General features: G+C 60.7%; 47 protein-coding genes (1 of these 47 running past the window's edge). 27 read left to right on the plus strand and 20 right to left on the minus strand.

What is annotated here, in order from left to right; genetic code table 11:
• Positions 1-138 precede the first annotated feature (138 nt).
• Positions 139-1,110, minus strand: coding sequence for a MerR family transcriptional regulator (locus L6R21_05315; GenBank protein ID MCK6558598.1), 972 nt, complete (start codon positions 1,108-1,110; stop codon positions 139-141).
• Between the two features lie 494 nt (positions 1,111-1,604).
• Between L6R21_05315 and L6R21_05320 the strand changes: the two genes are divergently transcribed.
• From L6R21_05320 to L6R21_05385, 14 genes are all read left to right on the plus strand, one after another.
• The gene (locus L6R21_05320) at positions 1,605-3,275 is read left to right on the plus strand and encodes a cryptochrome/photolyase family protein (protein ID MCK6558599.1); all 1,671 of its coding nucleotides are present in this window, start codon (positions 1,605-1,607) and stop codon (positions 3,273-3,275) included.
• Positions 3,272-4,720 (plus strand): SDR family oxidoreductase, encoded by a 1,449-nt coding sequence (locus tag L6R21_05325; GenBank protein ID MCK6558600.1) that lies wholly within the window; start codon positions 3,272-3,274, stop codon positions 4,718-4,720. The genes L6R21_05320 and L6R21_05325 overlap by 4 nt, the downstream gene beginning before the upstream one ends.
• 9 nt (positions 4,721-4,729) lie before the next feature.
• Complete coding sequence (locus L6R21_05330; GenBank protein MCK6558601.1) at positions 4,730-5,974, plus strand: FAD-dependent oxidoreductase; 1,245 nt, start codon at positions 4,730-4,732, stop codon at positions 5,972-5,974.
• A gap of 315 nt (positions 5,975-6,289) precedes the next feature.
• Complete coding sequence (bcp, locus tag L6R21_05335; protein ID MCK6558602.1) at positions 6,290-6,724, plus strand: thioredoxin-dependent thiol peroxidase; 435 nt, start codon at positions 6,290-6,292, stop codon at positions 6,722-6,724.
• Between the two features lie 262 nt (positions 6,725-6,986).
• Entirely contained in the window at positions 6,987-9,311 is a 2,325-nt protein-coding gene (locus L6R21_05340) for a TonB-dependent receptor (GenBank protein MCK6558603.1), read from the plus strand.
• 150 nt (positions 9,312-9,461) lie between these two features.
• Positions 9,462-9,947: a tryptophan-rich sensory protein gene (locus tag L6R21_05345; GenBank protein MCK6558604.1), complete on the plus strand. Its 486-nt coding sequence runs from the start codon at positions 9,462-9,464 to the stop codon at positions 9,945-9,947.
• A gap of 670 nt (positions 9,948-10,617) precedes the next feature.
• Positions 10,618-11,568, plus strand: coding sequence for an SDR family oxidoreductase (locus L6R21_05350; protein ID MCK6558605.1), 951 nt, complete (start codon positions 10,618-10,620; stop codon positions 11,566-11,568).
• Between the two features lie 11 nt (positions 11,569-11,579).
• Complete coding sequence (locus tag L6R21_05355) at positions 11,580-12,227, plus strand: NAD(P)-binding domain-containing protein (GenBank protein ID MCK6558606.1); 648 nt, start codon at positions 11,580-11,582, stop codon at positions 12,225-12,227.
• A gap of 695 nt (positions 12,228-12,922) precedes the next feature.
• A complete protein-coding gene (locus tag L6R21_05360) occupies positions 12,923-13,432 on the plus strand; it encodes a GTP-binding protein (protein MCK6558607.1) in 510 nt (169 codons plus the stop codon).
• Complete coding sequence (locus L6R21_05365; protein ID MCK6558608.1) at positions 13,419-14,792, plus strand: sigma 54-interacting transcriptional regulator; 1,374 nt, start codon at positions 13,419-13,421, stop codon at positions 14,790-14,792. Before L6R21_05360 ends, L6R21_05365 begins: the two co-directional genes overlap by 14 nt.
• 210 nt (positions 14,793-15,002) lie before the next feature.
• Positions 15,003-16,271, plus strand: coding sequence for a threonine/serine exporter family protein (locus L6R21_05370; GenBank protein ID MCK6558609.1), 1,269 nt, complete (start codon positions 15,003-15,005; stop codon positions 16,269-16,271).
• 48 nt (positions 16,272-16,319) lie between these two features.
• Complete coding sequence (locus L6R21_05375) at positions 16,320-16,823, plus strand: nucleoside deaminase (GenBank protein MCK6558610.1); 504 nt, start codon at positions 16,320-16,322, stop codon at positions 16,821-16,823.
• Between the two features lie 148 nt (positions 16,824-16,971).
• Positions 16,972-17,640: a nitroreductase family protein gene (locus L6R21_05380; GenBank protein ID MCK6558611.1), complete on the plus strand. Its 669-nt coding sequence runs from the start codon at positions 16,972-16,974 to the stop codon at positions 17,638-17,640.
• Positions 17,641-17,790: 150 nt separating this feature from the next.
• Positions 17,791-18,717 carry a proline dehydrogenase family protein gene (locus L6R21_05385; GenBank protein ID MCK6558612.1) on the plus strand — a complete coding sequence of 309 codons (927 nt, stop codon included), beginning with the start codon at positions 17,791-17,793 and terminating at the stop codon, positions 18,715-18,717.
• Positions 18,718-18,844: 127 nt separating this feature from the next.
• On the opposite strand, the gene L6R21_05390 is transcribed toward L6R21_05385, so the two are convergent.
• Positions 18,845-19,213: a helix-turn-helix transcriptional regulator gene (locus L6R21_05390; protein MCK6558613.1), complete on the minus strand. Its 369-nt coding sequence runs from the start codon at positions 19,211-19,213 to the stop codon at positions 18,845-18,847.
• Between the two features lie 131 nt (positions 19,214-19,344).
• On the opposite strand from L6R21_05390, the gene L6R21_05395 reads away from it, so the two are divergent.
• Positions 19,345-20,091, plus strand: a complete 747-nt coding sequence (locus tag L6R21_05395; GenBank protein MCK6558614.1) for a type 1 glutamine amidotransferase domain-containing protein — start codon at positions 19,345-19,347, stop codon at positions 20,089-20,091.
• 578 nt (positions 20,092-20,669) lie between these two features.
• Positions 20,670-21,287: an NAD(P)-binding domain-containing protein gene (locus L6R21_05400; GenBank protein ID MCK6558615.1), complete on the plus strand. Its 618-nt coding sequence runs from the start codon at positions 20,670-20,672 to the stop codon at positions 21,285-21,287.
• Positions 21,288-21,527: 240 nt separating this feature from the next.
• Here L6R21_05400 and L6R21_05405 read toward each other — a convergent pair whose 3' ends face one another.
• From L6R21_05405 to L6R21_05440, 8 genes are all read right to left on the minus strand, one after another.
• Positions 21,528-22,391: an NTP transferase domain-containing protein gene (locus L6R21_05405; protein MCK6558616.1), complete on the minus strand. Its 864-nt coding sequence runs from the start codon at positions 22,389-22,391 to the stop codon at positions 21,528-21,530.
• On the minus strand, positions 22,388-23,485 hold the full coding sequence (locus tag L6R21_05410; protein MCK6558617.1) for a GHMP kinase: 1,098 nt from the start codon (positions 23,483-23,485) through the stop codon (positions 22,388-22,390). Before L6R21_05410 ends, L6R21_05405 begins: the two co-directional genes overlap by 4 nt.
• A 137-nt stretch (positions 23,486-23,622) precedes the next feature.
• A complete protein-coding gene (locus L6R21_05415; protein ID MCK6558618.1) occupies positions 23,623-23,841 on the minus strand; it encodes a hypothetical protein in 219 nt (72 codons plus the stop codon).
• Positions 23,842-23,922: 81 nt separating this feature from the next.
• Positions 23,923-25,023 carry an ABC transporter permease gene (locus tag L6R21_05420; protein MCK6558619.1) on the minus strand — a complete coding sequence of 367 codons (1,101 nt, stop codon included), beginning with the start codon at positions 25,021-25,023 and terminating at the stop codon, positions 23,923-23,925.
• A 56-nt stretch (positions 25,024-25,079) separates the two neighbouring features.
• Positions 25,080-25,814, minus strand: coding sequence for an ABC transporter ATP-binding protein (locus L6R21_05425; protein MCK6558620.1), 735 nt, complete (start codon positions 25,812-25,814; stop codon positions 25,080-25,082).
• Positions 25,804-26,727, minus strand: a complete 924-nt coding sequence (locus L6R21_05430; protein MCK6558621.1) for an ABC transporter ATP-binding protein — start codon at positions 26,725-26,727, stop codon at positions 25,804-25,806. The genes L6R21_05425 and L6R21_05430 overlap by 11 nt, the downstream gene beginning before the upstream one ends.
• Before the next feature lie 101 nt (positions 26,728-26,828).
• Positions 26,829-27,719, minus strand: a complete 891-nt coding sequence (locus L6R21_05435) for an efflux RND transporter periplasmic adaptor subunit (protein ID MCK6558622.1) — start codon at positions 27,717-27,719, stop codon at positions 26,829-26,831.
• Positions 27,720-27,857: 138 nt separating this feature from the next.
• On the minus strand, positions 27,858-29,174 hold the full coding sequence (locus tag L6R21_05440; protein ID MCK6558623.1) for a TolC family protein: 1,317 nt from the start codon (positions 29,172-29,174) through the stop codon (positions 27,858-27,860).
• 307 nt (positions 29,175-29,481) lie between these two features.
• Here L6R21_05440 and L6R21_05445 point away from each other — a divergent pair, with 307 nt between their 5' ends.
• The 9 genes from L6R21_05445 (at position 29,482) to L6R21_05485 (ending at position 42,568) form a co-directional block, all read left to right on the plus strand.
• A complete protein-coding gene (locus L6R21_05445; GenBank protein ID MCK6558624.1) occupies positions 29,482-30,477 on the plus strand; it encodes a dihydrodipicolinate reductase in 996 nt (331 codons plus the stop codon).
• 534 nt (positions 30,478-31,011) lie between these two features.
• The gene (locus tag L6R21_05450) at positions 31,012-35,007 is read left to right on the plus strand and encodes a T9SS type A sorting domain-containing protein (protein MCK6558625.1); all 3,996 of its coding nucleotides are present in this window, start codon (positions 31,012-31,014) and stop codon (positions 35,005-35,007) included.
• Between the two features lie 391 nt (positions 35,008-35,398).
• Positions 35,399-35,818 carry a secondary thiamine-phosphate synthase enzyme YjbQ gene (locus L6R21_05455; protein ID MCK6558626.1) on the plus strand — a complete coding sequence of 140 codons (420 nt, stop codon included), beginning with the start codon at positions 35,399-35,401 and terminating at the stop codon, positions 35,816-35,818.
• A gap of 59 nt (positions 35,819-35,877) precedes the next feature.
• Positions 35,878-38,589 carry a peptidase M14 gene (locus tag L6R21_05460; protein MCK6558627.1) on the plus strand — a complete coding sequence of 904 codons (2,712 nt, stop codon included), beginning with the start codon at positions 35,878-35,880 and terminating at the stop codon, positions 38,587-38,589.
• A gap of 243 nt (positions 38,590-38,832) precedes the next feature.
• Positions 38,833-40,293 (plus strand): trypsin-like peptidase domain-containing protein, encoded by a 1,461-nt coding sequence (locus L6R21_05465; GenBank protein MCK6558628.1) that lies wholly within the window; start codon positions 38,833-38,835, stop codon positions 40,291-40,293.
• A 368-nt stretch (positions 40,294-40,661) separates the two neighbouring features.
• Positions 40,662-40,892, plus strand: a complete 231-nt coding sequence (locus L6R21_05470) for a hypothetical protein (GenBank protein ID MCK6558629.1) — start codon at positions 40,662-40,664, stop codon at positions 40,890-40,892.
• Positions 40,889-41,338 (plus strand): hypothetical protein, encoded by a 450-nt coding sequence (locus tag L6R21_05475; protein MCK6558630.1) that lies wholly within the window; start codon positions 40,889-40,891, stop codon positions 41,336-41,338. Before L6R21_05470 ends, L6R21_05475 begins: the two co-directional genes overlap by 4 nt.
• A 321-nt stretch (positions 41,339-41,659) precedes the next feature.
• On the plus strand, positions 41,660-41,860 hold the full coding sequence (locus L6R21_05480; GenBank protein ID MCK6558631.1) for a hypothetical protein: 201 nt from the start codon (positions 41,660-41,662) through the stop codon (positions 41,858-41,860).
• 159 nt (positions 41,861-42,019) lie between these two features.
• Positions 42,020-42,568, plus strand: a complete 549-nt coding sequence (locus L6R21_05485) for an outer membrane beta-barrel protein (protein MCK6558632.1) — start codon at positions 42,020-42,022, stop codon at positions 42,566-42,568.
• A gap of 170 nt (positions 42,569-42,738) precedes the next feature.
• Here L6R21_05485 and L6R21_05490 read toward each other — a convergent pair whose 3' ends face one another.
• The 6 genes from L6R21_05490 to L6R21_05515 form a co-directional block, all read right to left on the minus strand.
• Positions 42,739-43,419, minus strand: coding sequence for a YdjY domain-containing protein (locus L6R21_05490; protein ID MCK6558633.1), 681 nt, complete (start codon positions 43,417-43,419; stop codon positions 42,739-42,741).
• A gap of 205 nt (positions 43,420-43,624) precedes the next feature.
• Positions 43,625-44,737: a signal peptidase I gene (lepB, locus tag L6R21_05495; GenBank protein MCK6558634.1), complete on the minus strand. Its 1,113-nt coding sequence runs from the start codon at positions 44,735-44,737 to the stop codon at positions 43,625-43,627.
• A gap of 98 nt (positions 44,738-44,835) precedes the next feature.
• Positions 44,836-47,808, minus strand: a complete 2,973-nt coding sequence (locus L6R21_05500) for a DUF3387 domain-containing protein (protein ID MCK6558635.1) — start codon at positions 47,806-47,808, stop codon at positions 44,836-44,838.
• An 87-nt stretch (positions 47,809-47,895) separates the two neighbouring features.
• The gene (locus tag L6R21_05505) at positions 47,896-48,780 is read right to left on the minus strand and encodes a 3-hydroxyacyl-CoA dehydrogenase NAD-binding domain-containing protein (GenBank protein ID MCK6558636.1); all 885 of its coding nucleotides are present in this window, start codon (positions 48,778-48,780) and stop codon (positions 47,896-47,898) included.
• A 140-nt stretch (positions 48,781-48,920) separates the two neighbouring features.
• Positions 48,921-49,187, minus strand: coding sequence for a 30S ribosomal protein S20 (rpsT, locus tag L6R21_05510; GenBank protein MCK6558637.1), 267 nt, complete (start codon positions 49,185-49,187; stop codon positions 48,921-48,923).
• Positions 49,188-49,385: 198 nt separating this feature from the next.
• Positions 49,386-50,843 (minus strand): hypothetical protein, encoded by a 1,458-nt coding sequence (locus L6R21_05515; GenBank protein ID MCK6558638.1) that lies wholly within the window; start codon positions 50,841-50,843, stop codon positions 49,386-49,388.
• A 671-nt stretch (positions 50,844-51,514) separates the two neighbouring features.
• On the opposite strand from L6R21_05515, the gene hutH reads away from it, so the two are divergent.
• Together hutH and guaB are read left to right on the plus strand one after the other, a co-directional pair.
• A complete protein-coding gene (gene hutH / locus L6R21_05520; protein MCK6558639.1) occupies positions 51,515-53,038 on the plus strand; it encodes a histidine ammonia-lyase in 1,524 nt (507 codons plus the stop codon).
• Between the two features lies 1 nt (position 53,039).
• Positions 53,040-54,500, plus strand: coding sequence for an IMP dehydrogenase (gene guaB / locus L6R21_05525; protein MCK6558640.1), 1,461 nt, complete (start codon positions 53,040-53,042; stop codon positions 54,498-54,500).
• Between the two features lie 87 nt (positions 54,501-54,587).
• Here guaB and L6R21_05530 read toward each other — a convergent pair whose 3' ends face one another.
• The 4 genes from L6R21_05530 to L6R21_05545 form a co-directional block, all read right to left on the minus strand.
• Complete coding sequence (locus L6R21_05530; GenBank protein ID MCK6558641.1) at positions 54,588-54,911, minus strand: hypothetical protein; 324 nt, start codon at positions 54,909-54,911, stop codon at positions 54,588-54,590.
• Between the two features lie 207 nt (positions 54,912-55,118).
• A complete protein-coding gene (locus tag L6R21_05535; protein MCK6558642.1) occupies positions 55,119-56,609 on the minus strand; it encodes a B12-binding domain-containing radical SAM protein in 1,491 nt (496 codons plus the stop codon).
• An 84-nt stretch (positions 56,610-56,693) separates the two neighbouring features.
• Positions 56,694-57,005, minus strand: a complete 312-nt coding sequence (locus L6R21_05540; GenBank protein MCK6558643.1) for an RNA-binding protein — start codon at positions 57,003-57,005, stop codon at positions 56,694-56,696.
• A 50-nt stretch (positions 57,006-57,055) separates the two neighbouring features.
• Positions 57,056-57,671, minus strand: the final stretch of a protein-coding gene (locus L6R21_05545) for a DEAD/DEAH box helicase (GenBank protein MCK6558644.1). The gene runs 635 nt beyond the window's last position; only the last 616 of its 1,251 coding nucleotides appear in the window; its start codon lies beyond the right edge, outside the window — the gene reads right to left on this strand; the stop codon is at positions 57,056-57,058.

Raw genomic sequence — 57,671 nt, forward strand, 5'->3', positions numbered from 1 at the left:
CAACAGCAAAAGAACAATAAATCAAAATCACCCCAGTTCTCACAAATTTGGGTAACATTTAATTTTGAGGCAACGGGACGGGATCAGCGCAGATCAGGACGGTGGAAGCTATGGCAAAGGCCTGCTGATCAGGTGAGTTCATTCCGCCGGTGGCGGCGGTGCGGTGGCCAGAGGCGCGTCGGGCTGGCGGCGAAAGCCGGCCAGTCTCTCGCGGAAATCCGCGAGCACGCAAATTCGTTCCGCGCCGATTTCGTCCAGCACCCGGTGGTAGCTCTGCGCGGCCCGGCCGCCGACGATGATGGCGATGGCGGGATGCAAATAGTGCCGCAATCGGCGCAGCTCGTGTTCCAGGAGAGGATCATCATCCGGATAGACGACGCTCAACGCCACGATTTGCGCCTGGTTGAATTCCAGCGCCGCAGCAATTTCCTCGGCGGGCAGGTTGGGGCCGAGGTAGGTTGTCCGCCATCCCATAGCCGAGGCGGTGGCGGCCGCCAGAATCGCGCCCAACTCGTGAATCTGGCCGGCGGGCGTTGTGATCACCATGTTGGGAGCGCCCGGCAAGGCCTCTTGTGGACTGCGAATCGTTGACCAGAAGGACCGGATCGCTGCAGTGAGCAGATGCTCATGCACCACTCGCAAGGTTCCCACCTGCCACAACTCGCCCACCTCGTGAATGAGCGGCACCAGGACTTGATCGATCAAAACCGGCCGGCTCAGCGCCACCGCAGCGCGCGCGATGGCGCGTTCCAATTCCATCGCATCCAGGCGCCGCACTGCTGCCAGGCAAGCCTCGACGTGCACGGAGTCCTGCGCGGCGGGCGCAGATGACATCGCCGACCTTTGCGCGTTCAGCACACTCGCGACCGCCGGTTCGCGCGCCGGTGCGCCTTCCAACGCGATGAGTTGGCGCAATCTTTCCGTCGGCAACTTTGCGACGTGGCCGATGCCGTGGCCCAGGTCAACCGCCTTGCGCAGCAGAGTGAAGCGCTCGATATCTGCTTCGGAGTACATGCGGCGGTTGGTATGCGAACGCTGCGGCACAACTGCGCCATACCGGCGTTCCCAGATTCGAATCACGTGCGGAGAAAGCCCTGTACGACGCGCCACGATGTTTATCGGATACCTGTTCTCTCTGTCCATAGTTTTGAAGATAACATTATGTCTAATATTTGTCAATATAAATTTTCGATTTATCGCTAGTTGACAAATCACAGTTCAAAAAATTAGCAAAATATTATTGACAAATATTAGACAAAATGCTATATTGCGCCAGTGTTTTAGAAACGTCAGCCATCACCGAAGTCTGCAAGATCTGGCGGCCGGTGTTGACAAAAGTGTGAAGCAACAAGGGGTGTTCGTCGGCAGCAGTTGGCGCAAGCGGCCGTGACTGCACGCAGTGAGTTCAAGGCGGTTGATTCATCATAACAAAAGAAGCTGAGAACCTCATGCCAGTGAAAACCATGAGTGATTGCATGTGAACGTTCAGAAAAATATGAGAGGTTCGATCTGATCTCGAAGTTCTCGGTTTTCTTACCTGACGGCGGTTGGAACCTCTTTCCTCCCGCCGTCTTTTTTGTGTTCACGATCTGATTCGAAAATCCATGCGCCGGTTTTACCAGCAACTCAACCGCACCGCGCTCGCTTCCGCCAACCGCCGCTGGCTGTTTGTGCCCTATGACCAGCTTGCGGGCCAAATCGGGCCGGTCGGCCGCGAGAATCCTCGCGAGCTTGGCATTGTGGTGATTGAAAACACCTGGAAAGCGAGCCGGCGGCCCTATCATAAACAAAAGCTGGCTTTGCTGCTGGCAAATTTGCGCCACTTTGCGGTAGAACAGGCCAGCCGTGGCGTTGCTGTCCGTCATGTCGTAGCTGCCGCGCCCTATTGCGAAGCCCTGCGGCCTTTGGTGGCTGAGCTTGGCCCGCTGCGCGTCATGGAGCCGGCCGAACGTGAGCTGCGGGTCGACCTCCAGCCGTTGATTGATGAAGGTGGACTGCAAGTGATTCCGCACGAGGGTTGGCTGACCACCACTGCGCAATTCTTCGCCAGCAGAAGCAAGGGAGGCGCCTGGCGCATGGACGCCTTCTACCGTCACGTTCGCCGCGCGAGCGGTATCCTCATGAAAGACGGCAAACCGTTGGGCGGCAAATTCAGCATGGACGCGGCCAATCGCCAGCAGTGGAAAAACGGCCCAGCCGCCCCGGCGCTTCCGGTTTTTACTCCCGATGACCTCACCGGCGAAGTCGCAGAACTGATCGAAACGCGCTTTGCGCATCATCCCGGCCGGCTGGACTTGCGCATGTTGCCCGCGAGTCGCGAAGACGCAGAGGCGTTGTGGGATTGGGCAAAGCGTGAATGTCTGCCGCTCTTCGGGCCTTATGAAGACGCCATGTCCGCCCGCTCGCGCAGCTTGTTTCATACCCGGCTCTCCGCTTTGTTGAATCTGCAGCGCCTGTTGCCCGCGCGTGTGGTCAATGAGGCCGAGAATCTCGACATTCCTCTCGCGAGCAAAGAGGGCTTCATTCGGCAGATTCTGGGATGGCGTGAGTTCGTGCACCACGTGCACGTGGCCACGGATGGTTTCCGCCGACTCCCGGACAGGGAGATTGCCGTGGCCGCTTCACCGGGCGATGCTGGCTATCAACGCTGGGCCAATCCGCAATGGCGCGCTTCCCATCTCCCAGGTGCGGCCGATGAGGGCGGCGCGATGCCGGCTTTCCTGGGCGGAACCACACCGCTGCCGCCGGCGTTTTGGGGCCAGCCCTCGGGACTGGCCTGCCTCGATGAAGTCGTGCAAGGCGTTTGGGAAGAAGGCTACAGCCATCACATTACCCGCCTGATGGTGCTGGCCAATCTCGCCACGCTGCTCGACGTGTCGCCGCGCGAACTGACCGACTGGTTTTGGGTAGCCTACACCGATGCCTATGATTGGGTGGTCGAGCCGAATGTCTTGGGCATGGGCACGTTCGCGATCGCGGATTTGATTACCACCAAGCCTTATGTCGCAGGCGCAGCGTATCTTCATCGCATGAGCGATTATTGCCGTGAGTGCCGCTTTGATCCCAAATCGAGTTGTCCGTTCACGCCGTTGTACTGGGCCTTTCTCGGCCGGCACGAAGCGAAACTGCGACACAACGACCGGCTCAAACTCGTGCTGGCCGCGCTGCGCAAACGCCCTGCCCATCGGCGCCGGCGCGAAGCGCAGGTGTTTGAGCATGTGCGCAGCACTTTGCGCGATGGCGAAGCGCTGAATCCCGCAGGAATGCCGGCATGAGTGGCTCCTCTCAACCATTGCTGCTTCTGACTGGCGCCACCGGCTATGTCGGCGGCCGCCTGTTGAAAGCGCTCGAAGCCAGGGGATTCCGGGTGCGCTGTCTGGCGCGCCGTCCCGAATTTCTGGCAGCGCGAGTTGGCGCCAACACCGCGATTGTCAAGGGGGATGTGTTGGAGGCGAGTTCGCTGCCGGCGGCGCTCGCAGGTGTGCACACGGCCTATTACATGGTTCACTCCATGGGTTCGGCCGGCACCTTCGAGGAGCAAGACCGCCGCGCGGCGCGCAATTTCGCCGAAGCAGCCCGTCGCGCCGGTGTGCGCCGCCTGATCTATCTGGGCGGCTTGGGCAAGGACGATGCCCTTTCCCCGCATCTCGACAGCCGCCAGGAAGTCGGACGCCTCCTGCGTGAGTCGGGTGTGCCGACGGTGGAACTGCGCGCCTCGATCATCATCGGCTCGGGCAGCCTGTCTTTCGAAATGATTCGCGCGTTGGTGGAAAAACTGCCGGTGATGATTACGCCACGCTGGACGAGCTCGCTGGCGCAACCCATCGCGATCGAAGACGTGATTGCCTATCTCATGGCCGCGCTGGAAGTGCCGGCGGAAGGCGTCTTCGAAATCGGCGGCGCCGACCAGGTTTCCTATCTTGATCTCATGAAAGAATACGCCCGCCAGCGCGGCTTGCAGCGCCTGATCATTCCGGTGCCCATGCTCACCCCGCGGCTGTCGAGCTTGTGGCTGGGTTTGGTGACGCCATTGTACGCGCGCGTCGGCCGCAAATTGATCGACAGCGTGCGGCATGACACGGTGGTCACTGACCAGCGCAGTCTGGCTACCTTCGCCATTCAACCGCGCGGCATCCGTGCCGCCATTGCCCGGGCGCTGGCGCATGAAGATCGTGAGTTTGCTGAGACCCGCTGGTCGGATGCGCTGTCTTCTCCCGGTCAGCTTCGCAGTTGGGGCGGCGTCAAGTTCGGCACGCGGCTGGTGGATTCACGCTCGGCACAGGTGACCAGCTCTCCGGCTGCGGCCATGGCGCCGATTCGCCGCATCGGCGGAAAGACCGGGTGGTATTACGGCAATTGGCTGTGGCGTCTGCGCGGGTTCATTGATTTGCTGTTCGGCGGCGCGGGGCTGCGCCGCGGCCGCCGCGATCCGGAGTGGCTCGCGCCCGGTGACACGGTGGACTTTTGGCGCGTCGAGGCTTTTGAACCTGACCGGCTGCTGCGTTTGTCAGCGGAGATGAAAGTGCCGGGCCGCGCCTGGCTGCAGTTCGAAGTCGAGCCGCGCGCGGGCGGTGCCAGCGTGCGGCAAACGGCGATCTTCGATCCCGCCGGAATTTTGGGCTTATTGTATTGGTATGCGCTGTATCCCCTGCATGAAATCGTGTTCGCCGGCATGTTGCGCGGCGTGGTGCAGGCGATTGACCAGAAGGAAAAAAAGTGAGGGCGGCCGATGTCTGACGCTGAAGTCATCATCATCGGCGCGGGGCTGGCCGGCCTGTGCTGTGCCCGGCGCCTGCAGGCAGAAGGCGTTCCGTACCTGCTGCTCGAGGCCGCGGACGCTGCCGGTGGCCGCGTGCGCACCGACGAGTTGGAAGGATTCCTGCTCGATCGCGGCTTTCAAGTCTTGTTTACGGCTTATCCCGAGGCCGCGCGCACGCTTGATTATGCCGGCCTCGATTTGAAGCCTCTCTACCCCGGGGCGCTGGTGCGCCATGGCGGCCGATTTCACCGCCTCGCAGATCCCTGGCGCCGGCCGTTCGACGGCATCAGAACTCTCTTCTCGCCGGCCGGAACGCTGGCCGACAAGATCAGGATGGCGGCGCTGCGGCGCCGTGTGCGCAACACTGCGCTGGAAGACCTGCTGCAACGGCCGGAAACCTCGACGCGGGAAGCGCTGCATGCTGCCGGCTTCTCCGCGAAGATCATCACGCGTTTTTTCCAGCCGTTTTTCGGTGGAATTTTTCTCGAGCCGGAATTGGAAACCTCCAGCCGCATGTTCGATTTCGTGTTCCGCATGCTGGCTGCGGGAGAAACCGCGCTGCCGGCGCGGGGCATGGGCAGCATTCCGGCGCAACTCGCCGCGGCCTTGCCCGCGGCAGCCGTGCGCTGGCATTGCCGCGTGAACCGGATCACAACGAACACCGTCACGCTCGACACCGGCGAGCGGCTGACGGCGCGCGCCATCGTCATCGCCACGGACGGCCCGGAAGCAACGCGCTTGTGGCCCGAACTGCCGGCGGTGCCGATGCAGCGGGTGTTGTGCTTCTATTATGCCGCACAACAAGCACCCCTCGAGGAACCGATTTTGCTTTTGAATGGTGAGGGAGATGGCCCGGTCAACAATGTTTGCGTGCCCAATCTCGTGGCGCCGGACTATGCCCCGGCGGGCGCCCATCTGATTTCCGCAACGGTACTGAACACGGTATTGCAGGATGAAAAGCAGCTCGAGCTGTCGGTGCGCATGCAGCTTGCCAAATGGTTCGGCGTGCAAGCCCAACGCTGGCGTCTCTTGAAAATCTACCGGTTGGCGCACGCCCTGCCCCGGCAAGTGCCGCCGGCGCTGCAACCGCCGCAACGGCCTGTCCGCTTGCGGCCCGGACTTTACGTCTGCGGTGATCACCGTGACAATGCTTCGATCAACGGCGCCATGGTCTCCGGCCGCCGCGCCGCCGAGGCGATTCTCGCGGAGCTGTAGGAGCAAGGCGGCGCCGCACCGGCTCAAAGAAGTTGGGAATGATTTCAGTCAAAACCATTATGGGCACAACCATCTGCTCGGCTGTCGTGCTGAAAATTGTTTGCCATGGATTAACTTGTTAGGAGAAAGCTCATGCCCACCATGACTCTCAAATCCTCCAAGGCGGCCGCCAAACCTGCTGCCAGCCGCCCACCTGCGCCCGCGCGATCAACCGCCAAACCGCCGGCAACGCGCAAGCTCACGCCCGGCTCGTCCCGCACCGCCGCGACTGCCGGACAAAGCAACGGCAACGGTACCTCGCTCACCGCCGGGCAAATCGCGCCGGATTTCGCTCTGCCGGACGATCGCGGTCAGCTCGTGCGTCTGTCAAACTACCGTGGCAGAAAGGTCGTGCTCTACTTCTATCCGGAAGACGACACCCCGGCGTGCACGCGCGAAGCCTGCGCCTTCCGTGACCGCTTCGGCGATATTCAGTTGCACGGCGCCGTCATTTTGGGCGTGAGCGCCGATCCGGTGGAATCACACCGGAAGTTCAAAGCCAAGTATCGCCTGAATTTCCCGCTGCTGAGTGACGCCGATCGCAAAGTGCTCAGGGCCTACGACGTTTGGCAGGAGAAAACCATGTTCGGCCGCACCTACATGGGCGTGGTGCGCTCGACGTTCATCATTGATGAAACCGGCCGCATCGCCAAAGTCTTCACAAAGGTGAAAGTCGATGGCCATGCTGCCGAAGTGGTGGCGACGCTGTGAATCTCCGCTCTGCGCGCGGCGGCGACGGTCCCGGCAATGGCGGGGAGTACGCGGCTGGCTGCGGGAGCACGTTCACCGCGCTGTCCTCCCGTTGTCTTTCCGAAGGAACCTGGTGAAGACTCAAGCACAACGCCGAGTACCTTGCAAGATTCCTGCGGAACGACGTTTTGAACAATTCATGCGAATCGAGGCACGCGCATACCCGTCTTGCGCTGTTGCCGTGCAAAAGGGCACTTCTATGGTAGATTTCAGATGGCAGGCAATGAGAACGATAGTTTTTGTGATGCTGCTGTTGAGTTTCAGCCTGGCGGCCTTTGGTCAACCGGCCGGCAGAATTGAAGGCCGCGTGATCGATGCCCGCAGCAAAGAGCCGCTGGCCGGCGCCAATGTCTTGGTGGTGGGCACCAGTTTGGGCGCCAGCGCTGACGTGGAAGGCCTGTTCGCCATCCCCAATCTCGCGCCGGGAACGTATCTGCTGCGTTTTTCTTTTGTGGGATATGAGAGTCTCACCAAGACCGACGTGGTGGTGACCGCCGCGCGGCCGGCGATTGTCAATGTGCAGATGGTGGAGAGTTTCCTGCAGCGGCAGGAGGTGGTGGTCACGCCCGGCTATTTCACCGAGGCCTTTGAAAGCCCGGTGAGCAGCACGCAGCTTGCCGCGGAAGAAATCCGGCGGTTTCCCGGCGGCTTCGAAGACATCGTGCGCACCGCCGCTGCCCTGCCGGGCGTCGCCGTGGTCAATCAAGGCGGCCGCAACGATCTGCTGGTGCGCGGCGGCGGGCCGTCGGAAAATCTCTACCTCATCAACAACATCGAAGTGCCCAACATCAACCACTTCGGCACGCAAGGCTCGAGCAGCGGCGCGCTCAGCTTCGTGAATCTGGATTTCATCGACCGGGTCGAGTTTTCCACCGGCGGGTTCGGTGTGCGCTATGGCGACAAGCTGTCGTCCGTGCTCGCGCTCGACACCCGGCCCGGCCGGCGCGATCGCCTCGGCGGCGAAGCCACCATTTCCGCCACGCAATTCGGGCTCAATCTCGAAGGCCCGCTCAGCCGCCGCGGTGATTTTCTCTTTTCTGCCCGCCAAAGCTATCTTGATTTGATTTTCAAGGCCGCCGGCCTGCCGTTCATCCCGGTCTATACCGATTTCAACTTCATTGCCGACTTGGATTTCTCCCCGCGCAGCAAGCTCTCGTTTCTCGGGCTGGCCGCCCTCGATCGCGTCGATCGCGATCAAAGCAGTCTGGAAAACCGCGTCACCAACGCCGGCATTCTGGACAATACCCAAAATCAAATCATCGCCGGCGCCAATTGGCGTCGCGTGCTGGGCCGCGGCTTCTTCGATCTCACCGCCAACCTCAACTACAACGGCTTTCGCTTCAGCCAGATTGACGAATTCGACCGTGAGTACTTCAATAGCCGCGCCGACGAAACCGAATTGAATGTCAAACTGACTTCCTATCTCGGCCTGAAGCGCGGCGGCGGCCTGTATGCCGGCCTCGCGCTGAAGAACATCATCAATGATAACACCACGGTTTTTGCCGACACGGTTTATGATCGCAGCGGCCGGCGCGTCCCAGTAGGCAGTCTCGGCATACCGGCCGCAAACGTCATCGATCTCACCACGCAGAAATATGCCGCCTATGCCGAGTGGGAGCAAAAGCTCTCTCCGTGGTTCAATTTCAACCTTGGCCTGCGCGGCGACGTGTATGCGTTTCTCGACGAGTCCTTTTATCCCTCCGCGCGGCTGGCGGTGGGCTTCAAGCCGGCGGAGAATGTCAAATTCAAAGGCAGCCTGGGCCGCTACTACCAATCGCCCTCCTACGTGTGGGTGGTCAATCCGGTCAACCGCACGCTGCAAGCGCTGCGTAACGACGCGGCCATTTTCGGCATGGAATATTTGCTACGGCCGGACGTCAACTTCTCGATTGAATCCTACTATAAACGCTATCGCGACCTGCCCACCGGCACTGTCGCCGGCCGCACGGATTATCTCGTGCTCACCAACACCGGCGTGGGCTATGGTGGCCGGGAGGATGATTTCCAATCGTTCGGCTATTTCCCCCTGGTCTCGCAAGGCCGGGGCAGAGCCTACGGTTTCGAAGTGTTGCTGCAGAAGCGCTTCTCTGAAGTGCCCTGCTACGGCCAGATCAGCCTGGGCTACAACCAGAGCGAGTACACCGCGGCCAACGGCGTGAGCTATCCCGGGCAATTCGACCAGCGCTGGATTTTCAATCTCTCCGGCGGCTATGTGTTCAATTCCAAATGGGAATTCAGCAGCAAGTTTCGCTTCTACACCGGCGCGCCGTTCACGCCGGTTTATCTGCCTGCTCAAAACGGCGGTGAGATTCAAAACCTGCCGGAGGAATATCTCTCACGCCGCCTGGCCGCCGGCCACCACCTCGATGTGCGCGTGGATCGCCGCTTCAACTTCAGCGGCTGGGCGATGATTCTGTTCCTCGACATTCAGAACATTTACAATAACCGCGTGCAGCGCCGGCCGAGCTATGATTTCTGGGAAAATCGCATCGACGATCGCGATGACCTCGGCCTTTTGCCTTCGCTTGGCATCAGCGCCGAATTTTGAGGAGCTGAGAGGTGACGCGGAATCAGCCACAGCCAAATTCGAACTGCGCAGCCGCACAGGACGCCAGCTCTGTCTTGCTTTGCGTTCCTGGGGTCTGCGCGGCTCATAAAAATCCTCGCGGGCGTGATCGTTTTTTTGGGACAACACCATATGAATCAATTACCATTGAAAGACGGCCTGGGCCTGTTGCTTTTTCTCGGCCTCAGCTTCGCGGCGGCACTGATCGGCGGCCTGTTTACCGGCGCGGCGATCGATTCGTGGTATGACGCCATTGCCAAGCCGTCCTGGACGCCGCCGGACTGGATCTTCGGACCGGTGTGGACGCTGCTTTACCTCGCGATGGCCGTGGCAGCGTGGCTGGTGTGGCGGCAGGCCGGATGGTCGCAGGCTGCAACCGGCCTGACACTGTTTTTCATTCAACTGGTGCTCAATGCCGCGTGGTCGGCGCTGTTCTTCGGCGCGCGCAACCCCGGACTCGCATTCGCCGAGATCGTGCTGCTGTGGTGCGCGATACTGGCGACCTTGCTCGCGTTTTGGCGCGTGCGGCCGCTGGCGGGCATGCTCTTCGTTCCCTATCTTGCGTGGGTGACTTTTGCGGCGGTACTCAACTACGCCATCTGGCGATTGAATTCGTAGCGCGTGCTTTCTGCCGGCAAGGCGGGCGTGAAAGTTTCTGCGGAGTAATACTGGCATTTCACCCAGTGTTTTCAAGGGTTCTCTCGTATTGACAAGGTTGCGCAATCAAGCTCACACCGTAATGCGAACAAATTTCAACCCAAAGAAAATCGCCAACTGATGGAAACCACCCAACCGATGGAGAAGATTTGTATCGGTTGGGTTGTTTTCATCAGTTGGAAATACTTCTTTGCTTGCAAGAATTCAGTCATTTGAAAAACCGCCCGGGCGCTCAGAGCCTTATGAAGCCCCCGTTCGACGAAGGAATTCAACAACCAAAGTTGATTCGAATCAGGAACGCCCGGGCGGTGGGTTTCTTCAACTGGCTAATCATTTGCCTTTGCTGTTGAGACAACAACTTCACTTTGAAGGAGCCAGCTCCCCCTCTCCGTTCAGGAGGGCGAGTTACAGCCATTCTCTTGATTCGCTTTCTTTTTTCTCTCGCAGGCGCGGGGCTGGCGGAAGTGAGTTGTGGCCAGAATCGCTTGGGCCGCTCCTGAAATGTCACCCGCGTAGGATCTTGTGACGTGTTCCGCAAGCTGCCCGCAATTCCACTCATTCGCTGCGTGCAGGGCAGCATGAATAAAAAAAATGTTCAAGGGAGCAGAGTCAGTTAACCGCAGAGAATCTCATGTCCAACGCCCATAGCGTTCACGTGGTTTTTGGCGCGGGCCCGCTGGGTCTGGCGGTGGTGCGCGCGCTGGTGCAGCGCGGCCGCCGCGTGCGCTTGATCAATCGCAGCGGCCAGGCCCCCGCACCGGCGGGCGTCGAGGTGATGGCTGCCGACGCCACGGTTGCGGAGGTGACCCGCGGTTTGTGCCAGGGCGCCACGGCGGTGTTTCAGTGCGCGCAGCCGCCCTATCACCAATGGCCGGAGCTGTTTCCGCGCTTGCAGGCCGGCATTTTGGCGGGCGCCGCTGCCAGTGGTGCGAAATTGATTGCGGGAGAAAATCTCTATATGTATGGTGATGCCGGCCGGCCGCTGACCGAGGATTTGCCTCATCGCGCCAGCACGCGCAAGGGCCGCACGCGCGCGCAAATGGCTGAAACGCTGCTTGCCGCGCATCACGCCGGCACGGTGCGCGTCAGCATCGGCCGCGCCTCGGATTTTTTCGGACCCGGCGTGCTGGATTCGGTCATGGGCGATCGCGTCTTTCCCGCGGCTCTGCAAGGCCGCAAGGCCTCCGCGTTCGGCAATCTGGATTTGCCGCACACCTACACCTTCATTGATGATTTTGGCGAGGCGTTGGTGCGCTTGAGCGAACGGGAGGAGGCACTCGGCCAGGTGTGGCACGTGCCCAATGCCGAGACGGTAACGACACGCGCATTCATCGACATGGTCTTCGCCGAAGCCGGCCATCCCAGCCGTATGAGCGGCATGGGGAAAACCATGTTGCGGCTGGGCGGTTTGTTCATCCCACCGGCGCGCGAGATGGTCGAGATGATGTATGAATTCGAAAAGCCGTTTGTGGTGGATCACGGCAAGTATGCGAAGCTGTTTGGCAATCACGCCACGCCCTTGCGCGCAGCCATCCGCCAAACGCTGGCATGGTATCGGGATCATCTGCACATCAAAAACTGAAAGGAATGCGCATGCGCATTGGAATTTTGGGCACGGGCATGGTCGGCCGCGCCCTTGGTACGAAATTGCTCGAGCGCGGCCATGCCGTCAGAATGGGCTCGCGTACCGCCAACAATGAAAAAGCGGCGACGTGGGCGCAGGCCGGCGGCACAAACGCTTCGCACGGCACGTTTGCGGAGGCCGCCGCCTTCGGTGAAATTCTCTTCAATTGCACCTCCGGCATGGCCTCGCTGGCCGTGCTGCAGCAGGCGGGCGCAGAAAATCTCGCAGGCAAGATCTTGATCGACATCGCCAATCCGCTCGATTTTTCCAAGGGCATGCCGCCCACACTGTCAGTGTGCAACACCGATTCGCTGGGCGAGCAGATTCAGCGCGCCTTTCCCGGCCTCAAAGTGGTGAAAGCGTTGAATACCATGAACTGCAACGTCATGGTCAATCCCGGCCTGCTCAGCGAGGCACATGATGTCTTCATCAGCGGCAACGACGCCCAAGCCAAGGCCGCAGTCACCGGGCTGCTGCAGCGCGAGTTTGGCTGGCAATCGGTAATCGATTTGGGCGACATCAGCACGGCGCGCGGCACCGAGATGATGTTGCCGGTGTGGGTGCGGCTGTGGGGCGTCCTGCAGACACCCAACTTCAATTTCAAGATCGTGAAGTGAGGCCTCCCGCCCGCGCGGCGTTCGGGTGAATTCGTGTTTGTCCGAAATCGTTCCAACCTTGGCTGAGCCGAGGTTTCTAAAACGCCAGGCGTTGTGAAGACTCCGAGGATTTTGATGCAACGGCCAAGCCGTTGCAGGAACATACTCTGTTCGTGATTTCGGACGGACACGAATTTGCCCGAGAACGATTCAACCTTGGCTCAGCCGAGGTTTCTGATACGCCGGGCGTCGTGAAGACTCAGATGATTTTTATGCAACGGCCAAGCCGTTGCAGGAACATCCACTCCAGAGTTCGCGATTTCGGATTGATACGAATTCGCATGTGCTGCCGCGGCCTCCCTGTCCCGCCGGCGCCTATCTGTCCACGACGGCCTGTTCTCCTGCCCCGACAGCCGGCCTTTTCTTCTCCACGTCCCGAATGTCCGCGCCTCCACTAAGTCCGTCTGAAAATGGTCCAACCTCGACTGAGCCGAGGTTTCCAAAACGCCGGGCGTCGTGAAGACTCCGAGGATTTTGATGCAACGGCCAAGCCGCTGCCGGAACGCGAGGATTTTCATGCGACGGCCACCCCTTTGCCGGAACGCTTTCAGCAAGAGGCTGCGATTCCGAAGGGACAAGAATTACCTTTTGCTTTTTCGGCTGTGCCCAGCTATATTTTGCGGCATTGTAACAGACGCGCTTCGGTCATCACAACTATGCCTTCTCTCCAGAAAAAAATCTGTCTGCTCGGCACGTTTGGCGTGGGCAAGACCAGCCTGGTGCGGCGCTTCGTTGAAAATCACTTCGAAGACAAGTACCTCTCCACCATCGGCGTGAAAGTGAGCCGCAAGCAACTGGCCGTGGCCGCCGGCACGCTTGATTTGCTGGTGTGGGATATCGCCAATGCCGATGAATTGGGCACGGTCGAGAAAAGCTACTTTCGCGGCGCGCAGGGCGCGCTGGTGGTACATGATCTCACGCGCCCGGAATCGTGCGAGCGTCTGGCCGTTTATTGCAGGCGCTTTCTCGAAGTTGCTCCGCGCGCGCGCCTGGTTTTTGCCGGCAACAAGCTCGATTTGATCGAAGCACCGCAACCTTCCCCGGAAGAGTACCTTCAATTCACCGCCGGCTTTTCCGCTCCGCATTTTTTCACCAGCGCCAAGACCGGTGCGCAGGTTGAGCAAGCTTTTCAAGCCCTGGCGGAGGCCATCCTTGCTGCGCCTTGACGACTCCCTGGAGCGCCTGCTACAGGCGCACGACCTCGGCTTTGCGATCCTTGACCGTGAGCTGCGGATCGAAGCATTCAGCGAGTTGTTCGGCCGCTTGGTTTTGCGCGGTGAAACCGCTGCGGCCGGCCGCCAGCTTGCCGAGCTTTATCCCGAAATGGCCGGCCTGCAGGAGGAAGCTGAGCGCCTGCTGGCTGCGCCCGGCGCGATCTTCGCGCTGGTCTGCGTGAATCGCGATACGGCGGCCGGGGAAACGCGTCTGCTCGATCTCAACCTCACCCAACTCAGCGCAGCACCCGGGAAATTGCTGTTCACGGTGCAGGACCGCACCGAACAGCGCCGGCTGCAACAGCAGGTCAGGCAGCAGCGCAATGAATTGCTGCTCATGCAATCCGCGTTGGGCGCGCAGCAAGATGCCTTGGCGAAAACGCTGCTGGGCCGCTCGCCGGCGATACAGCAACTGCAGTCCCGCCTGCACAAAGTGGCGCAATCACCCGCTGCCACGATTCTGCTGCAGGGCGAAAGCGGAACCGGCAAGAGCCACGCCGCCCGCCTGATTCATCAGCTCACGCATCAGACACAGGCGCCGTTCGTCGAAGTCAACTGCGCCGCGCTGCCGGAAAATCTGTTGGAAGCCGAGCTATTCGGCTTCGAAAAGGGCGCCTTCACGCACGCCGTCAAAGCCAAGCCCGGTTTGATCGAAGCGGCCGCGGGCGGCACGCTGTTCCTGGATGAGATCGCCGAGTTGCCGCCGAATCTGCAGGCCAAGCTGCTGCACGTCATCGAAAACCGCACCTTTCGCCGCCTGGGCAGCACGCAGGAACGGCAGGTACAGTTGCGCTGCATCGCCGCGACCAATCGCGACTTGACCGGTGCGGTAGCCGAGAAAAAATTCCGCGAAGACCTCTTCTATCGCCTCAACGTGGTCAGTCTCACCTTGCCGCCCTTGCGTGAGCTGGGTGAGGATATTCTCCTGCTCGCGGATCATTTTCTCAAAATCTACAACCTCGATTTCAAGCGGAACGTCACCGGATTCTCCGCCGAGGCGCGGCGCGCGCTGCGGGCCCACCACTGGCCGGGCAACGTGCGCGAGCTGCGCAATCTCATCGAGCGCGCCATGATCTTCTGCGAAGGCACGGTTCTGCGGCTGGCTGATTTGGCCCTCCCGCCGCCCACCGAGGAACCCGCGCCGCTCTCGTTCTCCCTGCCGGCCGAAGGCCTGCAGCTCGAAGATATGGAGAAATCCCTCTTGCAGCAGGCGCTGCAGCGTGCCGGCGGAAACAAGACCCGCGCCGCCGCCTTGCTGGGCTTGAGCCGCGATACCCTGCGTTATCGTTTGGAAAAGTTCGGCATCGATTGACTTGGCCAGCGCGGCGCGGCCGCAACGGTGAGCTGGTGTCTGTAACGAAGTGTTTCGACTTCGGCTGAGCCGCCGGCGCCAAAATGTCCAACGTCGTGGGAACTCTGATGATTTTGATGCAACGGCCCAGCCGTTGCGGGAACATTCTCTCGAAAGTTCGCGATTGCGGACGGACACGAGCTGGAACACCCAATCCCGTCGCCTGCCTTCATGCCAACAATCCGATCCCCGCAACCGTTTGCCTCCAATCAGACCGCGCTTATAGCCGCGGAAACACGCAGTGACCCGCGTATCGTTTTCATGGTCAAACTCAGCCAGGCGCTGCACCGCTACGGCGTGCCGGCGCATCGGCTGGAGCAGGGCATGAACTCGGTGGCGCAGCGGCTGGGCCTGCCCGGCAGCTTTTTCGCGACGCCCACCGGCATCTTTGCTTCCTTCGGGCTGCCGGAGGAGCATCGCACCAGCTTGATTCGCATCGAGGCGAGCGAAGTCAATCTCGAAAAGCAAGCGCGGCTGGATGATTTGATGCACGAGGTGATTCACAGCCGGGTGAGTGTGGCTGATGGCACGCAGATGATCGACCGCATCGTGGCGGCGCCGCCGCGTTTCGGCCCGCTGCTGAGCACATTGTGTTTTGCCCTGGCCTCGGGCGCGGCCGCGCGCTTCCTGGGCGGCGGCTGGCGTGAAATTCTGGTGACCATGATAACCGGCTTTTTGGTCGGCGGCCTCGCCCTGGTGATGGGGCGTCGCCCGGAAGCCAGCAAGGTGTTCGAATCGACCGCGGCGATCCTGGCCTCGGCACTGGCCATGCTTGCCGCGCGGGTTCTGCAACCATTTTCAACCTATCTGACCACTCTCGCCAGCTTGATCGTACTGGTGCCCGGCCTCACGCTGACGGTCGCCATGCGCGAGCTGGCCACGCGCAATCTCGTCTCCGGTTCGGCGCGCTTGACCGGCGCGGCTTTGCTCTTTTTCCAGCTCGGATTCGGTGTGGCGTTGGGTTCGCAAGTGAATCGGCTGCTGCCGCCGGTTTCCCTGGCGGAAGCACCGGCGCCATTGCCGGCCTGGACGCTGGCGCTGGCGCTGTTGGTTGCGCCGCTGGCGTTCACCGTGCTGTTTCAAGCCCGCCCGCGCGAGGCCGGCTGGATCATGCTTGCCTGTCTGATCAGCTTCAGCGGCGCGCGTGCCGGTGCCGCGATCCTGGGGCCCGAGTTGGGCGTGTGCCTGGGCGCCATTCTGACCGGCGCTGCCGGCAACCTCTACTCCCGCTGGTTGAATCAGCCGGCAGCCATTACCATGGTGCCGGCTTTGATGATGCTGGTGCCCGGCAGCCTGGGTTTCGGCAGCCTGGCCAAGTTCATCGAGAAGGATGTCATCTCAGGCGTGACCACGGCGTTCAGCATGGTCCTCATTGCGGTGGCTTTGGTCACCGGTTTGCTGATCGCCAATGTGATCGTGTCGCCGCGCCGCACGCTCTGAAGGGCACGGTTTTGAAGTCTGCCCTGTGAACCAACCAGGAGGCTTGCCATGACGACTGAAAACGCCCATGATCTCCGGCATCTGCGCCGCGCCGTGGCGCTGGCGTTGCAGGCCGAGAAGCTGGGCAATTTGCCGATCGGGGCGCTGCTCACGCTCGGCGAGACAGTGATCGCGGAGGCCGGCAATGCCATGCTGGTGCCGCATTATCATCCCGGCCGCCATGCGGAGATCGAAGTCTTGCGCGCGGTGCCGGCGGAATTGTGGCCGCGCAGCCGGGAGATGACTTGCTATACCACTCTCGAACCCTGCCTGATGTGCATGGGCGCGCTGTTGCTGCATGGCGTCGGCCGCGTGGTTTTTGGCGCAGTGGATCCTGCCGGCGGTGCCGGACCCGTGCTGGCGCATTTGCCGAGTTACTATGCCGGCGGCGCAGGCGTGCCGCAGTGGATCGGCCCGCTGCTGCCGGAGATCTGCGATGCGCTATTTCAGCGCGCCCTGGAGAAATTCGATCCGCTCGTGGTCGGCAATCAGCGCTTGCGCGACGCGCGCTGACGGTCGAAGCGGATTCGACGGGACGCGCGTGCAGCAATGCTGCAAATCCTGCTCAACCGGTCATGATGAATTTCTGGAATTTACTCCACCTGCACGGCATGATCGGCGCCGGCGAAGTGCGCTGCTCATTCATTTCAAGGAGACGGCCATGAGCACCCCCGAGTTTGTGCCGCTCGCTTCCTACCGCGAATATCCGCCCGCCAAGATGGCCCAGCGCGCCGCGGCTTTCCGCGCCGAGCTGCAGCGCCGGCGCAGCGTGCGCCACTTTGCCGCACGGCCGGTGCCGCGCGGCGTGATTGAAGACTGCCTGCTGGCCGCCGGCAGCGCGCCGAGCGGCGCCAACCTGCAGCCCTGGCATTTTGCCGCGGTCAGTGATCCCGCGATCAAAAGCCGGATTCGCGCGGCCGCGGAGAAGGAAGAACACGAATTTTACCACCATCGCGCGCCGCAGGAATGGTTGCAGGCGCTGGCGCCGCTGGGCACGGATGAGCACAAACCCTACCTCGAAGACGCAGCCTGGCTCATTGCCATTTTTGCGCAAAGCTACTCGCGGTTGCCTGACGGCGGCATAGTCAAGAACTACTATGTCACCGAGTCGGTCGGCATTGCCACCGGCATGTTGCTCACCGCGATTCATCACGCCGGGCTGGTGGCCCTCACGCACACGCCCAGCCCCATGGGATTTTTGAACCGCATTCTGGCGCGGCCGGAGAATGAACGCCCGTTTTTGCTGCTGGTGGTGGGCTATCCGGCGGAACTGGCGGTCGTGCCGAGAATCAGCAAAAAGCCGTTGCACGAAATTGCGACGTTCGTGTGAATCATCAAGGCCGGCAATCACACATAGTCATCATCGGAATCGTAAAGTCATTGGGAGCGCGGAAAGAGACTTCTTGATGTCACAACGCTGCGGTCGCAGCGTCGCTGCGGAGAGAGAGAAAAAAAACGTATTGGAAGGGAGGAGAATACGATGAGTTTCGCCCGCAATGCCTTGTTGTGGATTTCAGAGAATCGCACGCTGCGTCAAAAGCTGCCGCGCTACGCCTTTGTTCGCCGCGCCGTGTCGCGTTTCATGCCCGGCGAAGAATTGGCCGACGCCCTGCAGGCCGCGGCGAATCTGCGCGAAAAAAAGATCGGCACCATTCTCACCCGCCTGGGCGAAAATGTGTCCAACGCCGCGGAAACCCACGAGGTGACCGAGCACTATCTCGCGGCGCTGCCGGTGATTCAACAACGCGGCCTGGATGCCCGCATTTCCGTGAAACTGACCCAGCTCGGATTGGACGTTGATGAGGAGTTGTGCCGCCAGAATCTCTCTGCCCTCGTGGCAGGGGCGGCAGCGGTGGGAAATTGGGTGTGGATCGACATGGAGCAAAGTGCCTATGTCGAGCGCACGCTGGCGCTCTATCGGCGGGTGCGCACGCAGCATGCAAACGTGGGCGTTTGTCTGCAGGCATATCTCTACCGCACCAAGGATGATCTCGCCGCCTTGCTGCCGATCGCGCCGGCCATTCGTTTGGTGAAGGGCGCCTATCGCGAACCTGCCGCGATCGCCTTTCCCCGCAAAGCCCAGGTCGATGCCAATTTTCTCGCCCTCACCGAGATCCTGCTTGCGAATGTGAAACCGCGCGGCGTCAGCGTGGGCATTGCGACGCACGATCAGGTCCTGATCCACCAGACGCAGCAAATGGCGGAGGCCTTCGGCTTGGCCCCGGCCGACTATGAGTTTCAACTGTTGTACGGCATACAAACCGCGGAACAACTGCGCCTCGCTGCCGCGGGCTATCGCATGCGCACGCTGATCAGCTATGGCAGTTATTGGTTTCCCTGGTACATGCGCCGCCTGGCGGAACGGCCGGCAAATGTTCTCTTTGTCTTGAAGAATCTGTTTTCATGAAGCGAGACCAACCGCAGCGTTTGGCAAGATTGAGCTCAATCGGGATCAATCAACAATCCCAGACGAACGCGAGTCTGCGGCAAGGCTTCACCAAGTGAGCCTGGATTTTCAGCAGTGGGACGTGCCCTCATGCCGCTGGTTTTACCGCTCCCTGCTGTTTCAGCAGTTTCACGATCCTGGCATGATGGGTGACGCCCCAGCCGGCAATGCTCTCGAGAATCGGTTTGAGCGTGCGGCCAAACGGACTCAAGGCATATTCAACGCGCGGCGGCACTTCGGCGTAAACCGTGCGCGCCACCAGGCCATCCTTCTCCAACTCGCGCAATTGCTGCGTCAGCATTTTCGCGGTGATGCCGGGCAGCGCCCGTTTCAGCCCGCCGAAGCGCACGATCTCCTGCTGATGCAGCTTCCACAAGATGCGCGGTTTCCACTTCCCGCTGATCAATTCCAGGCTGGTTTCCACCGGGCAGGCATGAATGCGGCCAAGGCAGCTCATGGGTCTCCTCAGTATCGTTTTGGATAGTAGGTACCGGAAAAGTGCATACTTGACGAATCGAGAGCAGTTTAATACATTGCGCGCAACAAATCAAGCTTGTTGTCTGCACTTTTCTCTGGAGGACGATGCGTATGAGCGCGAACATCGATGTCTTGAACCCCGACCAGCCGAAGCGCGTGTTGATGGTCGTGGCCAACCCCGCGGTTTCGCAAACCACCGGCTGGCCCATTGGTTTTTGGGCGGCCGAATTGACCCACCCGTATTACGAGTTCACCGAAAAGGGCTATCAGGTTGAGATTGTCAGCCCGCAAGGCGGCAAACTGCAAATCGATTCGTTCAGTGATCCGCGCGACACCAGTGGCTACTCGGCGCATGATCTGATCAGCATGGGCTTTTTGAGCACGCCACAACTCGCCGCGCTGCTGGACGAGACGCGCAGCATCGCTGCCGTGAAAATCGCGGACTATGACGCGCTGTTTCTCGCCGGCGGCCAGTCGCCGATGTACACTTTCATCAATGACACGAAACTGCACCAGTTCGTGGCCGGTTTCTATGAAGCCGGCAAGGTCGTGGCCATTGTGTGTCACGGCACCTGTGTGCTGCTGAAAACCAGGCTCTCCAGCGGCAAGCTGCTCGTCGAAGGCAAAACCTGGACGGGCTTCGCCAATTCCGAAGAGCAATTTGCGGACGCGTTTGTCGGCAAGCGCATTCAGCCGTTTTGGATCGAAGACGAGGCGAAGCAGATTCCCAACACCAACTTCATTGTGAGCGGCCGCTTCAAGCCGTTTGCAGTGCGCGACGGCCGCTTGATCACCGGGCAGCAACAATATTCCGGGGCCGCCGCGGCCAGGTTGGTGATCGAAGCCCTGGGGGTGTGATGAGCGTTCGGCGTGGCGCCTGCAGGCGCAGTGTCGGATGAACTTTCAACGTCCGCAGGCGCTGCGACGATGACGCTTGCACTGCTGCAATCACGCAGCTCTGGACTTCGGCAGCAGCCCACCAGCGGCCGGAGCTGCCAACCTGAAGCCACACCATACTCCTACCCTGTTGTTCGAGTTTGAATGAACAGTCTATTTGAGAGGTCGGTGGTCAGGAACCTGTGCGGAAATGAGCGTTGCGCCTGGGGATTCACCAGGCCACAAGGCGCTCAGAGTTGGAATGAGATTTTGAAAGTCTATGGCAGAATGATTCATCGGTAGAACGATTTGAAATAATTCTGTCGAGAAATCATCCTGCCAAGGCTTTTTTCGGCGAGGCTCGATTACTTCGGCGCATTGCGGCGGAAGAACCTTATCTCCGATGGCCACCGAAGACACCGAGTTTCGTGGAGCCGTTATTTGGTGCTGCGCAGAAGGTTTGATTCGCAGCTTGCCTGCAAAGCAGGGTGGTCCACTACTGGATGATAACCGTGGCGGAGGTACTGCTTGAAGCCACAATTTACATGCAAGAGGCCATTATGAAAATCGCTGTTATTGGTGCCGGCAATGTTGGCGGCGCACTGGCTCTGGCTTGGGCGCGGGCCGGCCATGAAATCGTTTTGGGTGTGCGAAATCCCGAGGATCACGAGATCAAAGCGCTGGTCGTGGCGCACCAGAACATCACTGCTGGCACCGTGCCCGAGGCCGCGAACGCTGCCGGGATCATTCTCGTTGCGGTTCCGGTTGCGGCGATCATCGACGTCGCCCGGGCGCTGGGCGAAGTGAAGGACAAGATCATCATCGATGCGACCAATTCGCTGTTTCAGAAGCCGGCGCCTTATGCGCACGGCGTGGAAGCCTTCAAAGCCGTGACCCGGTGCGCGGACGTGGTCAAATGCTTCAATTCCACCGGTTTCGAGAACATGGCCGATCCGCGTTATGGCGAAGTCAGCGCGGACATGTTTGTTGCCGGCAGCAGTTCAAGAGGCAAGGAATTCGCGCGGCAGCTCGCGCTGGCTGCCGGCTTTGCGGAATGCTATGATTTCGGCGGGGATGACAAAGTCGCGCTGCTCGAACAGTTCGCGCTGGCGTGGATCAACCTGGCGATCATGCAGAAGTATGGCCGCAGTATTACCTTCAAAATCCTGCGGCGCTAGTATTTTGTTACTTTGAGTTGTATAAGGGATTCCGAGTGTCATTCAGAAGGAATCTTGTGAGGCACCTGGCGCCGCGCTCGAATCTTCACAGGATCCTTGCAGGATGACATGGGTGGTGGCTGTACATTTCAAGGTAACAGACCACTAGCCTGCGCGGCATGAAATGGCTTACCCGGCGTTGCGCCGGCACGGCGCGTATCCAAGCTCACCTCAAACAAGAATCTCACCGGCGGCGCGAACTTACGCGCCGTGATGTTCTCGCTCCAAAAACTCTCTCACTGCGGTGATGTCGGAGGGCATTGTCAAGTCCGGCACGTGCTCGGCGCGGCGGATGGTGAACACCGCTTGCGGATTACGCTCCACCAGTAACTTCACCGCGGCCGGCAATTCTTTCTCCTGGCGCACGGGATGCAACGGCACTGCGGCGAGGCAGGGCAGAATGTCATCATAGGCGAAGCGGAACAGGTTCATGCTCACGCCCACGCGGCCGTCCTGATCCGCCAGTTGCACCAGCGTCGCGGGGTCGGGCTTTTCGATGATGTTGCGCAGGAATCCCCGGCTGTCTTTTTCAATCACCGCGAACTGGGCGATGCGTTCGGACGAAAACTGCAGCGCGGCGCGATCATAATCGATCATGGCGTTGGCATGCGTTTCCTGCAGCAGCCCGTGCAAGGCCGCGGTAGAGTAGAGGTTGTCGCTGTTGCACACGGTGAACGACTGCCCGCGCCAATCCGGCCGGGCAGCCAAACCGTGCCACAGCGCATCAGCAGTGCCCAGCGGTCGGGCGCGGCCGGGCGGGATCGGCTGCGCGGCATAGCCGAGGTTGAGCCGGTCGAACTGGCGCGCGCCGCCCTGATCGTAGTAGGCACGAATCGATTGATCTTTCTCACCGATGACGATCATCACCTCGCGGTAGCCGGCAGCGGCAACATTACGCAGCAAGTAATCGAGAAAGGGGCGCGCCTGCTCTCCCACGCCAATCATGGCCTTGGGTTTGGTGGCGGCCTCGTGCCGCAAGCCGGGCGGCAGCATGGCTTCGGCGGCGGCGTTTTTCATGCGTGATGAAATGCCGCCGGCAAGAATCACGAGGTTCGGCTGACTCATACACTCTCCGCTGCTGCGAGCTGCGTGCCGCAATCCACCTGCACGAGGTGGGCCTTTCCGCCTGCCGCCGTGATGGCGGCCGCCACTTTTTCTGGCTGCTCCGGGGCATAGACGAACATGCACCCGCCGCCCCCCGAGCCGTTGATCTTGCCGCCGTACGCGCCGGCGGCCAGGGCGGCGTCGAGCATACGGTCGATCTTCGGCGTGGAAATGCGAAGTTGGTCACGCAGAATGTTCTGACATTCATTCAACAAAGCGCCCAGGCGATGTTGGTCCACGCGCGGCTGCTGCAACAACGACCAGGCGGTGCGGGTCAAGTCGCGATTCGCCACGGTGCCCCACAGCAAAGCGGCTGATTCACGGTCGCAGCCGGCGGTGTAGCGGTCAAGTTCTGCCAGCGGCACGGTGTGCAACGAAAACGCCGGATGCTTTCTTTTGAGCTGCGCCACCCATGCCAGCACGCCGCTCTTGACGCGGGCAAGAATGGCGGTCGTGTCCTTCGGCTCGCCGGAATCGCCCAGCACAATGGTTCCCAATTGCGCCGGCAGTCGCTCGATCTGCAGTTCGGGATGAAACTCGATGCCGATTACGCCGCCCAGCGCCGTGGCGTAGTGATCCATCATGCCGCCCGGCTCGTGGAATTCCAGCACCTCGGCCGCGTGCGCCAGGGCCGCGCAGGCCGTGGGCGCGAGCGTGCGCTGCTGATCGCTCAAGCGCGCCAACAAATTTACCCAGGCCACCACCAGCGCCGAGGAGCTCGACGTGCCGGAGTTGATGGGAATATCGCCACGCACGAGGCCGCGCAAGCCGTGGGAGAAGGTGAAGCCGGCGCGCTGCAGCACATTCACCGCGCTGCGGAAATAATCGCGGGCGTCGCGATAAGGCACACAGTCCTCGATGGTGAACGCGACTTCGGCGTGCACGTCCGGCAGCGCGAGTTCGATGCGTTTGTCGTCACCGCGGTGGCCGCTGATGGTGATGCGCCGGGAAATGGCGCACGGAATCACCGGCAGATCGAGGTAATCTTGATGTTCGCCGAACAGGCACACCCGGCCGGGCGCAGAGGCGCTCAGCCGTTCTTGCGATTGCGTCATTGTGGCTTGCGTTGTCAAACTCGTGATACTGGCGGGCGGCCACAGCCGGCCGCAGGCTGCCTCAAAGTCCGCCAATATGCTGACGAGGCAGGAGAAAAGCAAGCTGCCTGAAAGGGGAGGATGAGTGGAGCAGAGCTTCAGGAAAAAGCATAGGCTGCAGCGGAACCGTGCGCCGGCATTTGCCGCTGCCAGTCATCCAGGGATTGATTGAAGGTGGTGATGTAGAGTTCGAAGCAGGGATTGCACTTTCTGAGATGCGTGCGGATGCGCGCTTTCTCGGTTCCAAAAACCGCACCGGCTACATAAGACGCAAATTCGCGGCTGCCCAGACATTCTTCGCGGGTACAGTCCAACATGATTGCCTCCTCTGAGTGTGTGTCCCAAATTCCAAGACACCGGAGGCACGGGAATTTCCTGCAAAAAATGCGGCGGGGTATTCAACTTTCCAGCGTCATTTTGAACTTGCGGACGCTGATTATCATCAGCAGCAGGCCAAAGCCGGCGAGAATGAGCAGAAAAGACCAGATCTCCGCGAGCGTGTTGCCTTTGAGCAACACGCCGCGAATGACGGGCAGGAAATAACGCGCGGGAACAACGTAGGTCACCCACTGCAGTATTTGCGGCATGCTGGCGATGGGAAAAATGAATCCGGAGAGCATGATGGTGGGCAGCAGCGAAGCGAGCAGGGCGGCCATCATCGCCACTTGTTGCGTGCGCGCCGCGGTGGAGACCAGCAGGCCCAGCGCCAGCGCCACGAACACGAACAGCAGCGCCGCAGCCAGAATCAAAACCAGGCTGCCGAGGATCGGCACTGCAAACCAGAAGTGGGCGACCAGCAGAATGAGGATGCCGTCCACGAACGCCAGCAGAATGTAGGGCACGACTTTGCCCGCCACGATTTCCAGCGGCCGCACCGGCGAAACCAAAATCTGCTCCATGGTGCCGGTCTCCTTCTCCCGCGCAATGGTGACACTGGTGAGCAGGGCGGAGATCATCATCAAGATCAAAGCCACCAGCGCGGGCACGAAGAAGTAGGAGCTTTTCAGGGCGGGATTGTAGGCGATGGTGGTGCGCACTTCAAAAGGCAGATCGCTGCCGCGCTCGAGGTTGTACAGTTGCAGAACCGCGGTGGCATAGTTGCGAATGCCCTGCGCCGTGTTGGAGTCGCTGGCGTCGACCAGCAACTGCACCGCGGCCGGCGCCGGCTGCGCCAGGCGGGACGCAAAATCGTGCGGGATGAGCAGCGCGAGCTTGGCCCGGCGCTGCTGGAACAGTTTGTCGATTTCCTCCGTCCCACCGCTGTAGTCCTTCACCGTGAAGAATCGGCTGCCGGCAAAAGCGCGCACCAGCTCGCGGCTGGCCGGTGTGTTGGAATGGTCGAAGACCGCCAGGTTGATATTCTGAATCTCCATGTTGATGGCGTAGCCATAGATCATCAACATCAACACCGGCATGGCAAACACGATCAGGAGTGTGCGCACGTCGCGCCGGATGTGGATGAACTCCTTGCGAATGATCGGGATGATGCGGGAGGACATGGAGTGATGGTCAGGTGTCAGTTATCAGTTATCAGTTATCAGTTATCAGTGATTGCTCATTTATCCACCAAATGAATGAAGACCTCTTGCATCGAGGCCTTCTGGTGGCGCTGTTTGAGCGCTTGCGGAGAGCCGAGTGCGATGATCTCGCCTTGATACATGATGGAGACGCGATTGCAGTATTCGGCCTCATCCATATAATGCGTCGTCACAAAAATCGTCTTGCCCTGCTGTGCCATATGATAGATCAAATCCCAAAAATTGCGGCGCGCTTCGGGATCGACGCCGCCGGTGGGTTCATCGAGAAAGACAATGGGCGGATCATGCAACAAGGCGCAACTGAGCGCCAGGCGCTGCTTGAAGCCGAGCGGCAGCGCGCGGGTGAGCATGCCGGCCTGCCGTTCCAGTTCCAACTCGCGCAACAGGCGGGTGCGCTGTTGCAGCAGGGTGGCGCGCGGCAGCCCGTAGATCCCGCCGAAGAACTCGATGTTTTCCGCCGGCGTCAAATCTTCATAAAGCGAAAACCGCTGGCTCATGTAACCGATGCGCTGCTTGATCTTTTCGTTCTCTTTGAAGAGGTCGAAGCCCGCCACCCGGCCGCTGCCGGAAGTGGGCAGCAACAGGCCGCACAGCATGCGAATCGCCGTGGTTTTGCCCGCGCCGTTGGCACCGAGAAAGCCGAAAATTTCGCCGGCCCGCACCTGGAGGTCGAGGTTTTTCACCGCGACAAACTTGCCGAAGTGCTTGGTGAGGGCGCGCGTCTCGACCGTGTAGGTAGGCTCAGGATTCATCGTTTTTCATCAACACCATGAACGTGTCTTCCATGCCGGGCGCAATGGGATGCATGTGGGTGATGGGATGCGGCGCCGCGGCGATGATTTCGGCAATGCGGCCGGCGGCCAACGGCGCGGCAAAACTGACATGCAAACGATCACCGAAGATTTGCACCGACTGACAGTCCGGCGCGCGCTTGAAATACGGCATCAGAAGCTGGGGAGCGGCAGTGACGACTTCATAAAGCGCGTCGGGAAAATGGCGGTTGATCAGTGCCGGCTCATCCAGCGCCAGCAGCCGGCCGCGGTGCATGAAGGCGACGCGATTGCACAACAGCGCTTCATCCATGTAGGGCGTGGAAACGAGGATGGTCACGCCCTCCGCGCGCAATTGCTGCAAGATTTCCCAGAACTCCCGCCGCGAAACCGGATCGACGCCGGTGGTCGGTTCATCGAGCACCAGAATCTGCGGCCGGTGAATCAGCGTGCAGGAGAGCGCGAGCTTTTGTTTCATGCCGCCGGAAAGCTGGCGCGCCAGGCGGTGCTGGAACGGCGCGAGTTTGCTGAAATGGTAGAGCTGCTGCAGCCGCTGCTCGCGCTCAGCCGCGGGCACGCCGAACAGATCCGCGAAGAAGCGCAGATTTTCAGCCACGGAAAGATCCGGATAAAGGGAGAAGCGCTGGGGCATGTAACCGAGAATGCTGCGTATCTGCGTCACGTCGCGGCGCACGTCATAACCGGCGAGGCGCATCTCGCCGGCCTCCAGCGTGAGCAGAGTGCAGAGCGTGCGCATGCAGGTGGTTTTGCCGGCGCCGTCCGGGCCGATCAGGCCGAACAACTCACCGGTGTTGATGGCGAGTGAGAGATGGTCGACGGCACGGATGGTGCCGTAGTGCTTGCTGAAATTACTGATGGTGATAAGCTCGGGCATTTCCACTCTGCGGCAGGTTGCCGTGGCGTGTTGCCGCCGCCACGCGGATTGTTCTGCGGCGCTTCAAATTCGCGGACTTGCTGCGTCAGCGCGGTTGCTTCTCACCAGGCCGCTGGCAGCGTGATCGCCACCGGCATGCCATGCTTCAAGCGCTGCTCGGGATTGGCGATCGTGATTTTCACGGCATACACCAGCGCGGTGCGGCTCTCGGGCGTGAGAATGTTCTTGGGCGTGAATTCCGCGCGGGGGCTGATCCAACTCACCGTGCCGCGCAGCGTCTCCGCCACGCCATCGATGCGGATTTCGGCGGGCTGGCCGATTTTGATTTTCGGCAGGAACGTCTCGGAAACGAATACCTTCGTCCACATGGTGGAGAGATCGATCAGCTCGGCCAGCGGCGCATTCATGGGGATGGTTTCTCCGGCCTCATAGTAACGCGTCGCCACCGTGCCGTTGATCGGCGCGGTCACGCTGGCGTCGGTGATCTGGCGTTGCAGCAGTTTGCGCTGCGCTTCCAGGCTGCGGCTGCGGCTGGCGAGCGATTGCAGGTTTTGCTGCGCCGCTTCCAGCGCGGTGCGGGTGCGCTCGAAGTTGAGTTTCAAATCATCCAAAACCTGCTGGGAAGCGGCGTTTTGCTGAAACAACTCGAGGTAGCGCTCATGCTTGATTTTGGCATAATCGTAATCCTCGGCCGCCCGCCGCACATTCGTTGCCGCGATGCGCTGCTGCACCGCCAGCTCTGCGAGATTGGCCTCGACTTGCTCGCGTTGATAGCCGAGCTTTTCGGTATCGACCACTGCCAGGGTCTGTCCGAGTTGGACGAGCTCACCCTCCTCGAAACTCACCTGCTGCAAGAAGCCGCCGGTTTGCGCCGACACCTTGACGGACGTCCCCTCCACAATCGCGCTGGCATGAAACGCATCATTGTTTTTTTTCGTGCAGCCGAACAGCAACAGCGAAATCATCAGGCAATAGATTGGTGCTTTTTTCATGTCATGCTCCTGGGGGGACGAAACTGCAGCCTCACATGGCGCACATGCCGTTGAAAAAGAAACCAGAGTTGTGCTGCTTTTGGTTGGAAGCGGAAACGGTGACAGCGGGCGCCGCAGCCCGGCACAGACTGGCAATGCTCATTGGAATGCCACACTGCCGCCGGTGGCGAGCTGCAATTCACTTTGCGCAAGCTGATACTGCACCAGTGTGCGCTGCAGTTGCAGCTCGGCGGCGCGCAAGTCGTTCTCGGCGACGATGACGTCGTTGGTGGTGGCCACGCCCTCGCGCTGTTGCACGGTGACGATGCGATAGCGTTCCTGCTGCTGCGCCACCAGTTGCTCTGCCAGGGAAATTTGACGGGCGGCGAGTTGCAGGTTCTCGTAGCCGCGCTCGACTTCATGGGTGATGCCTGCCACCAGGTCGCGTTCCTGCAAAGTCAGCCGGGTGCGTTCGGCCTCTGCCTGTTGCACGCGGCGGCGATCCTGCCGCCCGCGCCACAGATTCCACTGCAGATTCACGCCCACCACGCCGTAGCGCATCCACTCGTTGGCCACTTGATTGAGACCGGGCTTGGCGTAGTGATAACTCGCCTCGGCATTCAGGGTGGGGTAGTAGGCGCTGGTTGCCAGTCGCCGATTCAACTCCGCGGCGTGCTGGCCGGTGCGCACGCTGGCCAGCTCCGGCCGGCGCTGCAGCGCGAGTTGAATGAGATTCTCCAGCGGCGGCGGACTTGTGCCGGGTTTCGCCAGCGGCGCTTCGGCAATCGGCCGCACGGCGCTGAGATCGAGCAGGCGGGCCATCTGCAGATCCAACAGCCGCTGGTCGCGCCGGTTTTGATCCTGCTCGATGCGGATCTGCAGTGTTTGATTGTGCACCTGCAGCGTGTCGAAGGCCATCACCTGCGCGGCGCGCAACAGGCTGCGCATTTGTTCGAGTTGCACCAGTAGCCGGCGTTCGCTGGCGGCTTGAATCTGGCCCTGGCGCTTGAGTGCCTGCGCTTGATAAAAGACTTGTTGCACCAGGAAGGCGGTTTGCTGCCGCAACAACTGGCGGCGCAGCTCTTCGGATTGCACCGCGTTTTGCGCCAGCGCAACTTGGGTGCGCAAGCGGCCGCCGGTGAACAGCGGCTGGCGTAAGGCCAAGGCGAGATCACTACGGTCGTGGCCGCCCAACTCGATCTGAATCAAACGGCCGCCGGTGAGGGCGCGCGGCAAGTCGAACGTCGCCAGTTCGTCGGTGTAGGAGGCCGTGCCGATGAAATCGAGGCTCGGCAGGAGCTGGCCGCGGCGCAGGTCGACTTCCAGACGGGCGCTCGCCTGGCGCTGCTCTTGTTGTTTGAGTTGAAGATTGTTCTGCAGGGCAAGTTCGAGGGCTTCCTCCAGCCCCAGGGGCGTTTGCGCTGCCAGTCTTCCCCCCAGCAGAAAAATGGCAAGCGCAAGGTGAGATGTTTTCATTCCTCCTCGCCTGGCAAATCGTGGATTCCAACCAGCGGCAACGCTCGCTCGCATAGGTCAGCCTGCTTCCGTTGCATACGGCAATTCGCCGGAACAAAACTGTTCCGCGCACAAAAATGCAGGTGATAAATACAAAAGCGCGCCTGCGGAGTCAAGCACTTTCTTGTTGCAGCCCGGCCGAATCACGGTGAAGTCGGCGTGCACCGGCAAGGCGCGAGGCTTGCTTTTCGCTTTTTTCCTGTTTACTCTGAATGATACAAGCAAGGTCATTGCGGCAACGTATCTCACGAGCAGGAAGGAATGAACTATGGCGATTCGCGTGGTGCAGTTCGGCCTCGGCCCCATCGGCCAGGCGTGTGTGAAGGTGCTGCTGCAAAAACCGGGGGTGGAATTGGCAGGCGCAATCGATATCGATCCCGCCAAAGTTGGACGCGATCTCGGCGAGGTGTGCGGCCTGCGCCGCAGCACCGGCCTGATCGTGCGCGGCGATGCCGAAGCGGCGCTGGCAGCGTGGCGGCCGCACGTGGTGGTGCACACCACCAGTTCGTTTCTCCATCGCGTCGAGGATCAGCTCGCGGCCATCGTGCGCGCCGGCAGTTGCGTGGTTTCCTCGACCGAGGAGCTGTTCTATCCTTACGAGCGCGATCCGGAATTCTGCCGGCGCATCGATGCGCTGGCGCAGCAACACGGCGTGGCGGTGGTGGCCACCGGCGTGAATCCCGGTTTTGCGATGGATATCCTGCCGCTCACGCTCACGGCGGCGTGCACGCAAGTCCAGGCGCTGCGCCTGACGCGCGTGGCGGATGCCAGCAAACGGCGCCTGCCGTTTCAGCAAAAGATCGGCGCGGGGCTGACGCTGGCGCAATTCCGCGCCAAAGTGCGGGCCGGCGGTTTCGGCCACATCGGCTTGCGCGAATCCGCGCTCACCGTTTTGCGCTGCCTCGGCTGGCAGGCGGACAAGTTCATCGAATCAATCAAGCCCATGCTGGCCGCGCGGCGCGTCACAACGCCGTATCTCACTGTGAAGAAAGGGCAGGTAACGGGCATTCATCAGACGTTGAAATGCCGGCAGGGCACGAAGACTCTGCTCGTGTTCGACTGGAAAATGTACGTGGGCGCGCCGGAGTCGTACGATCGCGTGGAGATCAAGGGCGATCCGCCGCTCACGATGAACATTGCCGGCGGCATCTTCGGCGACACCGGTACGATCGGAGCGCTGGTCAACACCATCCCCAAAGTCTTGCAGGCGGCACCGGGACTGCGCAGCGCAGTCGACCTGCCGGTGCCGCATGCGTTCCTGTGAAGTTTGGCAGCGCTGCGCACGCTCAGCCCCATCTCTCACCGGAAGCGACCGCCCGGCCGCAAGCCCATGCGCGTTCGACCAGTTCCCCGGCGCTTCATGAAAAAATTGCGGAGTGGTCATGGTGGCGAGGCTCGCCCGCGGCCGGCAGGCTTCGCCGGGGCTTGCGAGTTCAAGCGCGAAGTGGGAGGCGAATGCGGCCGGGGCAGGCTTGCCCGCGCCGGAAATTTAGCTTGCATTTTTTTGAGAGCACCCTATATTGCAGGCGGCTTTGCAAGCCACGCCAGGCATGGGCGCATTCACGGCAGTTTTGGGGCAGGTGTTAAATGGCCAACTCATTCGCAAGCGCGTTTCCATCGGCTGACATCCGAGGGAGCCTGTTCATCAACTGAAACGAAAGCGGAGGGCCATTGTCCTGCGCCAGCGGGACCACCCCGGTGAATGCCGCCGGCGCACTCCGTCTCGCAAGCTTGATTTCGCCGTTGGCGAACTGGTGTATGAGCAAAAGATTTCCGGCTGAAGGAGAAGGAGGACGCTATGTCTGTGAATCGTGGGTTGCCGCTCGCCGTGTTTTCCGCCGCTGTTTTGGCACTGGGCGCGGCCTCATCCCATCCTGCCGTTGCCGTTTCCTCTGCAAATGCACAATTGCCCGCCCGGCAGGAGTTGGTGCGCATCTCGCCCAACCCCATCATTCGTGATGCTGCTGCCGGCCATCCGGTCTATTATGTGATGACGATCGCAAATCTGGGGGAAACGACGGATCGTTATCGTCTCGCCACGGCCGGCCCGCTCTGGCCGGTGACGATTCTCACTGCCGACACTGCGCGCAAGATCACGGAGACCGGCGAGCTGGCCGCCGGCGGGCAACTCAATCTCGTGATCCAAATCGATGTACCCAGCACCGCGGTACGCGGCGTGCGTGACACGCTGCGCGTCAGCGTCAGCTCTCTCACCGATTCCGGCATCCGCGATTCTGCCTTCCTCGCGACGACTTCGCTGGGTCCCGCTGCTTCCCTGCCATTCACCGAAACTTTTGCGACCACCAACCTGAGTCCAGTCCGCTGGCTGGAGAACCTCGGGCCGGCAGCGGTAAACACGCGGGCGCAAAACGAACCCAGCCCGACTTTTTCGCTGAATTTCGACGGCAATGCCACTGGCGGTGATTTGGTGCAAACGCAGCCGATCAATCTCGCCGGCAAGCGCGACGTGGTCTTTCGATTCGCCTTTCAGCGCGGCGGCGAAGGCAGCAATTCGCCGGAAACCGGTGATGATTTTTTCGTGGACTATTACAATCGCGACGGTGAATGGCTGAATCTCATCATGCTGCCGGGTGCCGGATCACACCAAAACGTGTTTGAACCCGTCTCCGTGATTCTGCCGGCGGATGCCTATCACAGCAGCCTGCGCCTGCGCTTCCGCAATATTGCCACGCCCGGCCCGTTCGACGATTGGTTCATCGATGACATTCGCCTGCTCGATTTGCCGCCGGCGCGCCTGCCCTTTGCCGACAGCTTTTTGGAAACCACGCTGGATGCCACCCGCTGGCCGCAAACCGCGGGCGCGTTGGTGAATGAGCTGGCGCTCAATCCGCCCAGCCCGCCGCTGGCGTTGAATCTGCCCGGCGGCAGCAGCGTGCAAAGTGTGCCCATCGATCTCTCGGCCGAGAACGCGGTTTCGCTGCGCTATTACTTCGAACAGACCGGCGCCGGCGAGGAGCCGGATGCCGGTGACGACCTGGTGATCGAGTTCCGCGACGCGTTCAACAACTGGCAGGAATTGACGCGCCATCTCGGCGAGGACGGCGGCCTGCCGGTGTTCACTCGCAAGGAAATCGTGCTGCCGCCCGCCGCCTATCACCGCAATTTTCGCCTGCGCCTGCGCAACACCGGCGCGCAGGATCGCGATGATTGGTTTGTCGACGACGTGCGGCTGGATGTGTTCGCGCCCTCGGATATCGCCGTGACGCCCGCCAGTTTCGCCGTCAAACTGTTCGAGAATGATCGCACCACCCGCGTGCTCACGATCGACAACACCGGCGTCGGCGATTTGTTCTACAGTCTGCGCATCGTGCCGCCGGATTTCGGCGCGGCTTTGCGCAAAGCCGGCAGCCAGCCGTTTTGGCGCTATCCCCGCGCGTTCTACACGGCGCCGGGCAAGCACGAGGTGGACGGACGCCGCGGCCATCCCGTGCTGGCGGGGCGCGGCGGCCCGGACAATTTCGGCTACACTTGGCGCGACAGCGATGATCTCAGCGGACCCGCCTTCAATTGGCAGGATATTGCAGCGACCGGCAATCGCATTCCCGATGCCGGTGATGATGACAACCTCGGCCCGTTTGCCCTCGGGTTTGCCTTTCCGTTCTATGATTCCGTCTACACGTCCTTCCGCTTTTGCAGCAACGGTTTCATTTCTTTCAGCAGCACTTCCAGTGCCTTCAGCAATAATCCCGTTCCCAGCCTGGGCGTGCCGGATTTGGTCGCGCCGTTTTGGGATGATCTCGAGGTACGGCCCGGCGCTGCCTACTATCACGCCGACGGAAACAAACTGATCTTGCAGTGGCACAATGTCAGGCGCGCGAGCGGCGAAGGGCCTTACACCTTTCAACTCGTGCTCACGCCCGAGGGTAATATTCTCTTTCAATATTTGTCAGTGGCCGGGCCGGCAAACTTCTGTACCGTCGGCATTCAAAATCGCCAAACCAGTGACGGCCTGGAGGTGGCGTTCAACACCAACTATGTCAGGGACAGTTTGGCGGTGTTGATCAGCCGGCCCGCGAGCTGGCTGGCGTTCACCCCGCGCTCGGGCATTTTGGCCAGCGGCCGGCAGCAGGAAGTGGCGCTGGAATTCAGCGCCGCGGGCTTGTCATCCGCTGCCACCTTTCATGCTGAATTGCGGGTGGAAAGTAATGATCTCGACGAACCCAGCGTGCCGGTGCAGATGACGCTGGAGGTGTTGAGCCTGAGTGATACCACCCGTCACTTTCCCGATCCCGAAACCACGGCAGTGGTTTATCCGATTGTCATTGATCGCGCCACCCTCGACCATCAAGACCTTGCTGCCGGCGATGAAATCGGCGCCTTTACGCCCAGCGGCAAACTGGCGGGCAGCGTGGTTTGGCCGGCCCAGCCGCCTGCCCGTTTCGTGTGCTTTGGCGATGATCCGGCAACGGCCGCGGTGGAAGGGTTTCAACGCGGGGAGACCATCTATTTTCGCATTTGGGACAGCAGTCGCGGCGATCGCGATTATGCCGCCACGGCCACTTACACGCGCGGCGACGGCAAATTCGGCACCGCGGATTCTGCGCGCATTGCTGTGCTCTCCGCTCTGACGGTGTTCACGCGCCGGCAAAATCTCGCGGCGCGCTGGAGCTGGGTGTCGTTCAACGTCACGCCGGCAAATCCCGAGGTCGAAGCGGTATTTCATGACACTGGTCAGTTGCGCATCTTGAAAGACTTGGAGGGCCGCGTATTCATTCCGAATCTGGTCAATACTCTGGGCCGCATCAACCCGCTGGCCGGCTATGCCGCCTATTTCGACGCGCCGGACAGCGTGGCCGTCGCCGGCGAAGAAGTGGCGCCGTTCACGCCGATTCCGCTGGAGGCAGGCTACAACTTCGTCAGCTATCTTCCGGCTGCCGCCATTCCGTCCGTGACCGCCTTGGCGACGGTGCTCGACAATTTGGTCATCGCCAAGGATGACCAGGGCGGCTTTCTCATTCCCGGACTCGGTTTGCTCAACACCATGGGAAGCTTGCAGCCGGGCCGCGGGTACAAACTTTACCTGAGCCGGCCGGATACGTTGATCTATCCGCTCGGCGCTGCCGGTGCGCTGGCGCGAGTTCGCGATCCGGCAGCAACCCGCGATGAAGCGCCCGTGCATTTCACCGGCGTGGTGCGCGGCAGTGAAAACTACGTCGTCGTGATCACCGCTGCCCGTGTGGCCGAAGGCGCGCTGCAACCCGGCGATGAGATCGGCATTCTCAGTCAGGCCGGCGAACTGGTCGGCGCCGGCGTTTGGCCCGCTGCGGGTGTGCTCGGCATCGCGGCCTGGCGCAGCGAGGCCGTCGTGGAGGGCGCAAGCCCGAGCGGTTACGTGACCGGCACGGCCATGCAATTCAGAATTTGGCGTAAAGCGCAGGATTTGGAAATGGTGGCTGCGCCGCGCTTCCAGCGCGGCAACGGCACCTTCGAAAGCGAGGCCTTTGCGCTGGTGGAATTGGAGGGCGGAATGCTGCCCAGCGTGTTCAGCCTCGAGCAGAACTATCCCAATCCCTTCCTGCTTTTGCAGGCGGAGACGCCGGCACCGACGACCATTCGCTATGCCCTGCCGCAAGCCGGCGCGGTGACGATTCGCGTGTACAACATGCTCGGTCAAGTCGTCCGCACGTTGCGCCAGGAGCCGCAGAAAGCCGGTTACCATACGCTGCAATGGGACGGCCGCGATGATCACGGCCGGCTGGTTGCCAAGGGCGTCTATCTCTATCGCATGCAAGCCGGCGCCTTTCACGCGGTAAGAAAGTTATTGGTGATGTGATTTGGCTCGGACATCGAATTCCGTGAACGGTATCGAAAGCAAAGGCCGCAGGCATTAGCGGGCAGCGCGACCACGGTGTGTATCATTCTGCCAAGAGGTTTCTCAATACTGCAACGAGCGGTTGGATTCAACACCCAGCTCGTGATGTCAGCCGGTAAGAGTTTTTGGGGAATTGGGCAGGCATCGCAAAACTGAGCATGTGCCAAGAGCAGGGGAAGATCCCGGGCGAATGGCTACTACTGGGGCATGGACTTGACGTTATGGTATTGAGCATTGGAATGGTGCTTTGGCCGGGAAGCTGTTTCTCCCATGACAGGACGATCTACAATGTGCGCATGGTCAGTTTGTACATTTGGATGCGAAGTCTGACGCAATTGGACAACAAAATCTGATGCGCCAATCCGCACACACGCTCACCCTGGCCACGACGGGCAAGGGTTTGTACGAATTCACCGGCGAAGTGCAGGGCTGGCTGGCGGAGATTCACGCCGTCAGCGGCCTGCTCACCGTTTTCGTGCAGCACACCTCCGCCTCGCTGCTGATTCAGGAAAACGCCGACCCCGAAGTGCAACGCGATTTGGAACGCTTCTTCCGCCGCCTGGTGCCGGAGGGTGAGGCGCTCTTCCGCCATCAATCCGAAGGCCCGGACGACATGCCCGCGCATGTGCGGGCCGCGCTGACCGCGACCTCACTCAGCATTCCTGTGCTTGACGGCGGGCCTGCCCTGGGCACGTGGCAGGGCCTCTATCTTTACGAGCATCGCAATGCCCCGCACCGCCGGCGGATCGTACTGCAATTCACCGGCGAGTGAAACGCCGGCAGCCGAAAAAATTCCAGAATGCATCAGTTCACGACTCTTTGGAGGAAGGAATGATCCGCGCCCTGCGAGCATTGCTGTGGTTGAGCGCGAGTTTGCTTGCCTGTTTCTCTCTGCGTGCACAAACATCCGAGTTCTATCCCGGCGCCGTCTATGATCCGGCGGTGCCCACCCTCGAACAAGTTATTGGCTTTGGCTGGGCGGAGGACATCACCCTGCACTACGAAGCCGAGCGCTATCTGCAGGCGCTGGCGGAAAGCTCGCCGCGCCTCGAGTTGGTGCAGTATGCCGAGTCGTGGGAAGGCCGGGCGCTATACTATCTGATCGTGGCTTCCGAGAAAAACATGAGCCGCCTCGCGGAGATCAAGAAGGCCATGCGCCAGCTCGCGGCCGGCCGCGGCCTCACGCCGGCGCAGGCGGAGGAGTTGATTGGCAGGATGCCGGCCATCGTCTGGCTGAGCTACGGTGTGCATGGCAACGAGATCTCCAGTCCGGACGCGGCGCTGCTGCTGGCTTATCACCTCGCTGCCGCGCAAAACGATTCCGTGCGCAACCGGATTCTGGACAATTGCGTGGTGATCATCGACCCGATGCAAAATCCGGACGGCCGCGACCGCTGTGTCAACTACCTGCGCCAAACCCAGGGCCGCTGGCCTGACGAAAATCCACTGGCCGCCGAGCACAATGAACCCTGGCCTTCCGGTCGCTCGAATCATTACTTGTTTGATATGAATCGCGACTGGTTTGCCAACACCCAGCCCGAAACCGCCGGCCGCACCCGCATCTTTTTGGAATGGTATCCGCAAGTCTTCGTCGATTTGCATGAGATGGGATTCAATCAAACCTACTATTTCGCGCCGCCGGCCAATCCCAAGAATCCCAACCTCACCTCGGCACAAATCGACTGGCTGACGCGCTTCGGCCAGAACAATGCCAACTGGTTCGACCGCTTCCGCTTCGATTATTTCACCCGCGAGATTTTCGATTCTTTCTATCCCGGCTATGGTGAAGGCTGGCCGCTGTTTCAAGGCGCCCTCGGCATGACCTATGAGCAGGCCGGGCCGGATGGCATGGTGATCCGTCGCCAGGACGACACCCTCTTGCGCTTCCGCGAGGCCGTGCATCATCATTTCATCGCTTCGCTCGCCACTGCGGAAATGGCCGCCGGGCAGCGTAGCGAGCTGTTGCGCTTCTTTTTCAACTATCGCCGCGAAGCCATCACCGAAGGCACGCGCGAAGCGGTGAAGGAATACGTGCTGCCGCCGGGCCGCGATCCCAATCGCACCGCCAAGCTCGCCGCGCTGTTGATGCAACAGGGCATCGAAGTCAAACGCGCTGAAGCTTCCTTCAACAATGCCCGGGTGCGCGATTATTTCGGGGGCACGCTCGCGGCCCGGACATTTCCGGCCGGTACTTTTGTGATTTCGACGGCGCAACCTGCCAAGCGGCTGGTGCGCACGCTGCTCGACCGCCGCACCGAAATGGATCAGGCTTTCATTGAAGAACAACTGCAGCGCCGCAAGAAGCGGTTGCCGGATGAGTTTTACGACGTCACCGCCTGGTCGCTGCCCCTGCTTTATGGCGTGGAATGCCACCTCGCCGAAGTTGCCTCGACCGGCAACCTGTCCGTGCTGCACACGCCGCCGCGCCCTCAGGGCCGCGTGCTGGGCAGCACGGCGCATTTGGCTTATCTCCTGCCGTGGGGCAGCAACTCCGCTGCCGCAGCGCTGGCGGATTTGTTGCGGCAAAACATCCGCGTGCACACGGCGGACAAGGAATTCGTGCACAGCGGCATCAAATTCCCGCGCGGCTCGCTGATCATCAAGAGCAAAGACAATCCCGCGGATCTGTTCGAGCGGCTGCAGCGCGTGGCTGCGGAACATGGCGTTGATGTACATCCCACCGCCAACTCCTGGGTCAGCGAGGGCGTGAACTTCGGCAGCGGCCACGTGCGTTTCATTCATCCGCCCAAAGTGGCGATGGCCTACAATCTGCCCACCAATCCGCTCTCCGCGGGCTGGACGCGCTTTCTGCTCGAACAGCAGTATGGCCATCCGGTGACAGTCATCAACACCTGGCAGCTCGGCGCGGCGGATCTCGACAAATTCAATGTGCTGATTTTGCCGGAGGGCTCCGGTTACTGGGGCGGCGGCTATTCCACCGTGATGCAGGAAGGCATGGTACAGCGTTTGAAGAATTGGATCCGCAGCGGCGGCACGCTCATCTCCTTCGGCGATGCCACGCGCTGGCTGACCGAGGAGAAAGTCGATTTGCTCGCCACCTCGCGCGAGTTGCGCAGCGGCAAGCCTGAGCGCAAAGCCGCGAAAGAGGAGAAGCCCGGCGAGGCCGCCGCGCCGGCTGCCGGTGTCTATGATTACGAGCAAGCCATTCAACCCAAAGAGGAGCTGCCCGAGGCCACGCCGGGCGCATTGTTGCGCGTCTTGTTGGAGCCGGCGCACTGGCTGAGCGCAGGCTATGAGGATGGCCAGGCAGTGGTGATGGTCGAAAGCCGCAACATCTACACCCCGCTCACGCTCGATAAAGGCGTGAATGTCGGCGTCTATGCTGCAGAAGACAAGCTGATCGCCAGCGGTTTCACCTGGGAATCGTCGCGCAAGCAGCTCGCCAACAAAGCTTATCTCATGTATCAGCCCCTGGGACGGGGACACGTGGTGGCTTTTGCCGAAGATCCCAACTACCGCGCCTTCATGGACGGCTTGAATCTGTTGTTCCTGAACGCGGTGTTGCTCGGCCCGGCGCATTGAGGCAGGGAGGGAAAGCAGAAACGTTCGGAAGCAGCGGCGGCGGGCTGCAGTGCCGGTGGAGCAACTTGGGATGACAACGCAGTCTGTGTCGATCAGAAAACACCACTGCCCGGACGCTTCATCAATGGGAGAAAGCTGTATTCGAATTTGCCACGCTTCGGGGCCAGGCGCCCGGGCGGATTCTTCATTCTGGATATTGCAACTTTGACAAAGTCAGCTACTGAAGCTGCAGGGAGAGTACTCATGCAGGAGCAACCTCGCCCGGCATCGCGCCGGTGGGCGCGGCCGCATTCCCGCCGTTTTCTGTCGCTTGCTGTGATCGCGGCTTTGTTCCTCCCGCCCGCCGCGGAATCTTCCGCGCAAACGCCGCAGACTCCCGCTCACGCGCAGACCGCGCCCCCGAACTTTGTGCAGGCTGCCAGCCGCATCGTGCCCGCGGTGGTGGCGGTGTCCTGCCGGCGCGTCCTCTCTTCGTATGATTGGAATCGTTATCGCGAGCTGAAACAGCGCGACCGCGGCCGGGAGCCCCAGCCGCTGCCCGAGCTGCAACAGCGCAGCACCGGCTCCGGCCTGATCATCTCCGCGGACGGCTATCTGCTCACCAACACCCACGTGGTGGAATTCGCCGACAAAATCACGGTGACGTTGCATGATCAGCGCACGTTCCCGGCGCAATTGATCGGCGCTGATCCGCTCTCGGAAATCGCGGTGCTCAAAATCGCGGCGGCCCAGCTTCAGCCGGCAGCTCTGGGAAATTCACAAACCACGCAGGTGGGCGAGTGGGTGCTGGCCGTCGGCAATCCGCTGGAGTTGCGCTTCACGGTGACGGCCGGCATCGTGAGTGCGAAAGGCCGCCAGCTCAATGTGATTCAGGAGAATTTCGGCGTCGAGCATTTTCTGCAAACCGATGCCGCCATCAATCCCGGCAACAGCGGCGGCGGGCTGTTCAATCTCAACGGCGAGGCCATTGGCGTGATCACCGCAATCGCCACGGAAACGGGCTACGACGTCGGCTTGGGCTTCGCGGTGCCGATCAGTTTGGCCATGCGCATCGCCGGCGACTTGATGCGAACCGGCAAAGTTGCACGCGGCTATCTCGGCGTGGTGCTGCGGCCGGTGCAAGAGTTGGAAGCGCGTGCCCTGGGACTGGCCGCGCCCACCGGCGTCTTCATTGACGATCTCTACGAGGACAGTCCCGCGCTCGCAGCAGGCCTGCAACCGGCGGATGTCATTCTCCGCCTCGACGGCATGCCGGTGACGCAGACCAACGACGTGCAGGCGATCATTGCGGCGCTGAAGCCGGGTACGCTGATCACCCTGGAGATATTTCGCGAGCAGCGCGTGCTGAAGGTACACGCGCGGCTCGGTGAGCTGCCGGCCAGTGAACCCCTGGCGCTCGCGCCTGCGCCACGGCCGGCATTCGTGAATGTAGGCATCAGCGCGGAGAATCTCAGCGCTCTGGACGAGCTGAGTTTGAAGCAGCCCTGGCGCCACGGCGTGAAAGTCACGGCGGTCGCGCGCTACAGTCCGGCGGAACAAGCGGGGCTATTGAGCGATGACATCATTGTGGCAGTGAATCGCAAGCCGGTGCCAAACACCGAAGAGCTGGCGAAACAATTGCGCCGTTTTGCGCCCGGCGCGGCGGTCATGCTGGCGGTGTCGCGCGCGGCCGGCCTGTATCATCTCTTCCTTGAAGTCTATTGAAGCCGCGGCGAAGCGGCGCGTAAGATTTATCCTCTTCGCCAGCGCAGCCCGGCAAGTTTTACACTGCCACCGGGCTTCGTGTTTGCCGCCGGCTGCAGAGCAGCGGCGCGTTCATGCGCTAACTCCTTTGGATTTGCCTCGAAACACACCTTCCTTCCCACTTCGTCTTGCTTGGCATCGGCCTTGCATTCCAAATGGCACAAAGGCTCGCGGAATTCCAATCGGCACCGGTCTTCCGTGAGCGGCGGTGAGTGACAAGAACGGCCCGCCTGCACCGGGATGACCTCCCACTGCGCCAACCTCGCATCTGGCGGGCCGTTTGTTTCGGAGCCTGATTGTTCCGGCAAGCACAACCCTGGACACACAACATGGAACCCCGCAAACGCTTCATCGGCACGGTGGTGTTGTATTGGAACGGCACGCAAGTGCCGACCGATTTTTTCACGGAGTACAGTCACAGCCGGTTGATCTTCATCGCCGAGTCCCGGCTGCCGCAGAGTAACGGCAGCAAGATTGCCTCCTCGGCGCCGCAACTGGTGGACTTGCTGCAGGTGCATCGTCGCAAAGTTGAATCGTCTTTTCCCGGAGGCCAGAGATGAAAGCACGCTTGCTGCTGCTGACCGCGCTGTTCTGTGGCCTGGCGTGGGCCGTGCCGGCGCCGGCGCAAACCCGCCTGGGCGTGCGCGGTGGCGTTTATTTGGATCAGGATGAAGTCTTTCTCGGCGGCCACTTGGCACACCAGATCGAACGCCGCCTGCAGTTCAACCCGAATCTTGAATATGTGCTGGTCGAGCGCGGCTCGCTGTTCACGATCAACGCGGATTTTCTCTACGATCTGCCCTCGCGCAGCCGCACCGTCTTCTGGGTCGGCGGCGGTTTGGGCATCAGTCGCTTTGCTCTCGAAGATTTCCGCAATACCGATTCCGGCTTGAATCTGTTGATGGGCGTCAGCTTTGGCCGCGGCCCGGCCACTCCCTTTCTTCATGTCAAATTGATGATGATCGGGGAATCGCAATTGGCAGTCGGCGGCGGCTTCACGTTTTGATCAGAGCGTTTTTCAAACGGGTGCGCAGGAATCGTAGTCTTGCCGCCTCGTGGGGCACTGTGGCAACCGCGAGTTTGTTGGTCTTGACAGCCGCCCACAAGCGGCGGGACTACGAACCTGCTGATCCAATTGAAAACCGCTGTAAGACACAGGCAAGTTTTTGGAGAAGCTGAGAACTCGAGCCCTTCAGGCAGCACAGGAATTTTCCAACGCCAGAAACGGCCCGGCGTACGCTCTATTGTCGGTTGGCGTGTTTCGAGCCGTTGGAAAAAGTCCGAGTTTCACCTCAAGTTTGACAAGCCAAATGCTTGGGAGACGCCGATGAAACGAGCCGTTTTCTATATCCTTGCCGCAGCAGTCATTCTGCTGCTGGCGGTGGGCGCTTACAGCCGGCAGGATTCCCGCCGGCTGCAGCAAAACGCCGAGATCGAGAAAATCGAACGCGAGCTCGACCGACTGACGCAGCGCGCTGAGCAAATGGCAGCGCGCCTCGAGCATATCAAAGCAGCCGTGCCCGAGTAGGAAAATTCCCGGCGCACGGCTGCCTTGCAAAGCATGTTCGTGGCCACTGGCATATGAGCCGCCCAAACAAATCAAACCAACGGCACGCGAGGCCGGCACTGGCCCGGCCCAGCGCAAATTTGCAACGGAGACCGCTACTGCTCATTTTAGGAGTCGAACATGACAAAGACATTCTGGGTGACCCTTGCCGCCGGTATGCTCTTCCTCAGCGCGGCCCACGCACAGAGTCTGGCAGTGGGACCGCAGCTCGGCTATCAAGAAGCAAAGGATGCGGACCGCGGCCGCCTCATGGCGGGCGCGGCCTTGCGCCTGCCGCTCTCTGCCATGCTGGCGCTCGAGGCCGCAATTAATTATCGCCAGGAGAAATACTCCAACGACGGTCTGACCGTGCGGAGCTGGCCGGTGATGGCCTCCGCGTTGATCTATCCCATTCCCCTGGTGCACGGCACTGCCGGCGCCGGTTGGTACAACACCACGTTCGATTTCAATCAAAGCAAAGCGGGATTCGGCGAAATCGAGGACGAAACCACGCAGAAGTTTGGTTGGCATTTTGGCGGTGGGATTGATCTACCGGTGGGTAAGAGTACCGTCCTGGCTGCCGACATTCGTTATGTCTTCCTCGACTATGCTTTCAAGGCGCTGCCGGGCAGCCGTGATCTCAAGAGTGATTTCTATGTGATCAGTGCGGGATTGCTGTGGGAACTCTGAGGCCATGGCGCGGCACGACTCGCCTGGCGCCAGCGGCGAATCCTGGCCGCTGCAAAATTGGATCGCTGCAAAGCTGACCAAGATATTCGCAACGGATGACAGCCGGTGGGAACCGCTTCTCATTGTAACCGCGCCAGTCCGGCCATGCACCATTGACATTGCGCAGCGATTCAAGAAATGATGCGAAAATGAAGCACGACTGGGCTGCCGCTCTTGGGCAGCCTTTCTTTTTTGGGGGTGAATTTGGTCTTGTGCACGGCATAATCGCGCACGGTGTAGGCGGCATTGCCGATCTTCGCGCCCGGGCAGGAATACAAACACACCAAACATCCCGAATGCCAGTGATGAATCAGGCTGCGATTCCCTCCGAAACGAAAATCGAGCCCCTGTTTGCCGGGATCGTCGAGCAGTGCGGCCAGCGGCAACGGCTCAGGCAAGCCTTCCCATCCCACGAGAATGTCAACGCGCGTGCCGGCCATTCTGGTTTGGGGCGCCGGATGATTGGCCTCGTGACGTTTGCTCCACGCCTCCATGGTCAGATTGTTGCCGGCCACGGCGCCGAGGCGTTCCAGGGCGGCGATCAGGACCGTGTCCGGCACAACCGTGCGAAACAAAGCTGCACCGGCAGCGCCGCCGCCCTGCCAAACCAGCAGGTGATAATTCGGCGTTGCGCGCAGGAATCCCGAGAATCTCTCCGGCTGATAGATCGCACGAATGCGCACTTCCCGGCGGGCTGAATCTGCAATCAGAGGTGACGTGTCCGGCGGCAATGCCACGGTTTGTGCAAGCACGTTGTGCCGGGCCAGGCAGCCCAGCAAGAAGATCGCGAGCGCCAAGCGAGAGAGGGTCATGGAAATCACGGCAGGCTAGGGACTGCATTCAAAGCAAGGCAGCCGCACGCGAACCTCGCTGGCCTCACCGGCTGCAGGGCGAGGCAGCGTTTGTTCGACGACGATACGTTGGAACTGGCAGAGAGGAAACCTACGCCAACGCCCTGCAGTCCACCGCACGTACCGTTCGATCACCGCTTCTATTTGCCATCAAGGTTTTCTTCCACTACTGCAAAACCTCACCAATGCGAGACCAACGAACTTTCTTGATCCAATCAGAAAGCGGGACCTGGCGATCCCACGACCAATAGACAATCCCTGCTTTCCCCATGATATTCTGTTGCGGCACAAAACCCCAATAACGACTATCCGACGAATTTTCGCGATTATCTCCCATCACAAAGTATGAATCCTCCGGTACGACAATCGGGCCGTGATTTTCCGTGGTGCGATCGTGGCCGGCATAATGTCGAATGCGGTACGAACGCCCATTTGGCCATCTCGCCAGATATTCCAAAACATGTTGGCCTTCTTCGGAATCATAGTCTTGCGTGAGCAACTCAAGCGATTCCTCCGTGCCGTTCACCCAAACCGTGCCTGCACGAATCTCCACCCTTTCCCCTGGTAACGCGACGCATCTTTTGACATAATCGAGCCGCGGGTCCACTGGATATTTGAAAACGATAATGTCTCCACGCTCTGGCGTCTGTTTTCTCGCCCAGAGCTTGTCAACCATAATAAAGTCGCCAGTCAAAATTGTGGGCTTTTGTGCGCCAGTTGATATGCGAAAAGTCTGCAGGTAGGAGCTGCGTATCGTCCCTGCGATCCAGAGAGAGCATATGCCAGACCCAAGCAATGCCATGACAATCAGAAGCGGCTCAAAGCGTCTCCGTTGTTGAATTCTGAGCACGTACGTTTTTGCCAGCATATCATGTAATGCCCGCTTCTTGCGATTGAACGGGATAAACAAGTGGCCGACACCCAGAATTACGGTATCTGCAAAGTATGCCAGAGCGCGCCCAAAACTTTGCCGGAGAGGAATTGGTTTGCCTGCGCCATCCGTTATTTGAAGCCCGAACAGCTTTTTCCCCAACGTCTGCCGTCCCGCTGCATTGAACCAGGAAAAGTAGACGACCATGACTGCCACAGCAAAACCCAAAAGAAAGAAGAAACCTAATTTCAGATAAGCTCCCGTCGACAGTGCCGGGTGTATCACTCCCAGAATCGAAAAGTAAAGCAACGGTATCGGTAGAAGAACGATGCCGTCGAGACTGAGGCTTCCAAGCCTGACCCAGAAACCGGCATAATTCGGTGAGCCGTTGCCTGCGCTACTTTTCATTATTCTGCCTTTTCAATTCCTGAATACCTGTGCTAACCCAGCGCCTTTCTTCGCTGCGGCTGGTGGACAAATTGAGGCAGACTGGCAGCGTCGCGCGGTCAGGATCGCCGATACACCACCTTCTTGCCAAAGCGCGCGTGAATGAGCTGCATCACGGCCGCGGTGAGCGGCTCTACGGCCGAGCTGGGGCAGCGGGCATTACGCAGCACCCGCTTGAGCTGGCGCCGCATTTCGCGCTGGAGATCTTCTTTGATGTTCCAATCGATGATTCCCAGCGCGGGCGTGACGGCAGCGAGCATTTCATTCGCCATGGCGCGATGTTGTTCCCGCCGTTGCGTGGCCTCGGCGGTATCGGCGGCGAGGGCCTTCTGCAGGATCCCAAACACCGCAAAAGCATCTTCAGAGAGATGCAGCGCAGCGGCAGTCGCCGCCGGGCCGGCGCGCAAAATCGTGATCTGCTCCCATAACCGGCGTTGCGTCGCGTCGTCATCGCTGCGGCCTTGCAGCCGCTCGCGCAGAATCTCCTCGGTGCGTTGCAGCAGCGCTTCAAAAAATGCGGGATCACGGGCGCGGCGCAGATTGGTTTCATGCAGCAGCGCGTGTTGCAGCCGGGCCAGCTTTGCCAGCGGCGAGATCAGGCGTTCCACCTCCATCTCGAAGCTCTTGTCATAAACCGAAACATACTCCTTGAGGCTGAGCTGCGGCACTTCTTCGACGTGGCGCGCCATCAAGTCCCGGACTTTGGGGCTCGGCTGCGCCCTCGCCAGGGAATCATCAAAGTAGAAACTTGCCGCTTCCTGCCGGATCGAATCAAACCAGCGCGCTTCGCCCAGCAGCTTGCGGGCTTGCGCGTGCGGCAGCAAGGCATCGAGCAGGCGGACGAAGGCGAGGAAGGTTTTGCTGAAGGTTTGGCGCGCTTCCGCCGGCGTCAGCGCGAGCAGCCACTGCTCGGTGCTCAGGCGGGAGAGATGGGTTTCGAAACAAGCGAGCACCGCGAGGTGGCACCGCTGCAACTCTTCGAAACGGGCTTCGGCAAAGCGCGGCGCGAGCACATGCTGCACCTCTTGCGGATCGAATTCCGCCAGCGCTTCCTCGAGGTTCGCGGTGACGCCCCAGTAATCCACCAGCAGGCCGTTCATCTTGAATGGCGCACCCATGCCGGCAGTGAGGCCGGCGAAGTGCAGCAAGCGCGCGCCGGTGGCAGGTTGATCGAGATAAATCGCCTGCAGTTCCGGTGGCGGTGTTGCCAATCCGGCAGCGGAAGAAGTGATCAGCAGCAGCGGGCCGGATTCGGTGTGCAGCCGGTGCAGGGCATGACTGTGATCGGGAATATTGAGATAAAGGTCGCGCCAGGAACTGTCTGTTGCCGGCGGTTGCGCAAAGCGTACTGCCACCGGCGCAAGGTTGTGCGCAGCCAGCGCCTGATAGTAGAGCGCCGTGGCTTGATCACTGCAAGTCAACAGCATGGCTTTGAAGCCATTGGCGGCAACGTTGTGCTGGAAATGCTCAACAAGGTTCGCGGCGATGGCGCTGATGCGATCGAATTGCAGCGCCACCTGCACCTCGCGCACGGGGTGCCCGGTTGCGGCCGGCGCGGGAGTGGTCGAAGTGGTTTGCTGGGGTTGCCGTTCCGGCAGCGGGCTTTCACAATAGACCGGCACCAACAGGCCGTCCTGCCGGGCTTGGCGGTAGGTGTAGAGGTGCAGATAATCGCGCATGCCCACAGGGAACTGTTGCCGGTTGCGTGGCGCGGGCGTGGCCGTCAATCCCACGAGACAGGCCTGCGGCAAAGCGCGCCGGAAGCGGCCGGACCATTCCGACGCTTCGCCGTGATCATGGCAATCGATGAGTGCGATGAGGGCGCGGGCGGGCGGTTGCGCCGTTGCTTCCGGCTGGCCGACGCGAGTCTCCGTATGCTCCGCAAAACAGTCGGTGTTGGCCAGAACCGTTGCGCCGGGATGCTGACGCAGGAGTCGCGCCAGGAGATCGCTTTGATCGGCGTGCAGTGGCGCCGGCAAGCCGTGATGCTCACACGCCTCGACGAGCTGGCGCCGGCTTTTTTCGCAATCGGTGATGAGCAACAGCGTGGTCTGGTGAAAGGTGGCGATTCGCCGCAATTTCACCACCAGCGCGCTCAGGGTTTTGATTTTGCCGGTTCCCAACGGATGCCAAATGATGCCGCCGTTATCCGGCCAGGCCGGCGCGCCTGCGCTGCGCAGCAAGTGGCGCACGGCCAGTTGCACCGCCTGCCATTGATGCGGCCGCGCCAGGCGGGCATGTTCCACAACTGGAAACGGCGCGAAGAAGACAAAGCCTCGCACCAGATCAAGGAGATTGCCGGGCGCCAGCAGACCGGCCACCAGCGCGTCAGCGGGCGTGGGAAAATCGTTTGGTCGCGAAGGCAGGGAAGCGAGCAACCGCCGCAGCTCTTCGAAGCTGAGGGGAAAGGGATCCGGCCACGCGCGGAAGGCCTCCGGCGGAGAACCGGGCGCGGCATAGTACGCCGCGTCTTTTTGGACAATCAACAGCACTTGCACGCATTGGAACAGCCGGGGAACTCCGGCAGGATGCTGCAATTCCTGCAAGCGCGCCAGACCTTGCCCCAAGCCCGCCGGACCCGGGGCCGCAATCTCCGCGACCACCAATGGAATGCCATTGACAAAAATGACCAGATCGAGCTTCTGTTGCCCGGTGAAGCTTTTCGCGGTGAGTTGCTCGACGAGCAGGAATTCGTTGTTCTCAGGATGCTCAAAATCGAAGTAGTGCCCGCCCGCAGCCGGATGGTCCGGGCGGGGAGAGGGAGCGGCGTGGATCAGCTTGCGGTGCAGTTGCTGGCGAATCGCAGCAGGAGGAGCAGCGGAGGCGGGCGACAGCTCAGCCAGGGCCTGCGGGAGCGGGGGGGCGCCGGGCCGTGCCTGCAGCCGCGCGAGCAGAAGGGTTTCGCTGGCGTTGCTGCGCTCCTGCTGGAAGCTCGCACTGGCACCGTGGGCATAGCGATAACCGAAACCGTGCACGAGTAGTTCCGTCACGCTCCGCACAATTTCGACGTAATCCGGGGTTTTTTGGCTCATGGCCGCTGTAATCGGAATGGACGAGGCCGGGAGCTGCTGTGGCAAACGGCGAAGAGTTCGCGCCTGTGCCGGTTACGGCTGGCCGGTCTACAGCCCCAAATCCACGACGACGGGCTTGTCACCGGAGTAATCGTAGAATCCCCGGCCGGTTTTTTTGCCGTGCAAACCGGCGAGCACCATCTTGCGCAGCAGGGGCGGCGGCGCGTATTTCGCGTCGTGAAATTCTTCGAACATGATGTTGGCAATGGCGAGGGTGGTGTCCAGGCCGACGAAATCGAGCAGCGTCAACGGCCCCATGGGGTAGCCGCAGCCGAGCATCATGCCCTTGTCGATGTCCTCCACCGAGGCCACGCCGTTTTCCACCGCGCGGATGGCGTCCAGCAGGTAAGGCACCAGAAGAAAATTGACGACAAAGCCGGAATTGTCTTTGCAGGCGATGGGTTCCTTGCCGAGCGTTTTGGCAAAGGCAAAAGCGGTTTGGAAGGTTTGGGCGCTGGTCGCGATCGTGCGCACCACTTCCACCAGTTTCATCAGCGGCACGGGATTGAAGAAATGCAGGCCGACGAAGCGGTCCGGCCGTTGGGTGGCGGCCGCCATTTCGGTGATCGTCAACGAGGAGGTGTTGCTGGCAAAAATGGCGTGCGCCGCGCAGCCGCGGTCCAGATCGGTGAAGATTTCCTTCTTGAGCGCGAGGTTTTCACTCACCGCTTCGATGACGAGATCGGCGCTGTACAGATCCGCCAGCTTGGTGGTGCCGGTGAGATTGCCCAGCACGGTTTGTTTCTGCGCTTCGGTGAGTTTGCCTTTGGCAACGCTCTTGGCCAGGAAATCCTGAATCCGCGCCAGGCCTTTTTGCAGCAGTTGCTCATTCATTTCGCGCACGATGGTCCGGTAGCCGGCTTGCGCGCTGATCTGCGCGATGCCCGAGCCCATCAGGCCGCAGCCGACGACGCCGACGGTTTTCACGTTCATTTTTCCTCCTCCAGCAACGGGTCTTGATGCGATTTCATCTGCCGGGATCGCGGTGGATCCCGCCGGAATTCAACCAAACAAAAAATGCCAGGCGCTGCGTCACGTCCGGCATTTCTCAGCATCGGCTGCGAGGGAAAACGTCAAGAAGCTTTGGCGGCGAGGCGGTTACGGTGCAGCGCCAGGCGTGACTTTTGATTGGCGGCCTTGTTGGGGTGAATGATGCGCCGGCGCGCCATTTTGTCCAACAGAGACGAAGCCTCTTGGTACAGCGTCTCCGCGGCGGCCTGGTCAGTGGTTGCCAAGACCTTCTTGGTCATGGTTCTCAACTCGGAGCGATAGCTGCGATTGCGCGCCTGCCGGCTCTTGTCTTGGCGAATGCTTTTTATGGAAGCAGAATGGTGGGCCATAGATTTCCTAATTGCTTAAATTTGTTCATGATAGTTTCAAAAACGAGCGCCAATATAAAAAACAAGCCCCCGAATGTCAACAGGAATTTTGGTGCGCCGGTATTGCCTCAGCTATTGGTGGAAAACGTCGCGCAAACATCTACTCTGCAGGCAGGTTGCCTGCGTCACTCCACAAGTCACTGCGGCATGACACGCCGGTCAGTTATCCGAATCCAGAATGACGCCACCCAGAGCAGCTTCCGGCCGGCGTTGATCGCGCAGGTGCACTACTTCGGCAAGCTCGCGCTGCACGCGCGGGAAGGCATAGAGCATTTCGCCCTCCGGCGAGACCAGCGTCTCTCCGGGCAAGTCGAGCACGATTTCACGCAAGGCTGCGGCGACGACAGTCTCAGGCAGCTTTTCTTCTCGGGCGTGGTCGTTCACCGCCTGCTGAATGGCCGTGGCCGTTTGCGCTTTGCCCTGCTGTTGGAAGATGGCTTTGAACAGGCGCTTGCGAATATTGTGGTGATGCCGCCGGTGCTGGGCACGTTGCAGCTTGAACCAGCGCGCCAGCGGAATGGCAAAAAACAGCAGGGAGAAAATCAGCGGCAGCCAGCCCAACAGGACATAGGCGGAGGTGGCGTGCGCCGCGATCCAACTGCCAAAGCCCGGCAGAATCTCCTCCGGCAGCCGGGCCTGCAGCAGGCTGGGCACCAGCGTGGTGATCATGTAGACTGAGAAGGCGAGATTGAAGCCGTTCATGAAAACGATGGCGAGATTGCGGCCGGCGCTGTTGCCGGCCAACTGGTATTCCGGCTCGTATTCGTCCCAATAGTAGACGATCTGGCCCTCCTCAGTTTGGCCCACGCCGCGCAAAATGTCGTCGAACTCGCCGTACAGCACGCCGTTTTCACTCACTTTCACTTCGCCCTGGAAACGCACCAGACAGTCGGTGAGAAAGGTCTCGGCCTGCTCGAAGTTCCAGCCGGCGAGCGCGCTCAGTTCGGTGGCCACGACGATGCCCTTTTGCTGGCGCAGGTAAGCCGCGACTTCTTTTTGATTCTGCAGCGGGTCGATCGTCACGCGCGCGGGTCCGAACACGAAGTCATACACCGAAGCAATGAAACTCTTTTTGTTCTGATTGATCGGTGAGGGCTTGGGCGCGTACTGCCGGTAGCGATAGCCGCGGCGGTCGGTGCGATACAACACCGTGCCGGTGTGCGTGCGCCAGCGGAAAATGGAGGCGAACAGGTCGCCCACGAAATCCAGTGAGAGGCCGCGGCCCTTGCCGTTTTTGCGGCTGCTCAAGGCGAGCACCAGCGCCACCAGGATGAGCACGAAGATCACGAAGTAAACCACCAGCGTGACCGCGATCCACGCTTTGTAGATCACGGTGAAAACGCGCCACAATGCTGCACCGATCTCCGCGCGCCGTTCCGCCCAGGTTTTCTCGCCGCGGCGCAGCAGGATTTTGCCGAAGTCATAGATCAAATCGCCGTTCTCGGTGACCTGCAGCCGGCACACGTATTTTTGGATCAATTGCTCCAGGGCGTTGCGCGCGTCGTCGATGAACAAACCGGTCGCGGCCGCCGCTTCGTTGAGGGTAAAGTGCCGCTCTCCCTTTTGCAGCCTTTTCTCCAGGATGACCCTGGGATCTTGCACGACTGCCGTTGCCATGAATTGCTGCTTTCTGTTTTCGGAATTCGAGATGATATTGCCCCAAGGCGGATGGATCGCAACACAAAGGAAATCTCCAACAGATTGAAACAACCCAGCGGATATCCATTGAGTTGTTTCAATCCGTTGGAGAAATTTCTTGCCTTGAAGGCAACGATTTCACTTTGAAGAAACCAAAGAACTATCTTCACAGCGCAGATTCTTTGAACCGCGAAGCCGCGAAGAACGCCAAATAAAACAGGCTTGGCGTTGTTCGCATCGTGGGCTTCAAATTCGGTTGCAGCTCTTGCCGCGCGATGAATCTGCTTGCGCTGTCACTCGGGGAGACGCCGGCACGATTGAAACCGTCAGCAGTTGCAGCCGCGGCGCGCGACAGCCGGCGATGTGCTCCGAACCGGCCAAAATTAGAACTATTTCCTCCGCAAGCAAGAGGAATTCCCCAATCGTTCTTACGACGGGATGCGGGCGAGACAACCAATTCACCCTGACGATGGCATGCTGCAGCCTGCGCCCAGGCCTGCGCGCTTGCCGTTGCCTGGAATGGTTTCTCGCAGCATGACCTTCCAGCGACATCCCTGATGTTGATGAGTGAAGGAGGAGACGCTGTTGGCGCGGCGGGCGGGAGAATTCGTTTGACTCTGGCTCAAAACTTCGCTATCATCCGCCACCTTATGAAGCACATCCTCGATGGCAAATCCCTCACGCTGGAAATTCTCGCACAGGTGGCACAGGGCGGCGCCGAGCTGGAATTATCCGGCGAGGCGCTCAACCGCATGGAGAGCGCCCGGCGCGTAATCGAAGGCATTCTGCACAGTGGCCGGGTGATGTACGGCGTCAACACCGGCTTCGGCAAGCTCGCCGAGGTGCGCATCTCGCCGGATGATCTGCAAACGCTGCAGACGAATCTCATTCTCAGTCATGCCTGCGGCACCGGCCAGGCGCTGTCTGCGCCGGAAGTGCGCGCGGTGATGGCGCTCAAGCTCAACGCGTTGCTCACCGGCTATTCCGGCTGCCGCACCGTGCTCGCGCATTATCTGCACCACCTGCTCGCCAAAGACGTGTTGCCGGTGATTCCCGAGAAAGGCTCGGTGGGCGCCTCCGGTGATCTCGCGCCGCTGGCACACTTGGCGCTGGTGCTCATCGGCCGCGGCGAGGCTTGGGTGCAGGGCCAGAAAGTCAGCGGCCGCGAGGCCCTGCGCTTCGTCGATTTGCAGCCGCTGGAATTGGCGGCAAAAGAAGGCCTGGCATTGATCAACGGCACGCAATTCATGGCCGCGGTCGGCAGCCTGGCCTGGCTGCAACTGCACACGCTTGCGCGCAGCGCCGACGTCTGCGGCGCCATGAGCGCGGAGGCGCTGTTGTGCACGCCGGTGGCGTTCGACCAGCGCATTCAGGTGGCGCGCGGCTATGCCGGCCAGCAGCAGGTGGCCGCTAACTTGCGGCGGCTGATGGCCGACAGCCCGATTCGCAACTCGCATCTGCAATGCCAGCGCGTGCAGGATGCCTACTCCGTGCGCTGCCTGCCGCAGGTGCACGGCGCCGTGCGCGACTATCTCCAACCCCTGCGCGACTCTTTTGCCATCGAACTCAATGCCGCCACCGACAATCCCCTGGTGTTTGCCGAAGACAACGAAGTGCTCTCCGGCGGCAACTTTCACGGCCACCCGCTGGCGATTGCCTGCGATCTCATCGCCATGCTGGCCACGCACCTCGCCGGCATGAGCGAGCGCCGTATCGCTTTCATGATGGACACCGCGCTGAGTGAATTGCCGCCGTTCCTGGTGAAGAACAGCGGCCTGCATTCCGGATTCATGATTGCGCACGTGGCCGCCGCCAGCCTAGTTTCCGAAAACAAAGTGCTCAGCCATCCGGCCTCGGTGGATTCGATTCCGACCTCGGCGAACCAGGAAGATTTCGTCAGCATGGGCGCGCACGCCGCGGTAAAGGCGCGCACCGCGGTGCAGAATGCCATGACGGTGCTGGCGATCGAGCTGGTCTGCGCCTGCCAGGCGCTGGATCTGCGGCTGCCGCTGGCGCCGGGGCCGGCCGCCAAGGCGGTGCGCGATCTCGTGCGCGCGCAGGTGCCGCCGTTGATGGAAGATCGCGTGCTGGCGGATGACCTGGCTGCCGCCACGCGCCTGCTCGCCAGCGGCGCCGTTTTGCGTGAAGCTGAAAATGTCATTGGAGAGTTGTGACATGGAAAAGATCATCGGTGAAGCCTTGACCTTTGACGACGTGCTGCTGGTGCCGCAAGCTTCCGCGGTGCTGCCCGGCGAGGTGGATTTGAAGACCGGATTTACCCGGCGCATCGCTTTGAATATTCCGCTGGTGAGCGCAGCCATGGACACCGTCACCGAAGCCAACCTTGCCATTGCGCTGGCGCGCCAGGGCGGCATCGGCATCATTCACAAGAACATGTCCCTCGAGAAGCAGGCCGCCGAAGTCGATGCGGTGAAGCGCTCGGAAAGCGGCATGATCTACAACCCCATCACGCTCGCGCCCGACAACACCGTGCGCGAGGCGTTGCAGCTCATGAGCCGCTATCACATCTCCGGCATTCCGGTGGTGGAAGGCGAGCTGCTGGTCGGCATTCTCACCAATCGCGATTTGCGTTTCGAAGACAACGTCGAGCTGCCGATTCACCAGGTGATGACCAAGGACAATCTCATCACCGCGCCGCTGGGTACCACCCTGGAAGCCGCCGAGCGCCTGCTGCAAGAGCATCGTATCGAAAAGCTGCCGATCGTGGACAAGCGCGGCAAGCTCAAGGGCCTGATCACGGTCAAGGACATCAAGAACAAGAAAATGTATCCCAACGCGGCCAAGGATGAGCGCGGCCGCTTGCGGGTGGGCGCGGCGGTGGGGGTCAGCCGCGACACTTTGGACCGCGCCGCAGCGCTGGTGCAGGCGCATGCGGATGTATTGGTGATCGACACCGCCCATGGTCATTCCGAGGGCGTGATCAATGCCGTGCGGCAACTGCGCGAAGCCTATCCCGAAATCGATTTGATCGCCGGCAATGTCGCGACCGAAGCCGGCGCGCTGGCGCTGATCGAGGCCGGCGTCGATGCGGTGAAAGTGGGCATCGGCCCGGGATCGATTTGCACCACGCGCGTGGTGGCGGGCGTGGGCGTGCCGCAAATCACCGCCGTGATGGATTGCGCCAAAGTGTGCCGCAAGTTCGATGTTCCCATGATTGCCGACGGCGGCATCAAGCAGACCGGCGATATTGCCAAGGCGATTGCCGCGGGCGCCGATTCCGTGATGCTGGGCAACATGCTGGCGGGCACGGAAGAAAGTCCCGGCGAGATGATTTATTTGGAGGGGCGCAGCTACAAAACCTATCGCGCCATGGGTTCAATCGCCGCCATGCGTCAGGGCAGCAGCGATCGCTATTTTCAGGAGGGCCGGAAGAAATTGGTGCCGGAGGGAATTGAAGGCCGCGTGCCGAATCGCGGCAAACTGGCGGACGTGGTGTTTCAAATGACCGGCGGCTTGCGCGCCGCCATGGGTTACGTCGGCGCCGCCACCATCGCCGAACTGCAGGAAAAAGCCCGCTTCGTGCGCATCACTTCCGCCGGCTTGCGGGAAAGCCATCCGCATGACGTGATCATCACCCACGAAGCGCCGAACTACAAGCTGCACGGCAATGTCTGAAGCCGCGGCGGAAATCCCAGCCGCCGGACAACTCCCAATTCATAAAATTGTACGGAGATTTCTGCCGGCAATTCATCGGCGGGAAAACTAGCGCAGCGCTGCCAATGACCCCACCATCGCCGGCGTGAGCGCAAAAACCCGGATGGCGTCATCGGCCAGCACAAACGCCGGACAAATCATGCGGAGCATGCTTTTCACGTTGAGCAGCATGTTGCCCAGCATTTCCAGAGAGACGCCGCTGGTCGTGAGTTTGCCGATGTATTCCTCATCATCGATGTGCAGCACCTGCAGAAACGCCGGATCTTTTTCGTTGAAGAATGGCTTCATGGAGGGAAGGCTGGCGTCAAGCTGATCGCGCAGCCGGTTACTCACCTTGGTTCCCACCAAAATCAGATTGCCGTTGCTCGTCATATTTTCCTCGTGGCATGGCCGCAAAGTCAGTTGAAACCAGAAGTGATGAATGCCGGATTGAACCTCTGCCTGGCGCCCCTCCGGCAGCAGGAGAGCGCAGAACGCTTTTTTTACTGTCACCTACGGCCCACCCGCACGGTCGCCGGCGCGCTTTCCTCCGGCGGTAACCGCCGGTGAACATTCCCTCTTCCCCATGCGCCTGCGGCCTCACTGCACGCGCAGCTCGCAAATCTTGCGGAAATGATAGCCGTACACCGCCAGTGAGATGGCAAGCGGCAGCACCCGCGGCCGGCAGGCCAATGTCCACCAAAAGAGCTTCCAGTAGTGCACGCGTTCGCTGCCCAGCAGACCCAGGCGGTAGATCGAACGCAGCAGCGCCAGCAGTTGCTCGGAGAGGTGTTGGAAGTGCAGCGGCGCTTTGATTTTCGGCGGCTGGTATTCGCGCAGAAAGGTTTTGACGCGTTGGTAGTAGGCTTCCGGCGAGTAGATGTGATCCAGCACGTAACGGTAGCCTTTGCGCAGCGTTTCCAGACTCATCGCCGGGATGATGTTGGTGGTGCCGTCGACGTTGTCGCCCGACATGCGCTCGAGCAAGCGGCCGGCCTGCTTGAGGCGCTGGTAGAGCGCGGTGCCAGGCGGGGCCTGCAGCAAGCCCACCATCGCGGTCACGATGCCGCTTTGCTGAATGAAATCGACCAGCCGCTGAAAGGTGGAAGGTGAGTCGCTGTCGAAACCGAGAATGAAACCGGCCTGCACCTGCAAGCCGGCGCGCTGGATGCGTTTCACGTCGCCGATGAGATCACGGCGCAGATTCTGCTTTTTGCTGCATTCCGCCAGGCTTTGCTCCTCCGGTGTTTCGATGCCGATAAACACCGAATTGAAACCGGCAGCGGCCATCATCTCCAGCAATTGCGCGTCGTCGGCCAGGTTGATCGAAGCCTCGGTGAAAAAGGAAATGCCGCGTTTGCCCTGCCGCCAGGCGATGAGTGCCGGCAACAGCTCGGTTTTGAGGCTGCGCTTGTTGCCGATGAGATTGTCATCCACGAAGAAGACGTTGCGGCGCCAGCCCTGGGCATAGAGACTGTCCAACTCGGCGATGATTTGCGCCGCGCTTTTGGTGCGCGGCCGGTGGCCGAGCAGCGTGGTGACATTGCAAAAATCACAGTTGTAGGGGCAGCCGCGCGAGTATTGGATACTCATCGAAGCATAGCCGTCAAGCTCCGCGAGGTGCCAAAGCGGCACCGGCGTGGTCAGCATGTCGGCAAATTCGGAGGTGGAGTAGAGGCGCTGGGCGCGGCCGTGCGCCAGGTCTTGCAGGAAGGGAGGCAGGGTCAGCTCGGCTTCATTCAACACGAAATGATCGACGTTGTTGAAATCGGCGTGCTCGGCGGTGAACAGCGGCCCGCCGGCGACGACTTTCACGCCGGCCGCCTGGCAGCGGCTGATCACCTGTTGTGCGGAGGGCCGCTGCACCGTCATCGCGCTCACGAAGGCATAGTCGGCCCAGGCCAGGTCTTCCGGCGCGAGCTGCCTGACATTGAGATCGATCAGGCGTTTGTTCCACGCCGTCGGCAACATGGCGGCGACGGTGAGCAAACCCAGGGGCGGCAGCGAGGCGCGTTTGCGGATGAAGCGCAGCGCATGCCGGAAACTCCAAAACGTGTCGGGGAACTCCGGGTAAATCAAGAGGACGTTCATCTTTCAGTTCCTTTGCTTTACACCAGGAATGCCGGTTGCCGGCAGGCGGCAGCGCGGCATTCCCAAATTCCCATCGAACGAGGCTCACCAGGAACGGCGTCCACCGCCGTTGCCGCCGCGGCGTTCGAAGCCACCGCTGCTGCGCCGGTCGTTGGTGCGCGGCCGGGCTTCATTGACGTTCAGCGATTTGCCATCGAGATCGCGGCCGTTCAAGCCGGTCATGGCGGCTTCGGCTTCGCTCTTGGCGGGCATTTCCACAAAGCCAAAGCCTTTGGATTCGCCGCTGAACTTGTCCTTGATGATCTCAGCAGAGGTCACCTGCCCGAATGTTTCGAACATCTGTTGCAGGGCATCGGGGGTGACGCGGCGCGAGAGGTTGCCAACGAAAATCTTCATGAGAAAACCATCCTGAGATTAGATGTGAACAGCATCAGTGTGATTGATGACTAATTGAATGCGAAACGCCGGCTGCGGGACCGGCCCGCGGCCGGGCCGCCGTTGCGCCGGGCATAGCCGCGCGGCGCAAAGCTCCGGTGCCGGCGTTCGCGTGGCTCCGCCGTGGCGGAAGAAACCCGACTGTAATCAAAGCCGGCCAGGGTGTGGCGCGGGATTTTGGCCTTGATCAATTGTTGAATGGCGGAAAAAGCACTTTCCTCCACCGGCGTGACCAGGGTGAGCGCGTCGCCCACAGCTTGGGCGCGGGCCGTGCGGCCGATGCGATGCACGTAGTCCTCCGGCGTCATCGGCACGTCGAAATTGATCACGTGCGAAATGCCGTCGATGTCCAGGCCGCGCGCGGCAATATCGGTAGCCACCAAAATGCGGTAGGCGCGCTCGCGGAATCCTGCGAGCGCAGCCAAACGCTGGCCTTGCGTGCGGTCGCCGTGAATCATCGCGGCCTTGAAACCGCTTTCTTTCAGGCGGCGCGCCAGGCGCTCGGTGCGATCCTTGGTGCGCGCGAACACCAGCACGGATTCCATCTCATGCTGCTGCAACAACGCCATCAGCAACTCGGTTTTGAGATGCATCGGCACCGGATATGCGAACTGGCTCACGCCCTCG

It is taken from the genome of bacterium, assembly GCA_023150945.1.
Lineage (GTDB): Bacteria > Zhuqueibacterota > Zhuqueibacteria > Zhuqueibacterales > Zhuqueibacteraceae > Coneutiohabitans.

Coding starts and splice junctions, on each gene's coding strand:
- L6R21_05375 (MCK6558610.1), top strand. CDS start 16,320: ATGACGACTGAAAACGCCCATGATCTCCGGCATCTGCGCCGCGCCGTG.
- L6R21_05425 (MCK6558620.1), bottom strand. CDS start 25,814: ATGAATCCTGAGCCTACCTACACGGTCGAGACGCGCGCCCTCACCAAG.
- L6R21_05440 (MCK6558623.1), bottom strand. CDS start 29,174: ATGAAAACATCTCACCTTGCGCTTGCCATTTTTCTGCTGGGGGGAAGA.
- L6R21_05380 (MCK6558611.1), top strand. CDS start 16,972: ATGAGCACCCCCGAGTTTGTGCCGCTCGCTTCCTACCGCGAATATCCG.
- L6R21_05395 (MCK6558614.1), top strand. CDS start 19,345: ATGAGCGCGAACATCGATGTCTTGAACCCCGACCAGCCGAAGCGCGTG.
- L6R21_05415 (MCK6558618.1), bottom strand. CDS start 23,841: ATGTTGGACTGTACCCGCGAAGAATGTCTGGGCAGCCGCGAATTTGCG.
- L6R21_05350 (MCK6558605.1), top strand. CDS start 10,618: ATGTCCAACGCCCATAGCGTTCACGTGGTTTTTGGCGCGGGCCCGCTG.
- L6R21_05390 (MCK6558613.1), bottom strand. CDS start 19,213: ATGAGCTGCCTTGGCCGCATTCATGCCTGCCCGGTGGAAACCAGCCTG.
- L6R21_05485 (MCK6558632.1), top strand. CDS start 42,020: ATGACAAAGACATTCTGGGTGACCCTTGCCGCCGGTATGCTCTTCCTC.
- L6R21_05420 (MCK6558619.1), bottom strand. CDS start 25,023: ATGTCCTCCCGCATCATCCCGATCATTCGCAAGGAGTTCATCCACATC.
- L6R21_05400 (MCK6558615.1), top strand. CDS start 20,670: ATGAAAATCGCTGTTATTGGTGCCGGCAATGTTGGCGGCGCACTGGCT.
- L6R21_05470 (MCK6558629.1), top strand. CDS start 40,662: ATGGAACCCCGCAAACGCTTCATCGGCACGGTGGTGTTGTATTGGAAC.
- rpsT (MCK6558637.1), bottom strand. CDS start 49,187: ATGGCCCACCATTCTGCTTCCATAAAAAGCATTCGCCAAGACAAGAGC.
- L6R21_05435 (MCK6558622.1), bottom strand. CDS start 27,719: ATGAAAAAAGCACCAATCTATTGCCTGATGATTTCGCTGTTGCTGTTC.
- L6R21_05480 (MCK6558631.1), top strand. CDS start 41,660: ATGAAACGAGCCGTTTTCTATATCCTTGCCGCAGCAGTCATTCTGCTG.
- L6R21_05500 (MCK6558635.1), bottom strand. CDS start 47,808: ATGAGCCAAAAAACCCCGGATTACGTCGAAATTGTGCGGAGCGTGACG.
- L6R21_05320 (MCK6558599.1), top strand. CDS start 1,605: ATGCGCCGGTTTTACCAGCAACTCAACCGCACCGCGCTCGCTTCCGCC.
- L6R21_05430 (MCK6558621.1), bottom strand. CDS start 26,727: ATGCCCGAGCTTATCACCATCAGTAATTTCAGCAAGCACTACGGCACC.
- guaB (MCK6558640.1), top strand. CDS start 53,040: ATGGAAAAGATCATCGGTGAAGCCTTGACCTTTGACGACGTGCTGCTG.
- L6R21_05505 (MCK6558636.1), bottom strand. CDS start 48,780: ATGAACGTGAAAACCGTCGGCGTCGTCGGCTGCGGCCTGATGGGCTCG.
- L6R21_05385 (MCK6558612.1), top strand. CDS start 17,791: ATGAGTTTCGCCCGCAATGCCTTGTTGTGGATTTCAGAGAATCGCACG.
- L6R21_05540 (MCK6558643.1), bottom strand. CDS start 57,005: ATGAAGATTTTCGTTGGCAACCTCTCGCGCCGCGTCACCCCCGATGCC.
- L6R21_05370 (MCK6558609.1), top strand. CDS start 15,003: ATGCCAACAATCCGATCCCCGCAACCGTTTGCCTCCAATCAGACCGCG.
- L6R21_05340 (MCK6558603.1), top strand. CDS start 6,987: ATGAGAACGATAGTTTTTGTGATGCTGCTGTTGAGTTTCAGCCTGGCG.
- L6R21_05515 (MCK6558638.1), bottom strand. CDS start 50,843: ATGGCAACGGCAGTCGTGCAAGATCCCAGGGTCATCCTGGAGAAAAGG.
- L6R21_05445 (MCK6558624.1), top strand. CDS start 29,482: ATGGCGATTCGCGTGGTGCAGTTCGGCCTCGGCCCCATCGGCCAGGCG.
- L6R21_05355 (MCK6558606.1), top strand. CDS start 11,580: ATGCGCATTGGAATTTTGGGCACGGGCATGGTCGGCCGCGCCCTTGGT.
- L6R21_05535 (MCK6558642.1), bottom strand. CDS start 56,609: ATGAACGTCCTCTTGATTTACCCGGAGTTCCCCGACACGTTTTGGAGT.
- L6R21_05405 (MCK6558616.1), bottom strand. CDS start 22,391: ATGAGTCAGCCGAACCTCGTGATTCTTGCCGGCGGCATTTCATCACGC.
- L6R21_05360 (MCK6558607.1), top strand. CDS start 12,923: ATGCCTTCTCTCCAGAAAAAAATCTGTCTGCTCGGCACGTTTGGCGTG.
- L6R21_05330 (MCK6558601.1), top strand. CDS start 4,730: ATGTCTGACGCTGAAGTCATCATCATCGGCGCGGGGCTGGCCGGCCTG.
- L6R21_05345 (MCK6558604.1), top strand. CDS start 9,462: ATGAATCAATTACCATTGAAAGACGGCCTGGGCCTGTTGCTTTTTCTC.
- lepB (MCK6558634.1), bottom strand. CDS start 44,737: ATGAAAAGTAGCGCAGGCAACGGCTCACCGAATTATGCCGGTTTCTGG.
- L6R21_05325 (MCK6558600.1), top strand. CDS start 3,272: ATGAGTGGCTCCTCTCAACCATTGCTGCTTCTGACTGGCGCCACCGGC.
- L6R21_05490 (MCK6558633.1), bottom strand. CDS start 43,419: ATGACCCTCTCTCGCTTGGCGCTCGCGATCTTCTTGCTGGGCTGCCTG.
- L6R21_05475 (MCK6558630.1), top strand. CDS start 40,889: ATGAAAGCACGCTTGCTGCTGCTGACCGCGCTGTTCTGTGGCCTGGCG.
- L6R21_05455 (MCK6558626.1), top strand. CDS start 35,399: ATGCGCCAATCCGCACACACGCTCACCCTGGCCACGACGGGCAAGGGT.
- L6R21_05410 (MCK6558617.1), bottom strand. CDS start 23,485: ATGACGCAATCGCAAGAACGGCTGAGCGCCTCTGCGCCCGGCCGGGTG.
- L6R21_05460 (MCK6558627.1), top strand. CDS start 35,878: ATGATCCGCGCCCTGCGAGCATTGCTGTGGTTGAGCGCGAGTTTGCTT.
- L6R21_05450 (MCK6558625.1), top strand. CDS start 31,012: ATGTCTGTGAATCGTGGGTTGCCGCTCGCCGTGTTTTCCGCCGCTGTT.
- L6R21_05530 (MCK6558641.1), bottom strand. CDS start 54,911: ATGACGAGCAACGGCAATCTGATTTTGGTGGGAACCAAGGTGAGTAAC.
- L6R21_05465 (MCK6558628.1), top strand. CDS start 38,833: ATGCAGGAGCAACCTCGCCCGGCATCGCGCCGGTGGGCGCGGCCGCAT.
- hutH (MCK6558639.1), top strand. CDS start 51,515: ATGAAGCACATCCTCGATGGCAAATCCCTCACGCTGGAAATTCTCGCA.